The sequence below is a fragment of the Clostridium sulfidigenes genome (assembly GCF_000732635.1).
Lineage (GTDB): Bacteria > Bacillota > Clostridia > Clostridiales > Clostridiaceae > Clostridium_J > Clostridium_J sulfidigenes.
In genome coordinates this window covers 1-57,671 of record NZ_JPMD01000013.1, presented here as the reverse complement: position 1 = coordinate 57,671, position 57,671 = coordinate 1, and the positions used below count along the sequence as shown (strand labels likewise).

Below are 57,671 nucleotides of genomic sequence, written 5' to 3'. Positions count from 1 at the left end.
TTAAAGGAAAGGCCAAAAACTATTAGAGAAAAGCAGGCAGCTGCATCTGTGGGACAAGTAGCACTTATGAATATTTATAGCAAACTATTTGGAGAATATGGCTATTCAGTAGGTCAAATACTTTTAACAAGAGACATTATAGAATGTGAAAGAAGTAGAAATAATGTTGCAAATACTTTTGAAACTTTGCTAGAGTGCGGAATAATTCCAATAGTAAATGAAAATGATAGTGTATCTATAGATGAAATTGAAAATATATCTAGATTTGGAGATAATGACAATCTAGCAGCAATAGTTTCTACTATTGTGGATGCAAATCTTTTAATAATACTATCAGATATTGATGGTTTCTATGACTCTAATCCAAGAACAAATAAGGATGCAAATCTTATAAAAGAAGTGAAATATATAACGGAAGAAGTACTAAATTTTGCAGAAGGTGCTGGAAGTAATTTAGGTACAGGTGGAATGGAAACTAAAATACATGCAGCAAAGCTTGTAACTGATAATGGTACAAATATGATATTAGCAAATGGAAAAGACCCAAGTAAACTTATTGATATATTAAATGGAGACGATGTAGGAACTTTATTTCTGAGAAAAGAAAGATAATCAAAATATGAAGGGAGTAATTTTAGATGGAAGAATTAATTTTAAAAGGGAAAAAAGTAAAAGAAGCTGCGTACATATTATCAAATATTTCAACAAATGAAAAAAATAAAGCTTTAAATGAAATGGCAAAAGCATTATTAGAGAATGCTAGTGAAATAATAGCAGCAAATAAAATTGATATAGAAAATGCAAAAAATAAGGGAACATCAGAAGCAATAGTAGATAGATTGCTTTTAAATGAAGACAGAATCAAAGGGATGAGTGGAGGTTTAACACAAGTAGCAGGACTAGAAGACCCTGTAGGTGAAGTAAGTTCAATAATAACTAGACCAAATGGACTACAGATAGGGAAAAAAAGGGTACCTCTAGGAGTAATAGGAATAATATACGAGGCAAGACCAAATGTTACTTGTGATGCAGTAGGGCTATGTTTAAAATCAGGTAATGCAACAATACTAAGAGGTGGAAGTGAAGCTATAAACTCTAACAAAAAAATAGTACAGATATTAAAAAAAAGCCTTAGAAAAAACTAAGTTACCAGTAGATTGTATTCAATTAATAGAAGATACAAGTAGAGAAACTGTTAAAAATATGATGAAGTTAAATGAATATATAGATGTGTTAATACCAAGAGGAGGCGCTGGACTAATAAAATCAGTAGTAGAAAATGCTACAATACCAGTAATAGAAACTGGAACAGGGAACTGCCATGTTTATGTTGATAAAAATAGTGACTTAGAAATGGCAAAACAAATAGTTATAAATGCAAAAACTACTAGACCAGCAGTTTGCAACTCTGAGGAAAAATTACTTGTTCATGAAGATATAGCAAAAGAATTTATTCCAGTAATAGTTGACGAATTAAGACAAAGAAAAGTAGAAGTTAGAGGAGACAAAAAATCTATAGAAATAGTAAATGACATAATACTAGCAAATGAAGAAGACTATTATAAAGAATATTTAGATTATATAATTTGTATAAAGGTAGTAAAAGATATAGATGAAGCTATAACTCATATAAATAAATATGGCTCAGGACACTCTGAAGCTATAGTAACAAATGATTATCAAAATGCTCAAAAATTTCATCAACAAGTAGATGCAGCAGCAGTTTATGTGAATGCTTCTACTAGATTTACTGATGGAGAGGAATTCGGATTTGGAGCAGAAATAGGTATAAGCACTCAAAAGCTACATGCAAGAGGTCCCATGGGACTTAAAGAGCTTACCACTAATAAGTATATAATATTTGGAAATGGTCAAATAAGATAATAACTAAGGAGTTACTCAAAATGATTAAAGGTATTTTGAGTAACTCCTTTTGTCATGTTTATTTTGTTTAGTAAGGACTCGGAAGATAATCTGAATATATTTATATATAGATTCAAATAATATAAATATGTTATTTAGAATAGGAAAGGTGTAGAAGGTAGCAATTCCATATATTGCTTACTTTATACTATTAAAAAATTTATTTATGATATACAAATAGCAATTTACTTACCTTGAGTAAGAGGAGTGATAACATGAACAATGATTTAAGGATAGATATCTTTTTGGATGAAACAAATACTCCATTTGCACCATATTTTAGCTCGGATGATTTACACCTAAGCTCTGATTTGGAAGAGTTTATTTTATCAAAGCTACTGAATTGCAAAAGAAGAGAAGTTGATATATTTATTAAAGGTGAAAATAATTATCATGATAAGTTGTTGAAGACAGCTATAGTAAATACCTTTTCAAACCGAGTGGAAGAAAATGAATATATCTATGGTAGAAATAATATGAAGGCTATTATTTTGTACGCATTTGGCATCATTATTGGTTTGATAGGCTTGAGCCTTTCAAGCAGATATGCTTATTTCGCAGGTATATTAAGTATAGTGTGTTGGGTATTTATCTGGTCAGGCACAGAAGTTTATTTTTTTGAAAACCGACAAATAAAATCAGATATAAGGAAGTACCAGAATATTATTAATGCAAATGTGCATAAAAAATAGACATAATGAATGGCCAATTCTACATAGATTAAAAATATTAATAAGGGCATTGAATAAAATAAAAAGATTATATGGTGGATTATAAATACTACATTTCATCTCCACCATTAAAATGTGGCTGTCGCACTAATTTTTTAGTTCGACAACCCCATTTTTTTATCCATGATATATTAAATAAATATTTAGCTAATATCAGGAAGAAGGTTTATCTAGTTAACTTTTTTATTATATCTTCTAGATTTGGATACATATTTAAAAGGTCTCTTCTCTCAAATAATTCAAAATCATCAAAAGTAAAGGCAGGGGCAACCATACATCCAACTAAAGCAAATCCATCATTATTCATAGAAGAACCAAATATATACCCCTTAGGAACTAAAACTTGTGGAACCTCTCCTTTTTCTACATCTAATCCTAATTGCTTAGTTATAAGCTTACCCTCTGGTGTGATCATATATATAGTCAGAGGTTGCCCATCGTGGTAATACCACATTTCATCAGAAGTTAATCTGTGAAAATGAGACACCTCTCCTGTTTCAAGCAAGAAATATATGCTACTAAATAATTTTTTATCTTCTCTAAAGAAATCTTCTGATAATACTGATTGTTTGAAGTATCCTCCTTCCACATGGGGTGTCATGTCTAATTTTTCTATATAATATTGTGCTGATTTCATGCTGTACCTCCTAAGTATAATAAACTTATTATATCAAAATCTAATGATTTGTTGTTATATAAATTAATGATGGAATTACTGATAGAATTCCTTAGTGAATAATCAATTTAGAAAAATGTAAGAATTCATTAAGAATTTGAAATAAATATATTAAAATTTAATTAGCAATATAAAAGTATGGAGGGATGATGATGTGGAAAAAGAAAATTAAACAAAAAAAATTACAATTAATTTTAATAGCAATTATTTTAATGGTATCTTCATCTATATTTGCACTATCTATGAGCTTTACAAGTACAGTTTCAAAATATACTAATGAGTATTATGGGGGAGAAAATATAAAGGATATTGTAGTGCAAACATATAATGATGATGTTATCTCAAAAGTAGAAAATTTTATTAAGGAAAAGGAAACTAATGAAATAGATGTTAGAAAAACAAAGGGGTTAACGGTAGATAGACAAGTATTTTTAGAAGATGAAAATCTTGATTTAGGAATGGCAAGTTTAATAATTTATGAGGGTATGAAATCTCATCCATGGGATGTAGTTGTAACAGACGGTGAAAAAGCAATGACTCCAAGTAAAGGTACTATTTGGGTCTCAAATCTTTTAGCTGATTCTAAGAATTTAAAAATAGGAGATAAGATAAAGATAAAAGATGGCGATGAATATAAATATCTAACTATTTCAGCATTAGTAAATGATTCATTAGTTCCAAGTTCTGTAATGGGATATAACAATTTATATGTAAATAGTAATGACTATGGGGATTTTAATGAATTTATTAAATCTCAATATATTGGTTATGATTCATCTAAAGAAGGAAACAATGCAACATCAGAATTAATTTCTTATATAGGTGGTTCTATCGATGGAGTTATTTACGATAAGTGGATTACTATATTTGCAGCAAATGCTGGAAGCCAAATTACAAGTGGAGTAGGGTTAAGTACAGCTATATTAATATTCATTGTATCTATTGTAATAATAAGATTTGTACTATGGAACAACATTTTAAAGGAGTATAAATCTATAGGTGTATATAAATCATTAGGATTTACCTCAAAGCAGATACGTAATATATATTTAAAAAGCTTTGGAATAGTAGGAGTCATTGCAATAACTGCTGGAAGTTTCTTTAGTATTTGGTTTATAAATTATTTAGTAAAGATATCTATTAAATATATTGGAATATATGAAGGTGGTATAAATAATTTTAGCTTTATAGTTTTAACAGTAATATTAATGAGTTTTGTTTTAATATCTAATATTTATCTTTTACTTAGAAGAATAAATAAAATAAAGCCTGTTGAGGCATTTAGAATAGGAGTTACTTCATCTAAAGAGAAATTTAAGAAGGCAATTATTAGAGACGCTTCATCACCAATGTCTATGGCTATAAATGATATTTTTAAATATAAAAAGCAAAATATAATTATAGTAACAGTTTTATCCCTTGTAATATATCTTTCAGTATTTTTAGTTAGTGTAAATTACTCAATGATTAATATGAAAGATAATGCATGGAATATGTTTGGATTACTTCAGGGAGATGTTACCTTAGATTTTCCAAGTGGAGAGGCGTCATATGATAAGGCTTTAGAAGAAATTAAGAGTGACCCGAGAGTCTTAGGCGTAAGAGCGTGCTCATTTGATGTAGGAAAGGTCGCTTATTTAGATGTATCAAGATACAATATAAAAAATGCTCAAGTTATTACTTATTTATATGATAACTATGACAATAACAATGGGTTTAATGTATCTATTAAAGAGGGAAGAAATCCTAAAAATAAAAATGAAATTGCATTGTCAGAACAAATTCTAAAAGATGCAAGTTTAGATATTGGAGATTATATTGATATAAAAATATTAGGGGAAGAGAGATCATTGCTCATCACTGGTAAATATATCGGCATGATGTCAAATAACTACAATATGAGAATGACTTTAGATATAGTGCCTAAGGAAATTAGAAATAACCTTAATAACTTAAACATCAATATTACTTTAAAAGATAAAAATGATTATGAAGAGTTTAAAGAAGAATATAAACAAAAATATGAAGTATGTTCTATAGATACATGTCCAAGTTTGATTGCAACAGCAAGTAAGTCAGTTATTGAGATAGTTATACCAGTTACTACAATTATTCTTTTAGGAATATTACTATTCAGTATATTAAATATAGTAAATCTTATAATTATGAACAATACTGATAATAGAAGAAATAATGCTATTATAAAATCTCTAGGATTTTCAAATATTTATATTTTGAAGAGAACTTTATATAGAATTATGCTGCTTACAGGTATTTCATCTTTAGTTGGATTTATTTTAAATGCTACTATATCTAAAAGTGTATTTAAATTTGCAATGATGGGAATAGATGGTTTAATGATTTCAAATGGTAAGGTTATAAGCACAATAGTTTTTATTGAAATATTAACTCTTGGTGCAACAATAATATCAATGTTTAGTATAAGAAAAATATCTACAGTGGAGCTTATGGAAGAGTAGGGGGAGAAGAGATGGAAAGTATTATTAAAGCAAGTGGATTATGTAAATCATTTATTTTAGGAAAAACATCAAACAATGTATTAAAAAATATTAACTTAGATATATATGAAAGTGATTTTACTGTAATAATGGGCAGTTCAGGTTCTGGAAAATCTACATTGTTATACTCTATTAGTACTATGGATAACCCAAGTGCAGGTAGAGTTGAGCTTTTAGGAAGAGATATAACCAATATAGGCGAAAAAGAAGCCACAAGTATTAGAAATAAAGATATATCATTTGTTTTTCAAAGTATAAACTTACTTTATGATTTAACTATAAGAGAAAATATAACTTATTGTGGTTATCTAAACAATAGAGACAAGAAGGGCGTAAACAAAAAAACAGATGAACTATTAAATAGATTAGATCTGAAAGATATTGAGAATAAATATCCTTCAGAAATATCGGGAGGACAACAGCAAAGGGTTGCAATTGCTAGAGCATTAATTAATAATCCTAAGATAATTTTTGGAGATGAGCCAACAGGAGCACTTAATTCTTCAACGGGAGCTAGGGTTTTAGATATTCTTACAGAATTAAATGAAGAGGGACAATCCATAGTAATGGTAACCCATGATTTAAAGGCAGCTTCCAGAGCAAGTAGATTGATTTATTTGAAGGATGGAAGAATTGATGGTGATTTGTCTCTTGGAAGATATAATGAAAAAGATTCAGATAGTAGAGAAAAAAAGATATTTGAATTTATAAAAAGTGGGGGATGGTAAAATAATGATATAATGGAAGTGGGGGTGAGTAGAATGCATGATAAAATCTTGGTAATTGAAGATGATAATGATTTAGGAAACTTAATAAAAGATTACTTAGAGATAGATGGATTTCAGGTATTGATAGCTAATGATGGGTTAAAAGGTGTGGAACTGGCTAATGATCCTATGATAAAGCTGATTATTTTAGATATTATGCTCCCACTTTTAGATGGTGTTGAAGTTTGTAAAAGAATAAGGACGATATCGAAAATGCCAATACTTATGTTATCAGCTAAAAGTGGAGAGATGGATAAGATACTAACATTAGGAGTAGGGGCAGACGACTATATGACAAAACCTTTTTCTCCAATGGAATTAGTGGCAAGGGTGAAAGCTCATATAAGAAGGTACACTTCATTTTCTAGTGATACACTATCAGATGTAAAGCAATTTGGTGATTTAATAGTAGACTCTAAGGCATATAAAGCTTTACTAAATAATAAGGAAATACCACTAACTTCTAAGGAATTTCAAATATTGGATTTTTTCACATCTAATCCTTCCCAAGTGTTTTCAAAGTCTCAGGTATATGAAAGTGTATGGGGTTACAGTGAATATATGGATGAAAATACTATAGCTGTGTACGTTAAAAGGTTAAGAGAGAAGCTTGGAGAATACGGTGAAAAGTCGATAAAGACAATATGGGGAGTAGGATATAAGTGGGAAATAATAGAGTAAGTAATAATTACCTCAATAAAAAAATAGACATATTTGCAGGGTTAATATGTCTATTTGTTATATTATCTGTGATATATTCTTTCCTAATTTTAAAGGAAGATATTAAAAAAGAAGATAAGTCTAATTTATTAAGGATAGAAACATCAAGCCAAAGGGAATTGATTAAAGAAATGTTTAAAGTAAATAGTTATTACATGAAAAATGATTTTTATGATTATACAGTTATAAACTTAGAAGGGGAGGTTATATTTTCTTCTATAGATGATTTTAATAAAGGAGAAAAGATAAATCTTGAAAATGAAATAGGTTATGATAATGCCTTTGACAATAGAAAGAATGGATTAATTAGATATAGCACACCGTTAGTTAATGATGAGGCTCAGAAAGGTATTATGATTATAGATTTACCACAGAGTATATTAAAAAAGGAAAGCAAAAATGAGAAAATTATACCCCTATGGATACTTTTATTTTTTATAGTTATATTAGCTGTTATGATAAATAAGTTTGTAAAAGTTGATATAATAAAACCCATTAAGGAACTTCATAGTAGTGCAAAAGCTATATTAAATGGAAGTTATAAGTGTAAAATAAACTATGATTACTATGGGGAAGTTGGAGAGTTTTGCCATGATTTTGAAGCTATGAGAGGTGAAATGATAGACTCAAAAGAAAAGGAAGAACGGCTAAAAAGAAATGAAAAAGAATTATTAGCCTGTATTTCACATGATTTAAAAACTCCTCTTTCATCCATCTCAGGGTATGTTGAGGGTATAAGAGATGGAATTGTAAATGATGAAGATGGCATAAAAAGATATTCAAACATTATATTGAAGAAATCTAAAGAACTTTCAAAATTAATAGATGATATATTAGAACAATCGAAAACAGAGTTGAATGAAATGTCAATTGAAAGAACAGAAATATACTCTGATGATTATTTTAAGGAAGTTTTAGGGGATTTATCTATTGATGTAGCTACTCATAATATGAAATTAGATGTTAAGGGACAATTGCCAAGGGCTTTGATTTCTATAGATATAATAAGAATAAATCAAGTTATAAATAATATTATTTCAAATTCAATAAAATACTCTAGATCAGGAGAAAAAATTGAGATATGGGTAGATGATGAGATAGATAAAATCACTGTAAATATTAAGGATTTTGGTAGTGGAATTAGCATTGATGATATACCATTTGTTTTTAATAAGTTTTATAGAGGTGAAAAATATAGAAACACTAATATATCAGGTTCAGGGCTTGGTCTTTCTATATCTAAGTATATAGTAGAGAGTCATGGAGGAAATATAAAGTGTTCATCTTCTTTAGAATCTGGAACTACTATTAGTTTTACTATACTTAAAATATAATTAATAAAGGTGCTGTCACACCTCAGAATTTATTTTCTATTGTGTAGCAGCACCTTTTTTATCTTTTAATTTAATTATTAGTAGGATTTACTTTATCTTTTCTTCCCACCATCCAAATGCGACTCTACCTTGAGCAAGTTCATTTGGAGTTTCTGGGTTGGATAAGAAAATAATAAATGATCCTCCAGGAGGAAAAATAAATTTGCCTACTTCTTTGTCGGCAATTGTAACCTCTGGAAGGGCTCTTCTAACAAATGCCTTAACTCCACCTTTAGGTTCTCCTATAACATTGCTTGCTTTAAGTAACCTAATTCGTGGCTTTGGTAATGGGCAAAGAGCTGTATTAGCTGGAGTAACTAATTCTGATATCTCTGGACATCCAGGTGGATTTGAATTAAACCATATTTGCGCTCTTATTGGTGATTCTCCAATATTTGTGACAGTCCAGACATATACGTGTAGATTAACTCCTGAATAATAAGGATTTACTAATCCTGCCCATGCACTTTTACCTCTTCCAAAATTTAATTCATCTGCATAGCCTACAAAATATTTTCCTTGAAGTGAAAGATATAGAGGATATGGCATACTAGCTACTTGAGTTATTGGATTAGGTAAGATTATAGAGTCATTACAATTTTTTGTGTTTTCCATTTTCATAATATCTCCTATTAAAAGTATAGATTTTTCATATTCTCCATACATAAGGTATAAGAATAAATCTGTATACTGTTAATATATGTTGTACGGATATAAGGGGTGTACAAGGAGTTGAAAATTTAGTAAATCTGAGAATTTAAGATAGTGTTTAATATAAAATTTAATTATTAATTTCTAGATAACTATAGGAAATAAAAATGTCACATACTCTTTAAAATAAGGAGTATGTAACATTAAATTTATATATTATTCTGTACGTAATGATTCTACAGGATTTTTTCTTGCAGCCATTTTTGCTGGAATAGCACCACCCAGCAATGTTAAAGAAACACTTATAATTATAAGTATTATAGCATGAACTGGATTAAGTTTTGCTACACCTTCAAGGTCTGTTAAATTCTTAAGAACGCTATTTATTGGAAATGTTAATAAGTATGATATTAATATTCCAAGTAATCCTGAACAAGAACCTATTATGAATGTTTCAGCATTGAATACACGGGTTATATCTTTCTTCCTTGCACCTAATGCTCTCAATACACCAATTTCCTTTGTTCTTTCTAATACAGAAATGTATGTTATTATCCCAATCATAATAAGGGATACAACAAGTGATATTGCGGCAAAGGCAATTAAAACAAGGGTTATTGAATCCATAATACCACCAGATAATTTTGTGAATGTGGCTGCTAAATCTGTATATATTATAGAGTCTTCAACAGCATTTCCATCATTCCATGAATTTAAGTAATTAAGTACCCTATCCTTGGTAGTAAAATCTTTAGGGTAAAGGGTGATAGCAAATGGGGTAGAAGTAGCACCTAATTGAGAAAGTACGTCATCTTTAGTAACATTAGGAGTACTACTACCTCCTCCCATTGGTGACATTGCAGCCATTGGATTAGTAGGCATACTAGTTCCAGCAGTGGCACCTCCAAAAGGCTTTCCAGTTAATACATTATAGTTAGAATCTTGCTGTACTTTAACAATTTTAGAGTTTTTAGCATTATCAATAAAATATTGTGATAATTCATCTGAATATGAAAGTCCAGGTGAAAGAATTTCTAGCTTTGAATTTTTGCTAGAACGAACTATACCAGCAATTTTAAGAGTAATAGCATTATCGTTATTATAAATATCTATAAGATTGTCTGGAGTACCGTTTATTGTAAATATATTATCCATCTGTTTGTAGTAATCATCATTTAAAGCTAATTTAAATTCCTTGTTTATAATATCATTAAAACTTACAGTCTCTGATTTAGAATCTATACCTAAAGCTTCTAGCATAGAGTTGTCAAGTCTGTTATAGCTATCGACAATAAGAACAAGATCCGTTTTTTCTTTAGGATATGACCCAGCTAATAAATCATAATTGCTTTCAAGGTATCCTTTAGTATCTAAATTTAGACTATTGGGATATGATGAAAAGTTAATTAGAGATGTATTTACTGGAGTTGCAGTTTTGCCATCAGATTTCAAAAGATTCATATTAACAAGTCTTGTATAGGACATCCCAGAAAGCAGAGATGAATCAATATTTTCAATATACTCTATGTATTCATCAGTAAATACATTTGTGTGTTCAATACTATTTTTACTAGGGTCATAAGGATAAATGTAATCTACATCTGGAAATTGATTTTCATTTACGGAATTACTCACTGCTTCTTTGTGTTGCTCTCTCATTGCATCCATATCAACTTCGGCGGTTTTTTGATTAATCATTATTGGAAAACCAGATAATGTACTATTTTCAAATTCTCCAATTTGTTTATCGAATCCATTTGATAATGAAAGTATTAAGGCAATACCAATTATACCTATACTTGAGGCAAAAGCAGTAAGTGCTGTTCTCCATTTCTTTGTAGATATGTTTTTGCCAGATAGTTTTAAAGCAGTAAAGAAACTCATACTTGTTTTCTTAAGTTTATAATCAGAAGTATCTAAGTCATCATAAAATGGATTGCTATCAGATTTTATCTCACCATCTCTAAATTCAACAATTCTATCAGCATATTCATTAGCTAACTCTGGATTATGAGTTACCATAACAACAAGTTTATCCTTTGAAATTTCTTTAATAAGCTCCATAATTTGAATACTTGTATGAGTGTCCAAAGCACCAGTAGGTTCATCTGCTAAAATTATATCAGGGTCATTAGCTAGTGCTCGAGCTATAGCAACTCTTTGCATTTGTCCTCCTGATAGTTGGTTTGGTTTTTTGTGAACATGGTCCTTTAGGCCAACCTTTTCTAATACCTCAAGAGCTTTCTTGTGCTTCTCTGTATTTGAAACTCCACTAAGGGTCATTCCCATTTCTACATTATCTACTATACTTAAGTGAGAAATTAGGTTATAACTTTGAAAAATAAATCCAACACTATTATTTCTATAGGCATCCCAATCTGAGTCCTTAAAATTTTTTGTGGATTTACCATTGATAATTAAATCACCTTCATCATATTGGTCAAGACCACCTATAACATTTAAACATGTTGTTTTTCCAGAGCCACTTGGTCCAAGAATTGCAACAAATTCAGATTTTCTAAATTTTAGACTTATTCCATCTAATGCAACTTGAGTGAATTCGCCTGTAGTATAACTTTTAAATATGTTTTTTAATTGTAACATTATGCTCCTCCTTTACGATTAACTTTTCTAATTGTAGAATCGTAATATGAACCTAATATGAATTATGGTCTAAAAGTATATTTTTATTTCTTTTTTATTTGTAAAGTTCATATTTAATTAACATAAAATAATTATTATATAAAGTAACATAATAAATTGAGGTGATAATATTGTTTAATATACTTGTTGTGGAGGATGATAAAAATTTAAGAAAACTTATATCTGCAACCTTAAAACAAAATGGATATAACTCATTAATGGCAGAAGATGGAGAAGCAGCTCTTGATATTATGGATAAAGAGCATATTGATTTAGTAATATCTGATATAATGATGCCTAAGTTAGATGGTTACAATTTAGTGAAAGCTTTGAGAGACTCAGGATATAATATGCCAATACTTATGGTTACAGCTAAGGAAATGTTTGAAGATAAGAGAAAAGGATTTAATGTTGGCGCAGACGATTATATGGTAAAACCTATTGATATAAATGAAATGATATTAAGAGTTGGAGCACTTCTTAGAAGAGCTAAGATATCTAATGAACATAGACTATCTATAGGTGATATTATTTTAGATTATGATTCAATATCTGTAAGTCGACATGAGGACAGTGTTACCCTTCCTAAAAAAGAATTTTATTTATTATTTAAATTATTATCTTATCCTAACGTCATATTTACACGAAGACAGTTATTAGATGAAATATGGGGTATGGATAACGAAGTGGATGAACGTACTGTGGATGTTCATATAAAAAGATTGAGAGAAAGATATGATAGTTGTACAGAATTTGAGATTGTTACAGTACGTGGTCTTGGATATAAGGCGGTTAAGAAGATATGAGAAAAAATCTAAGAGTTAAGTTTGTTGTAATTCTTCTATTTATGATGATTGTATCAGGAATTTGCTCCCTTATAATATCTGCATTAATGTTTAGTGGAAATATAGAGAAAGAATCAAAAAATGCCCAAAGGAAAGTAGTAGATACTATATTAGAACTATATGATAATACAGATTTTACTTTAAATAAAATTATAGAGTTAAGTAATAATGATAGATATGAAGTAATACTTATCAATGATTTGCATGAGTATGCTGGAACTGCTGATAAGCTTCATGAGAGAGAATTTCTACAGATTAAAACCAAAAGACTTCCTATTATTAATACTATATTAAAGGTAGATGATAGGTATATAAAAATATATAATTCATTTAATGAAAAAAGTGTGCATATACGTGCATTTTTTCTAACTATCACATCCTTAATTATATCTACTCTAATAGCTACCATAATATCAGGTATAGCATCAAAGCGAATCTTAAGGCCAATAAGAACTTTAAGTAAAGCTACTGAAGAGGTAGCGAAGGGAAACTTTAGTGTTAAAATAGGTATTCCTAAGGATTATGAGTTTGCATTATTAGCAAAAAATTTTAACAAGATGGTTCATGAGCTTAGTAGTATAGAAACCTTAAGAAATGATTTTGTTAGTAACGTTTCCCACGAGATAAAAACACCCATCGCATCTATACAAGGCTTTGCAAAGTTAATTCAAGATAAAAACTTAAATGATGATGAGAGAAGTGAATTTACAGATATTATTATTAGTGAATCATCAAGGCTTTCTAAGCTAACTTCAAATATATTAAAGCTTTCAAAGCTTGAAAATCAAGAGGTTATTACTGGAAAAGCAGAGTTTGCATTAGATGAACAGATTAGGTGTGCAATTCTTATAATGGAACCAGAGTGGAGTGAAAAGGGAATTGACTTAGATATAGACCTAGATAAAGTCAGTATTATAGGAAATGAGGATTTATTGCAGCAGGTATGGCTAAATATAATAGGAAATGCTATTAAGTTCACAGAGAAGGGTGGAACTATTGGTATCAAGTTAATGGATTTGAAGGATAAAATAGTTATTAAGGTTTCAGATAATGGTGTTGGAATGAATGAAGAAACTCGAAGACATATTTTTGATAAGTTCTATCAAGGTGATAAATCTCATTTAAGCGAGGGAAATGGATTAGGATTATCACTTGTAAAACGAATAATTGAACTATGTGATGGTGAAATAAAGGTTAGGAGTAAGCTTAATTATGGTACGACTTTCACAATAGAACTACCTAAAAAATAATATTCTTTCTAAATAGGATATTCCTATTTAGAGATTTAAAATTTGGGGAAGAGTAGATATGAAAAATGAGGAAAGAAAAGAGTTGTAGTTGTAATAAAAATTTTATACCTTATTGAACTATATAAAGATATAAGAGGATTTCATAAAAAGGTTTTTTTATGAAATCCTCTTTTCTTGTTTTTGCTGAGAATATTTTAAGTAATATTTATTATAAGTATAAGGTAAAATTTACTTAGAAAAATAAGTGAAAATAATTATCATTACCATTGACAAAACGAATGATATTGATTATCATTATAAAAGAAAACAGTGATCTAATAATTTTTAGAAATATATTATATAAAAAGAAATTTGGAGGGGAAACTATGCTAAACAAAAGAAAAAAATTCCTAGTAGGAATTACAACTGCAATGATGACTTTAGGTATATTTACAGGTTGTGCTTCAGGAAAAGAAGGGCAAAATGACAAGGTAGAAGATAAAAATATAGTAAATGTTTATTCAGCTAGAAATTATGATGTGGATAAAGAGTTATTTAAGAAGTTTGAAGAACAAACAGGAATAAAGGTAAATTTAGTTGAAGGAAAATCGGATGAACTAATAGAGAGAATGTCAAGGGAAGGAGACAAATCATCAGCAGATATGTTTTTAACAGTTGGTGCAGAAAGTATATCTTTATTAAATGAAAAAAACCTAATTAAAGAGGCTTCTTCTGATGTTATCAGTTCCAATATACCAGAAGAATACAGAGGAAAGAATTGGGTTGGATTAACATCAAGAGCTAGAGTTATAGCCTATGATAAAGATAGAGTAAATCCAGAGAATATAAATACATATAATGATTTATTAAAAGATGAATTTAAAGGCAAAATTTTAGCTAGAAGTTCAACTTCATCATACAATGTAGCAATGTTATCTTCATTTATTCAAGAAGATGGTGAAGAAAAAGCTAAGGAATGGGCTCAAGGAGTAGTAAATAACCTTGCAAGAGTACCAGAAGGTAATGATAGAGATCAAGTTAAAGCTATAGCTGCTGGAATAGGAGATGTTGCTATCATTAATTCATACTATATAGCTAAGATGGTGAATTCATCAGATGTAGAAGAAGTAAATGCATCTAAAAACATAGGATTAATTTTTCCCAAAGAAACACATATTAATTTAAGCTTTGGTTCAATTACTAAAAGTGCAAAGAATCAAGAGAATGCAATTAAATTATTGGAATTCTTAACATCAGAGGAAGCTCAAAGTGCTTATGCAGAAGCAAATGGAGAATTTCCATTAAATCAAAAAGTTCAACTTCCAGAACTATTAAAATCATGGGGTGAGTTTGATACTCAACATATAGATTTTGAAAAGTTAGGTGAAAATAAACAAAAGGCTACATTAATATTTGACCAAATAGGATGGAAATAATGAAAAAACTAAAATTTAATGGATGGGCAATTTTAAGTACAATCATCAGTTTGATGATTGTACTTCCTAATTTAGACATAATTATTCACTTGTTTCAAAAACCAAATGGAACTTGGGTACATATAAAAGAATATTTATTAAAAGACTATATTACAGCATCAATAATTATAGTTACATTTACAATAATATTCACAGTTATTATAGGTGTAACCCTTGCATGGCTAATATCAGCGTATGATTTTCCATTTAGAAAGTTTTTAAGATGGTCGCTTATATTACCCTTAGCTATACCACCGTATATAGGAGCATATACTTATGCAGGAATGATGAGTTATACAGGTGTTGTTCAAAGATTCTTGAGAAATACTCTAAACATAGAAGTAAATCAAAGATATTTTGATATTATGTCTATAGAAGGTACTATATTTATATTTACATTATTTCTATTTCCATACGTATACATGGTCACAAGAACGTTCTTAGAGAAACAGTCAGCAGGATTAATTGAAAGTGCTAGACTTCTAGGAAGTAATTCAATAGGTGTATTTTTTAGAGTGATAATGCCTATATGTAGAGGGGTTATAGTGGCCGGGTCTACTTTAGTAGCTTTAGAAGTATTAAGTGACTATGGCGTTGTATCTTATTTTGGAGTACAAACTTTTAGTACAGCTATATTTAAAAGTTGGATTTCATTAGGAGATGTAGACTCAGCTATAAGACTTGCTGGAATACTTATGGTTGTAGTATTTCTAATATTATCTGGTGAAAAATTATTAAGAGGTAGAAAGAAGTTTAGTTTTACAAATACAAAGGTAAGACCGATTAAGAGAAAAAAGCTTAAAGGTATTTATAAAATTTTAGCTTCATCATACGCTTTATTAGTATTTTCACTTGGATTTTTAATTCCAGTGGTACAAATGATCGCATGGAGTTTTATGAGTTATAAAAATATTTATTATAGTGATTTCTTTAAAATGATAACAAACTCTATACTTCTTGCAGTTGGTTGTAGTTTTTTAATTGTAGTTATGTCACTGATAATAGCAAATTACTCAAGGATAAATTCAAACCTACTTTCAAAAATATATTCAAAAGTAACACTAATAGGGTATTCAATACCAGGAACAGTTATAGCTATAACTATGATTCTTTTCTTTGTTGATATTGATGGTAAGTTTAAAGGATTAGCATTAAGTTCAAGCATAGCAATGCTGATATTTGCATACTTAGTTAGATTCTTAGCCATTGGATTTGAAAATATTGAAGGCGGATTTGAAAAGATAGGGAATAAATTTACTGAAGCCTCAAGGTCATTAGGCTATGGAGTTACAAAAACGTTTTTTAAAGTAGATATATATATGTTAAAGTCCGTAATACTGGGAGCTTTTGCTCTTACATTTGTTGAGATCATAAAAGAATTGCCCCTAGTATTAAATTTAAGACCATTTAATTTTTATACATTATCAACTAAGGTTTTTGAATATGCTAATGATGAAATGATACCAGAATCAGCAATACCATCTTTAATAATAGTTATAGTTAGCTTTATAGCAATATTTATATTATATAAAGTTGCTGATAAGGAGGATATATAATGTTTATTGAAATGAAAAAAATATATTTTAAATATAAAAGCAGTAAAAAAGATATAATTATGGATTTTAATATGGGTTTATCAAAAGGCGAAGTACTTGCAATAATAGGTGAGAGTGGTAGTGGTAAAAGTACTATCCTCAGAATAATTGCAGGACTTGAAGAAGCATATAAAGGGAGTATGTTAATTGGAAATACGAATATATTTTCAGAAAAAATATTTATTGAACCTGAAAATAGAGGAGTTGGAATGGTATTTCAAGATTATGCTCTTTTCCCTCATATGACCGTGAAAAAGAATATTCAATACGGATTAAAGAATAAGAGCAAAGATGAAAAAGAAAAAATAGCTCTGGAAATGCTTGAACTTATAAATTTATTAGAACATAAAGATAAATATCCCTATGAACTAAGTGGTGGGCAGCAACAGAGAGTTGCAATAGCTAGAGCTATAGCACCAAAACCATCAGTATTGTTACTAGACGAACCATTTTCAAATTTAGATGCTAATCTTAGAGGAAGAATAAGAGATGAAATTAAAGTAATATTGAAAAAGGCAGGGATAACATCTATTTTTGTAACTCATGATATAGAGGATGCTAAGGTTCTTGCAAATAAAATTATAGTGTTAAAAGATGGAGTAATAGTAGAAAAAAATTGATAAACTCCACGACAATTTGTCGTGGAGTTTTATTTTAGACTTTACTGCATCTGTGAAATAAAGTTGGTAATGACACTTTACTTCATATTTATGGTCTTCCATTCATCTACAAGCATTCCATATTCATAGGTGTCTTTCCAGAGAGGATTACCATTTTCATCCTCAAAGAAATAGATATTTTGGAGAAGGTGTCCTTCTCTTCTCATATTTACAGCTTCAAGCAGTTTCCAAGACGATATGTTTTGAGGATCACAATTAGCAATTATACGTCTTGTACCTAGATTCTCAAAGGCATATTTCATAATAGCTTTTACACTTTCAGTAGCATACCCTTTTTTATGATATTTGGAGTTAAATATATATCCAAGTTCCCAAGTCATAAAATCCTCTTTACTAAAATATAAATTGCCAATTACTTTTCCTGTACTCTTCAAGGAGACAGCCAAAAATGTATCACCCTTTGACCTGGATAGTGCTTCTTCTTTACATTCTTCCTCGGAGAAAGGCTTGTAGGGTTCAAATTTTAATACTTGTTCATCAGAAAAATACTCATGTAAATCTCTCCAGTCCTCGGGAGTAAAGTTACGAATTATTAATCTTTCAGTTTCAACTTTACAAATCATTTTTTATACTCCATTTCATTCATTATTTGTAATTATTTAGATACCCATACTTATTGTAAATAATATTATAATGAAAAGCAACATATTGTCATAAAAAGACTTTTAATAACTTTAACTGGGATTAAAAAGCTAAAAATGGAAAATATAAACTAATTGGAAAAGTTGTAGAAAACAAAGGAAAGTACAATAAAGATAAGTTAAACTTAGTTAATCAGCAATTAAGATTTTTACTTATATTAAGATTAATAGTATTATAAATCATAGTTACTAGTAAATTAACATATGTTTGCAAGCATTAAATAGGTTTAAGGAGTTGTACTTTGTGGAAATAAACAGTATAGTCCTAAGCCCAGAAGTATATAGATCTGATGCAGAAAAGATAGCTGATTGGCTTAGTGATGAGGAAATTGTAAAGTATTTAAATGAAGATAATAAGGCTAGAGAGAACTTAATTAATGTTATAGATAGAATAAATCTGCCAATTTTAACTCATTTATTTAATAACAACTGTAGATTTTTTACTATAAAAAATCCCTATGGAACTATAGGTTTTTTAAGGCTTATCCCAAAAGGTGAAACAATTGAAATTGTTATAGCTGTGGGAGAAAAGGAACTGTGGGGAAAAGGTATAGGCCATAATGCAGTTATGGAAGCGTTAAAAACTGCATTTTTTGAAATGAGGACAGAAAAAGTTGTTGCAAAAATTAAGAAAGATAATAAAAGGTCTCAAAACCTTGTAAAGGGAATTGGATTTAGAGAAATAAAAAAACTTGAAAAAGAAGTAGAATATCATATTACAAAGGAAATATTCTGGAAGAAAGCAGCATAATAATCTTTTATATGAGAGTAAAAAAATAATAAAGAAAAAATTTTAGACAACCATCTTAGGTAATAAACTGGGAGGGTTGTTTTTTTATTGAGAATTAAATTATTGTTATAGTAGATAAATTTTTTACTAATGAATTTTTATCATTTAACACAACATTAAATTTAAAACAAAAATTGACAAGGATTCAGAATTGTTATACACTAATATTAATTCGAGTATCGAAGTAATATTCAAAAGACCAGTGGATTTAAAAGATTTATCCTAAAGGACAACGACTTATAAGTATCAAAAATACCGATATTAAGAATTCAGTTGGTAAGATTCAAAGAAACTAAGAACTCTGTTTATTATATAAATTTTAAAAATAAAAATAAATTATAAAAGAATGAAATTTAGAGCTAACCATTTATGGTTAGCTCTAAATTAAGGAAAAATTGAAGTTAAATTTATAAATTTAATCAGGAGGTAGATGTATGGTAAAATTTTCGGAACTTTTTTCTCCAAAAGACATGACTGAGGGGACACCGTGGAAACGAATTGTAGAATTTTCATTACCAATGCTTATTGGTAATATAGCTCAGCAGTTTTATAACACCGCGGATTCTATTATTGTAGGTAAGTATGTAGGTGACAATGCACTGGCTGCTGTTGGTAGTGCATCTCCAATATTAAATCTTTTACTTGTACTTTTTGTTGGAATTGCAACAGGAGCAGGAATCATGGTTGCTCAATATTTTGGAGCAAAGGATAGGGAAAAGCTTTCTCATACCATTGGGGTATGCATATCTCTTACTGCTATAGCATCTCTAATCATAATGGTTATAGGGCCTCTTGTTACTCGTCCATTGTTATCTTTTCTTAACACTCCAGCATCTATAATAGATTGGTGTGCAGATTATCTTGTTATTTATTATGTAGGTATAGCAGGCTTTGCTTATTACAATATTTTAGCAGGAGTGCTTAGAGGACTTGGCGACTCTATATCTGCTCTTGGATTTTTACTTATTGCTACAATTTTAAATGTATTCCTTGATCTTTGGTTTGTTGCAGGACTTGGAATGGGTGTACCAGGAGTTGCTTTGGCAACTATTATTGCTCAAGGTATATCAGCAGTTCTTTGTATTATTAAGTTAGCAAGAATGAATAGTACCTTTGATTTTAATCTTAAGATGCTTGTACCAGCTAAGGAATATTCTATGAAGCTTATAAAACTTGGATTGCCATCTGGATTTACTCAAGCCATATTCTCTATTGCAATGATTGTTGTACAATCTCTAACTAATAGTTTTGGAGAAATGGTTATAGCATGCAATGTAATTGTTATGCGTGTAGATGGATTTGCTATGATGCCTAACTTCACCTTTGGTAATGCAATGACAACCTATGCTGGACAAAATATTGGAGCTAAAAAGATGGATAGAGTTGATAAGGGTACTAAAGATGGTACTATGATTGCTGTTGGAGTTTCTACTGTTATAACAATTTTAATCTTAATTTTTGGTAAATATCTTATGGGTGTTTTCACTGATACAGCAGAATTAGTTGACTTAAGTATGCATATGATGCGTATTCTTGCAGTGGGTTATATTGCTATGGCAGTAACTCAAAGTTTATCAGGTGTAATGAGAGGTGCAGGGGATACTATGACACCTATGTGGATTTCTCTAATTACTACGGTGATTTTACGTGTACCTGTTGCTTATGGTATTGCATATTTAACTCGTAGTGCAGCTTATCCTACTGGAAGACCAGAATCTACATTTATATCACTACTTGTCTCTTGGACACTTGGGGCAATTGTAACTACAGTTTTCTTTAAGAGAGGTAAGTGGAGAAATAAAGGCTTTGCTGGACATGATTAAAAGTACATGAATTAAATAGATTTTAAGAAGATGATTATATCAATAGTGCAATTGATATAATCATCTTTTTTTATTCAGTTTTAGATATTGAAAATATTGCAGTTGTTATACTGAAGATAACTAAATAATATTAAGAAATATTGTGATAGTAATCACAGATTTATAAATAAAATAATGATACATTGTAAATGAAAGACATTATCAATTAGAAACAATATGATGTTAAATAGAAATTTTAAGTTTAAATAATAGATTTAAATTTTATATAAAATATGAGGAGGATGAAAATATATGAAAAAGCAAATTAACTACATTACCATTGATGGACGTGGAGCCCATGAGACTTTTAAAGATTGTATTACTAAAGCAATTAAGGAGTTAAAATCAAATGAAGGTATACATGTAATTAAAGATTTCGAACCTTTTCCTATGTATAAAATGATGGATGATAAAGGCTTTGATAAACATGTAGAGAAGTTAAGTGATGAAGAATTTCATGTTTACTTCACTCCTAAAGAGAAAATAGAAAAAATTCAAATGGAGGATAATTTAGAAATTGACCATGATAAAATTAAAAAGATCATGGAAATAAAACTTAAGTATTTAAGAGGAGAAATATCTCTAGAACTAGCAAAAGAAGAAATGATAACATCAGTTAAAAATGTAACAGCTCAAGAATTTGCTATATGTGAGCAATATCTTCAGCAATATGGTATAACTGATGATGAATTAGCAGAGAGAATGGATGAAATTCTGCAAATTTTTGATGGAATACTTACAAGTAATAAAATAGACGTTAAATTAGGTCATCCAATTATAACCTATTTAGAGGAAGTAAAGGCAATAAGAAATGTTTTAATTGAAGCTAAGAATATGTTAAATAAAAAGTTTATTAAAAATCAATGGGCTGAGGTATATGATAATTTAGAAGAAATTAATATACATTTTTCAAGAAAGCAAAATCAACTATATCCTGCTCTTGAGGGTAAGGGCTTCGATAAACCTTCTAAAGTAATGTGGACCTTAGAAAATAATATAAAAGATATTATTAAAAAAGCTAAAGAGTATTTAGATAGGGATGAAGATGAAAAGTTTTTAAATATTCAAAATGAAGTAATTGAAATGATTGAGGATATGATGATAAAAGAAGAAGAAATACTTTATCCAACTTCAATGGATCTTCTTGACCATGAAGATTTTATTAAAATGAGAAAAGGTGATGATGAAATTGGATATTGTCTAATTGAGAAACCACCTTATTACAAAGAAGATGAAGTTAAGAAAGACGAAAATGCATCTAATAATGAACTTTTGAAGGACTTGGCAAAGGTTTTACAAAAACATGGAATATTCAATAAAGAAGATAATGAAGTGTTAGATGTAAGCCAAGGAAAGTTAACACTTAAGCAGATAAATTTGATTTTTAAACATCTTCAAGTAGATTTATCCTATGTAGATGAAAATGAGATTGTAAAGTTTTATAGTGATACAAAACATCGAGTATTTCCAAGAAGTGCAGGAGTTATAGGAAGAAAGGTGCAAAATTGCCATCCAAGAGAAAGTGTTCATATGGTAGAAGAAATTATTAGAGCATTTAGAGCTGGTGAACAAGATCAGGCAGAATTTTGGTTAGAAATCGGTGGTAAGTTTATTTATATAATATATAATGCAGTAAGAGATGAAGAAGGAAATTTTAGAGGCGTACTTGAGATGATGCAGGATGTAACAAAGATTAGAGGATTACAGGGAAGTCAGAGATTATTATCTTGGACTAATAAAAAACAAGAAAGTAAAAAGGATGAGATAAGTGGTGAAGTTATAAAAAATCAATATGGATTAACAAAGGAAACTGTTATAGGTGACTTAGTAAAAAAATATCCATTTCTAAAAGAATTCTTATTAAACCTTTCCACTAAGTTTAGTAAACTAAAAAACCCAGTATTATTTAAAACTATGGCATCTATAGCTACATTAGATATGATTAGTGAAAGAGGCGGATTTGAAGTTGAAGAGCTTATAAGTAAAATCACAGAAGAAATTAATAGTAGAAATTAAAAAGTAAGAATATCAAAGAAGTTTCAGTATAATAGAATTTATATTATGCTGGAACTTCTTTTAAATGATGTTGTCATAGATGAAAAAAATAGTAGTAATAAAGATGTTGGCATGGAAGTATTTATACATGTAACATTAGATGGAATAGGGGCTGTTGGACGTGTTGATTTATGTTATAATGGACAAGTTATATCCTATGGTAATTATGATGATAGATCTTTTAGGCTATTAGGTATAGCAAGTAGAGTTTTTTATTATTTTAAGGAGGAAAAGTATGTTAAAGGAATTTAAAAAATTTGCGATTAAAGGTAATATGATTGACTTAGCAATTGGTATGATTATAGGTGCAGCTTTTACTAAGCTTGTAACATCTTTGGTTGAGACAGTAATAATGCCTATTATTAGTATTTTTGTAGGTAAAATTGATTTTTCAAATTTGTTTATTGCTTTAGATGGAAAAGAATATGTAACTCTAGCTGCTGCAAAGGAAGCTGGAGCCTCAGTAGTTGCTTATGGAACTTTTTTAACTGGACTTATAGACTTTTTAATTATGACATTTGTAGTATTTATTGTGGTAAAGCAACTTGATAGGTTTAAAGGCAAAGAAGAAGCAAAACCTGTAACAACTAAAAAATGTCCTTACTGTATTTCGGAAATCTCAATTGAAGCATCAAAATGTCCTCATTGTACTTCTGACTTATAAGATGTATAAGTTTTAATAAAGTTTTTGTAGTATATGAAATTGAAGAGCTTGTTTATGTATGTAGCATAACTTATATTAATTGTATTTACAAGTATGTTAAAAAATGTTATAATTGAATTGTTAAAATATTGAAAGGAGGTCGTTTTTAAGTGAAAAGTATAAAAAATTTTAATAAAAGTGAATTTTATAATACCTATAACGACCTTAAAAATAGATTTTAACATATTTATTTTGATATTTTAAGTCATGGGGTTGTTTGGACTCTATGACTTTTTATTTTTTTAGTAAAATGAGAAGTTGTAGATATCTTGGTTTAACTAAGGTATATCTATGACTTTTTTATTTAATATAAAGTTATGAATAGTAATGGTTTAAAATGATTATAAACCACTATTAGGAGTGATTATGGGGGGAATTTATATGCAATTTCAAATTAACGAAATCTACTATGGATTTAAATTATTAAAAGAGGAGAAGGTAGAAGAGGCACAATCCATGGCTAGAATATTTGAACATGTGAAAAGTGGAGCAAGACTTTTACATTTAGAAAATGAAGATGATAATAAGTTATTTTCTATAAGTTTTAGGACAACTCCTACAGATAGTACTGGAGTTGCTCATATATTAGAGCATTCTGTACTTTGTGGGTCAAGAAAATTTAAGGCTAAGGATCCTTTTGGGGATATGGCTAAGAGTTCATTACACACATTTTTAAATGCTATGACCTTTACGGATAAAACTATGTATCCTGTAGGTAGTAGAAATAATAAAGATTTTATGAACTTGATGGATGTATATTTAGATGCAGTTTTACATCCTAGAATATATGAAAATCATGAAATACTACGTCAAGAGGGTTGGAGATATGAATTAGATGAAAATACTAATAAACTAGCGTATAAGGGGGTAGTTTATAGTGAAATGCAAGGAGCAATGTCATCTCCAGAGGAAGTAATTTGTAGTGATATATATAGATCATTGTTCCCAAATACTACTTATGCTTTTGTTTCAGGGGGAGATCCTGAGGTTATACCTAACTTAACTCAAGAGGATTTTGAAAAGTTCCATAGTAAATTCTATCATCCATCTAATAGTTATATATACCTATATGGAAATCAGGATTTAGAAGCATGCCTTAAGTTTATAAATGATGAATATCTTTATGAATTTGACAGAATAGAGATACCTTCTCATATAGATGATGTGAAAAATTTTGAAGGTATGATAGAAAGAACTGCTAATTATTCTATTAGTGAGGATGAAGATGAAGAAAATAAGGCATTTTTAGCACTAAATTTTGCCTTTGAAGAAACACGTAATGGAGAGGCATATTTAGCTACAAAAATACTTTATAACATGTTAATTGAATCCTCAGCATCTCCAATAAAAGCTGCCTTACTTAAAGCTGGTATAGGTGAGTGTATTATAACAAGGGATGATATGAATATGGATCCAACTAAGGAAATATTATTCCCAATAGTAGCTAAGAATGCAGATGCTACAAAGAAAAGTGAATTTATAAATGTTATTATGAATACTCTTAAAGACCTTGTAGACAAGGGATTAGATAAGGATCAATTGAAGGCAGCTATAAACACCGTTGAATTTGATTTGCGTGAAGCTGATCCATGGAGAACTGCAAATAAGGGAATCGAATATAATGATTGGGTTTTAAATAGCTGGATATATGATGGAGATCCTCTTGTTCACTTGAAGTATGAAGATATCCTTAATAAGATAAAAACTGCTTTAGACAATGGATATTTTGAGAAGTTTATTGAAAAGAATATGGTTAAAAATTCCCATTGTTCCTTAGTAGTTTTGACACCTAAAAAGGGATTAGAAGATGCTAGAAATAAAGCATTAGAAAAAAAGCTAGAAAATTATAGAAGTTCTTTATCCGAAAAAGAAATAAAAGAGCTTATGGAGCGAAATAGGAAGTTAAAAGAGGCTCAAGTTAGGGTTGATACCCAAGAAGAAAAAGATACTCTTCCAAAGCTACCTATAGAAGAGGTAGATAAAAAAGTAGAAAAAATTCCTCAAGAGGTTGTAAAAGAACAAGGAATAACCATTTTAAAACATCATATTCCTACAAATAAAATAGTGTATATTAATCTGCTATTTGATGCAAAAGTAATTGAAGAAAAGTATATTCCTTATTTAGGACTTTTAAAGGATGTTTTAGGGGAGCTTGATACTGAGAAAAGAGGTTATTCTCAATTAATCACAGAAATCTATAAAACTACAGGTGGAATAACTTTTGAAAATCAAGTATACACTGAGAAAAATAATAGTCAGGCATATCATCCTAAATTTATAGTTAAATCAAAGGTAATTGCAGAAAACATTTCATCTCTACTAGAGTTAGTAAATGAAATAATTACTACTACTAAATTTGATGATTTAAGTAGGCTTAAACAAATTATTCAAGAAACAAAATCAAAGCTTCAAATGAAAATTATAAATTCAGGACATGAGGTTGCGATGAACAGAGTATTTGCACAGACTTCTTGTGGTAGAGGATACTGGGAAAAAATTAGTGGTGCAACTTATTATGAATTCATCTGTAATCTAGAAAAGAGCTTTGATAAATCTGGTAAGGAAGTTAGAAGCAATCTTATTAAGGTTTATGAAACAATATTTAATAAAAATAATTTAATTATCTCAGTGGTGGGAGAAGAAAAAGAAGTTGAAACAGTAGTAACTAATATTAATAAGGTTATTTGTAACATTAAAACTGAACCTACTAAATTATATAATCTTGAGCATAAGAGCAAAAAAAATATCGAAGCTATAATAACTGCTAGTAATGTGCAATATGTAGTTAAGGGATTTAATTTTGCAGATCTTGGTTATGAATATTCAGGGAAAATGAGAGTACTTTTAAATATATTAGATAATGAATATTTATATCCTAGAGTTCGTCTTCAAGGTGGTGCTTATGGATGTTATAGTGACATGAATAAGGATGGTAATTTAGCAATTTTCTCCTATCGTGATCCTAATCTTACAAGAACTATAGATGTATATAATCAAGCTTATAAATTCTTAGAAGAAGTAGATTTTACCAAGGAGGATATGGAAAAATTTATAATAGGATCTGTTGGACAGTTATATAAACCATTAACTCCTGATAGAAAAGGTGAAAAAGCAGTTGCAGACTATATTTGCAATGTAACTCAAGAAGACATTCAAAGATGGAGAGATGAACTTTTAAGTACTGCTAATGAAGATATAAGAAGTTATGCTTCAATGATTAAGATAGGAATGAATGAAAATTATTGTTGTATAGTAGGTAATGAAGGAAAAATTAAGGAAAATAAAACTATTTTTAATAAAACAAGTAAATTATTATAAAATAACTTGCTTTATATAATAAAGTGTAGTATGCTTAATAAGAACTTAAATTAATAGTAAATAATATAAACCAATATGTTTCAATTAGTACTTAATAAATAGAGTATGTTAATATCGAAATTTTGTTAGTGAATTATTACAATGAATTTAAGAAAAATAAAATTTCGGAGGTATACATTTATGAATGGTACAGTAAAATGGTTTAATGGAGAAAAAGGTTTTGGATTTATTACAGGAGAAGATGGAACAGATGTTTTCGCACATTTTTCTCAAATAAATTCTGATGGTTATAAATCACTTGAAGAAGGTCAAAAAGTTTCTTTTGATGTAGCTAAAGGACCAAAAGGACCACAAGCAGAAAATATTACTATTATCTAGTTTTTAATTAGTAAATATTTACCCCTTAAATAGTTATACTATTTAAGGGGTTTTTTAGGTTTAAAATTATAAATTATTTAGAAGTGTGATTACACAATAATATGTAAATATTAAATTAATATTCATTTAAATGCATCTACAGTAATGGCATTTTATAGAGTTAAAAAAGGTGATAAAACATTGGAAGACTTTAAGTTATAATAATGCAAGGTGTTATAAATGAATTTTAGAATAATTTCTAATGCCCTTTTTTTACTATAGCCATCAACATGGTTTGTAACTTTCATCAATAAACCCTCAAAAAATATAATAATATTTTCACTTAATTCTTTAACATCTTCTTGATTTATATACCCATCTTTAATACATACTTCAAGTAAAGCAAGATCACGTTCATTAATATAATCTTTATCTAGCATAGTAGATAAAGATGTTGGGAGGCTTTTTAATTCATTAGGAAAAATTTCATAATATTCCTTCATAGTATCTGTAACACTAAGATGACCTTGATCTAGAAATATTGATTTAAAGATTTTAGGATTGTTAAAAGCGTGTATAGAGAAACACTTCCAAATACCTAAATAATTCTCTAAAGATGAATTATCTTCACTAATATAATTAGGAAGATCTTGAATATATAAATTATAATATTTCATACAAGCAAAAAACAAAATATGATTTAAATTTTTAAAGTACTTATATGCAGTAGCAACGTTATATCCTGTAGCATGAGCAATTTTTCTTGCTGTAACATTTTCTATACCTTCTTCATCTATAAGTTTATTAGCTGAACTTATGAAAGAAACTATCATTTCTTTTCTTTCTATGGCTGACTTAGTCATAAGATTACCCCTTTAATTTACTCATTATTAATATGTATCTTTATTATAACATTAAAATTTAAATTTATAATGATATAAGATTAACTATTTGATTTTTAAATACATAGAATTTGTTAATTAAATAACGAAAAAACGTAAACACGTTTACAAAATATAATTAGAGGGATAAAATAATATTATAAATATTAAGAAAATTTAAAAAATAATAAGGGAGTGGGAGTATGAAACTAGAAATTGGAAATTTTCATGTGGAAGACATAGTTTTTGGTGAAAAAACAGAATTTGCTCAAGGAATACTAACTATTAATAAAAAGGAAGCATTAGATTTTGTTTTAGAGGACAAGCACATAATTGAAGCAGATTTATTTATTGTTAAACCAGGTGACAATGTGCGACTTATGCCAGTAAAAGAAGCTATAGAGCCAAGAGTAAAATTGAATGGAGATTCATTATTTCCAGGGTATACAGGAGATTTAGTTAAAGCAGGTAATGGTAGAACTCATGCACTGAAGGATTGTAGTCTGCTGGTAGTGGGAAAACATTGGGGTGGTTTTCAAGATGGACTTATTGATATGAGTGGAGAAGGTGCAAAATATACCTACTATTCTCAACTTAAAAATATAGTACTAGTTGCTGATACAGATGAAGAATTTGAAAAAAGAGAACAACAGAAAAAAAATAAAGCTTTAAGAGAAGCAGGACATAAACTTGCAGAATTTATAGGCAGTGTTGTTAAAGATTTAGAACCAGAAGAAATTGAAGAATATGAACTAAAGCCAGTAATAAAACGTGAAAAAAGGGTAAATGAACTTCCAAGTATGGTATTTGTTATGCAACCTCAATCTCAAATGGAAGAGTTAGGGTATAACACATTTTTGTATGGATGGGACATGAATCGTATGCTACCAACCTTTATGCATCCCAATGAAGTTTTAGATGGAGCGTTGGTATCAGGTAGTTTCATGCCTTGCTCTTCTAAATGGTCAACTTATGAATTTCAAAATAATCCTACAATAAAAAGACTTTATAAAGAACATGGAAAGACAATAAATTTCTTAGGAATAATAATGTCAAATCTGAATGTAGCTTTAGAACAAAAAAACCGTGCCGCACTATTTGTAGCACAGATTGCAAAGTCTATTGGAGCTGATGGTGCAATAGTTGCAGAGGAAGGGTATGGTAACCCTGATGCAGATTTTACAGCTTGTATAGTTGCTCTTGAAGATGCGGGAGTAAAAGTTGTAGGACTTACTAATGAGTGTACTGGAAGAGATGGACAATCACAGCCACTAGTTTCTATGGACGAAAAGGCTGATGCTATAGTGTCTTGTGGTAATGTGTCAGAATTAATAACTCTTCCACCAATGGAAACTGTTATAGGAGAATTAGAATCTCTAGGTAGAGACGGTGTATCTGGTGGTTGGGAAAATGATGAGATACTTGGACCTTCTGTAAGATCAGATGGATCAATAATAATGGAGAATAATGCTATGTTCTGTGGAGATCAGGTTTGTGGTTGGTCGCCAAAAACAATGATAGAGTTTTAGTAACTAGGAGGGGATAAAATGAAAAAGGCAGTAATATATATAAACCAATTCTTTGGTCAAATAGGTGGAGAAGATAAGGCGGATTTTGAGCCTATAATTAAAGAAGGCACAATAGGACCGGCTATAGAGCTAAATAAAAACTTAGATGCAGAAGTTACTCATACAATAATTTGTGGAGATAACTTTATGGGATCTAATACAGAAGAAGCTATAAAAAGAATTATATCTGAACTTAAAAATATAGAATTTGATATTTTCTTTGCAGGCCCAGCTTTTCAAGCAGGAAGATATGGTGTTGCGTGTGGTGAAATCTGTAATGCTGTTAAAGAAGAATTTAATGTTCCAGTAATTACTTCTATGCACATAGAAAATCCTGGGGTAGAAATGTTTAAAAGAGATATGTATGTTTTTGTAGGAGGACATAGTGCAGCTAAAATGAGAAGTGATATAAAAGCTATGGCAACCTTTGGAAATAAACTTTTAAAAGGTGAAGAAACCCTTGGTGCTGAAGTAGAAGGATATTATCCTAGAGGGATAAGACATCAAATTTGGAGAAAAGATGGTAAGTTGGGTGCTGATAGAGCAGTAGAAATGCTTATAGATAAATTATATGGAAGACCGTTTACCACTGAACTTCCAATTCCTAAAACAGATATAGTACCTATAGCAGAGTCAATTAAAGATCTTAAAAATGCAACTATAGCACTTTTAAATACAGGAGGCATCGTACCTGTAGATAATCCAGATAGAATTCAATCAGCGTCTGCAACAAGATGGGGAAGATACAATATTGATGGCGTAGATGCTCTAAAAGGTGGAGTTTATAAAACAATCCATGCTGGCTTTGATCCTGCAGCAGCAGATGCAGACCCAAATGTAATAGCTCCAATAGATGCATTAAGAGTATATGAAAAAGAAGGAAAATTCAAAAAATTGCATGAGTATTTCTATTCAACAGTTGGTACTGGAACTACTCAAGCTGAGGCAAAGAGAATGGCACAGGAGATTTTAGTTCATCTTAAAAATGAAGGCATAGATGGAGTTATAATGGTTTCTACGTGAGGAACTTGTACGCGTTGCGGTGCAACCATGGTTAAGGAAATTGAAAAATCAGGTATGCCAATTGTACAAATGGCAAACTTAATTCCAGTTTCAAAAACAGCAGGAGCAAACAAGATTATTCCTACTATATCTATTCCATATCCGCTAGGAGATCCAGGAACTTCAAAAGAAGAACAATGGAAACTTCGTTACCACAGAGTTGGAGTTGCATTAGATGCCTTAGCTACAGATGTAAAAGAACAAACTGTTTTTAAAGTTAAGTTTTAATATTTAAGGGGCTGTGAAAGTAAATTTACAGCCCCTAAAGAAAACCTACGGCATAATTATCTACTCTAATTTTAAGGAGGATATTGTTATGGGGAATAATAACACTAATATAAATACAACACTAAATGTAAAGACTAAAAGAAAGCAAGGGACAAATTCAGTTTTTATTATTTCATTGATTATAACTTTTGCTATTGTATTTTGGGGAATTTTAGATAAAAGTGGTTTTGAAAAAATATCCAATAGTGCTCTTAATTTTTTAACTGAAAAATTTGGCTGGGCATACCTGCTTTCTATGATGATATTTGTAGTATTCGCAGTAGTATTAGCATTTAGTAAATTTGGGAAAATAAAACTTGGCCCGGATGACTCAAAACCAGAATATAGCACCGTTGCTTGGTTTGCAATGCTATTTGGAGCAGGTATGGGAATAGGACTAGTATTTTGGGGAATTGCAGAGCCTATATCTCACTTTGTAGCACCAATAGAAGGTATGGATCCAGGTTCCGTTGAAGCTGCAAATTTTGCTTTTAAATCTTCTTTTATGCATTGGGGATTCCACCCTTGGGCAAATTATAGCATTATAGGTCTTGCTCTAGCATATTTTCAATTTAGAAAAAATAAACCTGGACTAATTAGCAGCATATTTATTCCATTATTAGGAGAAGAAAGAGTAAATGGACCAATTGGTAAAACTATTGATATACTTGCAGTATTTGCCACAGTAGCTGGAGTTGCAACTTCTTTAGGACTTGGAACACTACAAATTAATAGTGGATTAAGTTATATGTTTGGAGTTCCAGAAACGCCTATAGTTCAGTTAATTATAATATTTGTCATAACAGTAATAGTTATTTGGACTGCAGTTAGTGGGATTGAAAAAGGAATTAGTGCAATATCAAATATAAACTTGGTAATTGCTTTTGGGATTTTAATTTTATCTCTATTTATAGGACCAACCATAAAGATAATAAATACTTTTTTAAATGGTACAGGTGGTTATCTAGCAGAGTTTATAGAGAGTAGCCTGCATATTGAACCTTTTGCAAGTAATAAATGGGTAAATAGTTGGAGAATATTTTACTGGGCGTGGTGGATTGCTTGGGCACCTTTTGTAGGAGTATTTATTGCTAGAATATCCAAAGGAAGAACTATTAGAGAGTTTATAATTGGAGTTATTGTAGCACCAAGTATTGTATCTATAATTTGGTTCTCAGTTTTTGGAACTCTTGGAGTAAATCTTGGTATTACTGGCGAGCTCACAATGGATGTATTAAAGAACTTAGCAGCATCACCAGAAACTGCATTCTTCCAAGTTATAACTAAATATCCACTAGGAAGTATAATTTCAGTATTTACTATAATATTATTAGGTACTTTCTTCATTACTTCAGCTAACTCAGCAACTTTTGTGTTAGGTATGTTATCCTCAAATGGAGATTTAAATCCATCTAATAAAAAGAAAATAATATGGGGCATACTTCAGGCACTGCTAGCTACAGCTTTATTGTTATCAGGTGGATTAGCATCATTACAAACAGCATCCGTAGTTGCTGCATTTCCGTTTATTATAGTAATGCTTTTATGTTGCGTTTCACTGTGGAAGGCACTGAAAACTGAAAAGATATAATTAGCGATTTAGATAGATTGTAAGGTATATATTAAGTTAATTTATAAAGTTTAAGGGAGTCATAGACTCCCTTTTTTTAGAACACAATAATTTAATATATGATACAATAGATACAAATATAAATAGTAAGGTGTGTAAAGATGGAAGAATTAAGAAAAGCAATTGATGAAATTACAAAAGAACATATTATAAAATTAGTTATTAGTAATAAGATGAATAAAGATATAGAATATAACAAAATAATATTTATATTAAAGGAAAACAACTCGAAGGAGTATTATCAAATAGAAAAGTATACTGATAAGCAGGTATTTCATGAAAATATTCATTTAGATTTATTAAAGGAAAAAGTCTTAGAGTATACAATGGATAATTATAAACAAGTTTCTGCTTGGGCAAGTAATATTACCTTTGATTTAAGAATATCTAAAAAGGGTAAAGTTCATTTAGGAAAGAAAACAAGCAATAATGAAAGTCTTATTAATAAAGAACATAATAAAGAAAAGAATTATATCCTTAAAGAAGGAATGATAATTGAGCCCCTTATAGATTTAGGAATCTTCACTAAAGAAGGCAAAGTGGTAAATTCTAAGTATGATAAGTATAAACAAATAAATAGATTTGTTGAAATCATTGATGATGAAATTAAAAAGAATGATTATAAAGAGCTTACAATTTTAGATTTTGGATGTGGGAAATCTTATTTAACCTTTGTACTATATTACTACTTTGTAGAGATTAAGAAAATTAATGTTAAGATGATAGGTCTAGATCTTAAGAAGGATGTAATCGAAAAGTGTAATGATATAGCTAAAAGATATAATTATGAAAACTTACACTTCGAACTGGGAGATATAAATGGATTTAAATATAATGATAAGGTTGATATGGTAATTACCTTACATGCTTGTGATACTGCTACAGATTATGCATTATATAATGCTATTAAATGGAATAGCAAAATGATTTTTTCTGTACCTTGTTGTCAGCATGAGTTTAATAAGCAAATGAACACAGAATCCTTATCTATACTTACTAGATACGGCATAGTTCAAGAAAGAGTAGCAGCTCTCATGACTGATGCAGTAAGAGGAAATCGTTTAGAATCTGTAGGATATAAAACTCAGCTTTTAGAATTTATAGATATAGCTCATTCTCCTAAAAACATATTAATTAGGGCATCAAAGGCTAGTATAGCTAAGGAAAAAAAGGAAAAGGCACTTTCAGAGGTTAATGCTTTAATGAATGAATTTAATTTGAATCCTACATTGTTTAATTTATTAAAGCAGGATGAATTAATTTAGTGGTATATAATATTTGTTACAAGGTAACCTCCTTTAAGTTTGTATATAGTGCTTCACAAGGAGATGATTTAAATTATGATAATTAATAAAATCAATTTTAACTTAGCTCAAGAAATAGTAAATGCAGTTAAAGAGGTTGTAGATAAAGATATAAATTTTATAGATATTAATGGGATAATTATAGGTAGTACAGATAAATCTAGACTTAACACCTTTCATCAAGCAGGATATAATGCTATAAAAACTTTGAGTAATGTAACTGTTGAAGATAATGAGGAATATAAAGGAAGTAGAAAAGGTATAAACTATCCCATAAAAATAAACAATATTGCAGTAGGTGCTATCGGTATAACTGGAGAGCCTAGTGAAGTTAGTAAATTTGGATTTTTAGTCACTAAAATCACAGAAATATTTATAAAAGAACAGCAGCTAAATTATAAGTATGAAGCAGATAAACAGAGAATAAATTATGTTGTAAAGTCGTTGATATATAATAATGTCGAAGATAAAAATGAAATTGAAAATATTCTTCAGGAATTTGGAATAGAGTTAGATCAGCAGTTTGCAATAGTTATTTTAAAGATAAATAAGTATCATAATCTTAGAGAACTAGAGACTATAGAGAACCATATAAAAGGTGTATTGGATGATATTGGTAATATATTCAAGCTATATATTTATCCTAATGAATTCATAGCGTTAGTAAACCAGGAAAGATATAATAAATTAAGAAACACTCATTTGGAAACATTAAGTAAGTATCATGGAATTTTAACTGGGGGAGTAGGGAGGTTAAAGGGTTTATATGAAGCGTATAAATCCTATGAAGAAGCTAGAATTGCCCTTAAGTACTCCGCTGAAAACCATGATATTTTAACTTATCTTGATAGCTTGAATTTAGAGCTTATTTTAGAGAGTGTAGATACTGAAACAAAAAATCAGTATAAGGATAAGGTATTAAAATCTCTTGATGAAGAGGATATAAATCTATTGGAGGTTTATTATAAAAATGATATGTCTCTAAAACAAACTGCAGAAGAGCTATATGTACATAAAAATACCCTTCAGTACAGATTAGAAAGAATATATGATAAATCAGGGTTTAATCCAAGAAAATTTAATGAATCCGTAATACTTTATTTAGCTATAAAATTATCATAAAAGGTAAATTGCAAAGAAATTTTTAATAATGAATTATCTCAAAATTGATTAAATCTGAAGTTTTTATTGAGATTATATCTACAAGGAATAGTAGATATAAATCAAATAAAAATAAGGATTAATTATAACCAATTTTGAGATATTTTTATTTATAAGTAAAATTATTTTTATGAAGGATTTTAAAATTAAAAATTCAATATTAGATATAACAAAAATAAAGAGGTGAAAACGTATTATTTTGTTGTATGTAACATAGAAGTGACAAAAATCCTTTGATATAATTTGATAAAAGGAGGAGGTAGCAATGAAAATTGTAATTTCTATAGATTCTTTAAAGGGAAGTTTGACTTCAATTGAAGCAGCTAATGCAATAAAAACAGGAATATTGAATGTAGATAATAATTCAGATATAAAAATAATGCCCTTAGCAGATGGGGGAGAGGGAACTGTAGATGCCTTAGTAGAAGGCATGAATGGTGAAGGAGAAATTGTATCTGTTACAGGCCCAGTAGAAGAAAAAGTAGACGCTAAGTATGGGATATTAAAGGATACCAATACAGCGATAATAGAAATGGCTCAAGCATCAGGTTTTGCACTAGTTCCACCAGAACTAAGGAATCCTTTGAAAACTACTACCTATGGAGTGGGAGAAATAATAAAAGCTGCCATAGAAAAGGGCTGTAGGAATTTTATAGTTGGAATAGGTGGAAGTGCTACTAATGATGCAGGAGTAGGAATGCTACAGGCCTTAGGATATGAGTTTTATGATGAAAATAATGAACCTGTTGGTTTTGGTGGCCAGGTATTAAATAAGATAAAAACTATAAAAACACATAATAAATTGAAGGAGCTAGATGAGTGTACCTTCAAAATAGCTTGTGATGTGACCAATCCTTTGTATGGAGAAAATGGAGCAGCCTATGTTTATGGACCACAAAAAGGTGCAACTCTTGATATGGTGAAAGAATTAGATAGAGGACTTAGAAATTTTGCACAGGTGGTTAAAAAAGACTTAGGAAAAGATATAGCTGAGACAGAAGGTGTGGGAGCAGCAGGTGGACTTGGATTTGCATTTTTAGGATTCTTAAATTCAAAACTAGAATCTGGAATTAAGATAATATTAGAAGAAATTAAGTTAGAAGAAGCTATAAAGGATGCAGATTTAGTTATTACTGGCGAGGGTAGACTAGATAATCAAACTGCCATGGGAAAAGCGCCTATAGGAGTTGCTAAGCTTGCTAAAAAACATAAGGTTAAGGTAATAGCAGTGGCAGGATGCACTACAGAAGATGCTGTTAAGTGTAATGAAGAAGGAATAGATGCCTATTTTTCTATAATAAATTCGGCTATGACTATAGAAGAAGCAGTTAATAAAGAAACAGCTATAAAGAATATGACATCAACAATGACACAAATTTTTAGACTTATAAAGACAATGAAAGAATAAAAATCTTAAATAGGGGTGACGATAATGGAAGTACAGATTACAACATTAGGAGCTTTACTTGGACTTGTAGTAGCCATAGTATTAATCATTAAAAAAGTACAACCTGTATATAGTTTAATATTAGGTGCAGTAGTTGGAGGGTTAGTAGGTGGAGCTGGAATTGAAGGAACTGTAAGTGTAATGATAAGCGGAGCAAAAGATATTATGCCAGCAATTCTTCGTATAGTGACCTCTGGAGTTTTAGCAGGAGTACTTATTAAGACAGGAGCAGCAGCAAAAATTGCAGATCAAATTGTAAAAAGCTTAGGTGAGAAAAGAGCGCTATTTGCCATAGCGTTATCAACCATGATACTAACAGCTGTTGGAGTATTTATAGATGTAGCAGTAATAACAGTAGCACCTATAGCCCTTGCAATAGCGAAGAAATTAGGATATTCACCTATGGTTATACTTTTAGCTATGATTGGTGGAGGTAAGGCAGGAAATATAGTATCGCCAAACCCTAATACCATAGCAGCAGCAGAAAATTTTGGAGTAGAATTGTCATCTTTAATGGTAGCTAATATAATTCCTGCCATAGTTGGACTTGTAGTTACAGTAATATTGACTTCTTTACTTAATAAAAAGTATAAAGGTGCAAAAGAAACAAAAATAGAAGAAGTTGAAGAGGTGGAACTACCATCTTTCTTTGCAGCAATAATTGGTCCAGTTGTAACTATAATTTTACTATCACTTAGACCATTAGTAGGAATATCAATAGATCCACTTATAGCATTGCCAGTTGGAGGTATTATAGGAGTTTTAGTTATGGGTAAAGGTAAAAATATTAACGAATATCTAACCTTTGGATTATCTAAAATGATGCCTGTAGCAATACTTTTAATAGGAACAGGTACTGTAGCAGGAATAATAAAGGCATCAGGATTACAGGCTACAACTATAGGAGTGCTTAATGCTCTAAATATGCCAGCCTTTGTATTGGCACCTATTTCTGGAATATTAATGTGTGCTGCTACAGCTTCAACAACCTCAGGGTCAACTATAGCATCAGCTACATTCTCACAAGCCATAGTGGGAGTAGGTATATCACCTATAGGAGGAGCGGCGATGGTCCATGCTGGAGCTACAGTTCTTGATCATCTACCACATGGTTCTTTCTTCCATGCAACAGCAGGAGCAACAGGGATGAGCATAGGACAGCGTTTAAAATTAATACCATATGAATCTTTAGTAGGATTATCAATGACTTTAGTTTCTACAATAATGTGGGGAATTATATTCTAGTTTAGTAAGTATAGATATAATAGTTAAAAAGAAATACAATATTTAAATTTTAAAAGTAATAGAGCAATATCAAGTTTTAAAATCCATAGACTCTTCATTAAATAGGAAAATACTATCATTAAGGAATACTTATGAATTCTTTGATGATAGTATTTTTATTTTAAAGCCTTCTTTAAATCACTAGTCATTGACTATAATATTAATTAATTTTAGCAATTAATAATTAATATGTTAACCTATAAAATTGTAAATTACAAAAATGTAAGATAAGTGTAAGTTACTTCGATAACATATGTGAACTAAGAGATGTATAATAAACTTATAAGGAGGAGTTGCAATGAAGAAGTTATTAGTTAAACTTACTTTAGGGATTATTGTTTTCATGACAGCACTTGGAGTTTTTGTTTTGCAAGATGGATATTCTTTATATAGAGCTGCTACCTCTGATATAGGGGTACAAGAAAAAATTAATGATATAAGAAATGGTAAGGATTATGTAACTATAGATGGAATCTCTAAAGACTTCCTAGATGCTATTGTATCCGTAGAAGATCATAGATTTTATAATCATAATGGAATAGATTTAATAGCCATAGGAAGGTCAGCTATTAGTAATATTGATGCTGGAAAAATAATTATGGGGGGAAGTACAATAACGCAGCAATTAGCAAAAAACTTATTTTTTACCCATGAGCAAAGATTGGAAAGAAAAATTGCGGAAATTTTTGTGGTTAGAGAACTAGAAAATAATTACTCAAAGGAAGAAATATTAGAGCTATATGTAAATGTAATATATTATGGTGATGGTTATTCTGGAATTAAACAAGCCTCTAAAGGATATTTTAATACATCACCCAATAAAATAACTTTATCTCAATCATTATTGTTAGCTGGATTACCACAATCACCAGAGAACTATGCATTATCTAAAAATTATGAAAGAGCAAAGGAAAGAAGTGAAGTTGTATTAATGTCTATGATAAGAAATAATGTTATTTCAAGAGAGGAAGTAGAGTTACTATGTAACGATAAAATGGATAAAACTTTCAATAAAGCTACTCTTGCTTCAGAAACTATAAATTAATGATTGAAAAAGCTATAAATTAGAACTTATAGGTTGTACTTTAATAATAATAGGTACAACCTATATTTTTGTACTTTTAAAGTGGTATGATTAGTATATATAGTATGAGAATATATTTATTAATATTATTTAATTGTAAATAATCGGGGTAAATTTATTTATAATTGCTAGTTATATAGGGGGTTATTATGGAAATTAAAGATCAACAAGTAGAAAAAAGTGTGAATATAAAGAAGAGGATAATTATAGGTATTATAATTTCCATTAGTATTTTGCTAATTATATATTTAAGTACATCTTTATATTTTATGAAGAGATTCTACTTTGGAACTAAGATTAATGGAGTTAGTGTTACTGGAAAAACCACGGAAGATATACAAGCTGATATATTAGCAGAAAGTGAAGCTTATATATTAAAGTTAAAGCAAAGAGGCAATATCGAAGAAAATATAAATGGAAGGGATATTGAGTATAAGTATAATTTAGAAAACAAAATTGAAGACTTGAAGGATAATCAAAGTGCTTTTGGATGGATTTATGGGGTTTTTAATACTAGTGATTATAAGCTAGAAAAAAAAGTATCTTATAATGATGAATTGTTAAAAAAGAAGTTTCGTAGTTTAAATTGTTTTAAGAATGATAATATAATTAAACCTGAGAGTGCTAAAATTGAATATGAAAATAAGGAATACGTAATTAAAGAGGAAATACAAGGAAATAAGGTAAATAAAGATATACTATACAAAAAAGTTAAGGAAGCACTTAATAATAAAGTAGATGAAATAAATTTAGAAGAAATTGAATGCTATGAAAAACCAAAGTATACTGTTGCTTCAAAGGAAGTGGTAAATGCTAAAAATACTCTTGATAAGTATATAGGCTCAGTAATTACTCATAAATTTGGAGATAATAAAGAAGTATTAAATGGAGATTCTATTCATAATTGGCTTCATATTGATAACAATTTTAAGGTATCTATTGATGAAGAAAAGGCAAGAGAATATGTAAATTCACTGTCTATTAAGTACGATACTTATGGGGCTACAAGAAATTTTAAAACCTCCATTGGAACTACCGTAAATGTAAGCGGAGGTGACTATGGATGGTTAATTAATTATAGTGAAGAAACTGAAGCTTTAATTAATGCTATTAAAGATGGAAAAAAGGAAGAAAGACAACCTATATATGCTCAAACAGCTGTAGCTTATGGTGCAAATGATTTCGGAAATACCTATGTAGAAATTAATTTAACAACCCAGCATATATGGTTTTACAATGATGGAGTTTTAATTACGGAAGGGCCTATGGTTAGTGGTAATGCTGATAGTAAGCATGCTACTCCACCAGGTATTTACAGTTTAACTTACAAAGAAAAAAATGCAACTTTAAGAGGAGAAAATTATGCGGCACCCGTTAGTTATTGGATGCCTTTCAATGGGGATATTGGTATCCATGATGCTACTTGGCGCTCAAAATTTGGAGGGCAAATTTATATAACAGATGGTTCTCATGGATGTATAAATACTCCATATGATGTTGCTAGTAAGATATTTGAATATATAACTCAGGGTACACCAGTAATATGTTATTTTTAGGTTGATTATATAATTAAACCATAGAACTCTTTTTAGTGAAGTAGAATATTATAATTACTATAGAACTAAAAGGAGTTGAAACTATTTGGCTAGGGAAGTTAAAGTTGTGCAGCCAAGTAATCCTACAGATGAAGAAAGACATATGATGCTGAGACTTGCTTTAGAAGAAGTAGGTCGAATAGAAGACTATGATAATTTAATTGAACTACTTAGCCCTCCAAAGGAAATTACAACCATATTACCACCAGGTGGATGCAAGGGGATTAATGTAGGTATAATAGGTGGAGGAATCGCAGGTTTATCTGCTGCTTTTGAGCTTAGGAAATTGGGTTTTGACATAACTATATTCGAACAGCAAAAGGAACGTATAGGAGGAAGAATTTATACTTACTATTTTGATGATAATAAAAGATTTTATGGTGAGCTTGGGGCTATGAGAATACCTATAAGTCATGAAGCTACATGGAAGTATATAAATCTATTTAAATTAAAAACAACACCTTTTATTCAAAATAATGATAATGCCTTTATTTATGTGAGAAATAAAAGAGCTATCAATGATCCATATGGGATAAGTGTAATGGAGAAAATATATCCTGAATTTAATTTAGCACCATGGGAAAGAAAAGAACCTTGGCAAAAACTTGTAAGTTATGGATTAGGAGCTAGCTTACTTCAAATTAGTCCAGATATAAGAAGAGAGATATTACAAAATAAAAAAAGGTACTCTCCAGAAATTGAATACTTTGACAGCTTAAGCATAAGAAGAGAACTTGAAGAACGGGGATTAAGTGAAGGTGCTATAGAAATGTTATCATCTATTGTTACATTTTCTGGATGGCTCTATGATAATAGTTATATAGAAAGTCTCCAAGAACAGTATGCTGTAGATGATGCTTTTAGGTACCAAATTGATGGAGGAATGGTTAATTTACCCCTTGGTATATATCGTTCGTTGAAGTCGCTAAATCCAAAGGAATACAAAAATATTTCAGAGAATCAGTTAGGTAAGATAACTTGGAATAATGGAACTAGAGTAAAAGGGATATATAGAAATAATGAAGACAATAATGTTATTTTGGAATATAGTAGTGAAGGTGAAATCACTACTAGTCGTCAAAGTTTTGATTTTGTAGTATGTACTATTCCTTTTTCTAGTCTTCGAAATGTAACTGTGTATCCTATGTTTAGTACAGAAAAAATGCAGGCAATCAAAGAAGTTAATTATATAGCAGGACAAAAAACTCTCTTTATGTGTAAGGAGAAATTTTGGGAAGAAGGGGGACCTAGTAAAGAAATAATAGGTGGCGCCTCTTATACAGACTTACCAATAGGAAGTATATGGTACCCGTCTTATAATATTGAGTACAATATTGCCGATTTGGAAAGCCAGGTAATACCTTCTGTGAGAAGAGAGTATAAAAGTTATGGAGGTGCTGGGGTTCTTTTAGCATCCTACAATCTATCTAGAGATGCAATGCGTCTTGGTAATTTAGAACCTATAACTAGGTTAGAATGGATAAAAACACAAGTAGAGCATGTCCAAGGACTTAAAGAAGGATATCTTGATGATATAGTATTAGATAGTAAAACCATACAATGGGATAATGAACAAGGATTTTTTGGAGCTGTTTGCTATTATATGCCTGGCCAAAAAAGGCTATTTGCCTATGCTTCTAGCCAGCCTGAATATGATAATAGAGTATATTTTGCAGGTGAACATATTTCACAGGAACATGGATGGATACAAGGAGCAATAAAAAGTGCAATGATTGCTGCAAATGAAGTAGCAGAACATTGTAAAAATTATATGAAAACAGGTATAAATTAAAAATGAGGTTATATCAAAATATATTAAATCTTATATTAATTTAAGATTAATAGATTATTTTGATATGACCTTTTCTAATATTAATTAAAATAGAGGATATATGATAAAGGTTGTAACAAATGGTACATAACTTCTGCTACATTTTGTTTATAATAAAGGTAGTAAATCAGTAGGGGGTATTACCATGAATTTAAATAATTTAATGAGACAACACGGAGACATATCAGATGAAATAAGGCTAATAAAAGAAATGATAAATAAAAATGTTATGGCATTAAATGCAATGGAAGCAGCAAGCCATATAAATAAACTCGCAGGGAAATTACAAATTCACTTAACATCAGAGGATAAATTTTTATATCCAACCTTGATTAATGGTAAAGATTTATCACTTAAGAAAATGGCTAATTTATATATGAATGAAATGGGTGAAATTTCACAAGTATTCACTAGTTATAAAAATAAATTTAATACTAAGAATAAAATTGAAGCTAATTTAATGGGATTTGTTGAAGAAACTAAGTGTATATTAAAAGCTATAGAGACAAGGATTACCAAGGAAGAAAATGAATTATATAAAATGATAAATGTTAATTAGCATCATAAATTTTTATATATTTTATTACTAAAAATGGAATTAATTAATATATTATAGGTGGTTTATACAATAAATTAGTTAATATTAAATAAAAATACAATAAATTAATTTAACACAAATAAAATATTTAAAGAATATAAATTCATAAAATATTATCTTGTAAAATTAAAAATGTATGATAATATATAATGAATTTCAAGAAAAATAGCTAAACACAAGGGTTTTAAGATGATTTAAAATGGTTCGAATAGAATTATTTTAAATCGTTTTTTTATTCAAGTGATTATATTTGCAAGTATAAAAATATTAAATTTCAGTTGTACATAATAATTTTGTAAAAATGCTATACTTTATAAAAAGTGTGTGATATAATTAAAAACATGTTATTGGAGTCCAATTATTTTTGTTAAAAAAATATATTTTGCATAAACTAAAGATTATATATTGCATAAATTTATAAAGTTTTTAGTTGAAAATAATAAAAGATGGTGGTGTTTTTTATATGACTAAGAAAAAATTCAAAAGAGTATTAGTAGCAAATAGAGGAGAAATTGCAATAAGAATATTTAGAGCTTGTCACGAGCTTGGAATAAGAACTGTTGCTATATATTCTGAGGAGGATAAGCTTTCTCTTTTCAGAACAAAGGCTCATGAAGCCTATCAGATTGGAAAGAATAAAAGCCCTGTTGACGCTTATTTAAATATTGATGAAATTATTAATCTTGCATTAAAAAAGCGTGTAGATGCCATTCATCCAGGTTATGGATTCCTATCTGAAAATCCTGAATTCGCTAGAAAGTGTAAAGAGGCAGGAATAGAATTTATAGGACCTAGAGCAGAAATGATGGATAGATTAGGGGATAAAATAAAATCAAAAATTGTAGCAAAAGAAGTTGGTGTACCTGTAATACCAGGAGTAGAAAAACCAATTACTTCAGAGACGGAAGCAATTAAATTTGCAAAAGAATGTGGATATCCAATCATGCTAAAGGCTGCTGCCGGTGGTGGTGGAAGAGGCATGAGGATAGTAAGAAAAGAAGAAGAACTTCTGGAGTCTTTTAAAAGTGCTAAAAATGAGGCAAAAAAGGCTTTTGGAATAGATGATATATTTATAGAAAAATATCTAGAAGGACCTAAACATATTGAGATTCAAGTTCTTGGAGATAAGCATGGTAATATAGTTCACCTTTATGAAAGAGATTGTTCAATACAAAGAAGACATCAAAAGGTTATTGAATTTAGCCCAGCAGTATCTCTAAGTGAAGAAAAAAGACAAGTTATCTGTGAAGATGCTTTAAAGATTGCAAAATCCGTAGGATACATAAGTGCCGGAACTTTAGAGTTCTTAGTAGATATACATGGCAATCACTATTTTATTGAGATGAATCCAAGAATACAAGTAGAACATACTGTTAGCGAAATGACTACAGGAATAGATATCGTTCAAAGTCAAATTTTAATAGCACAGGGATATAGTTTAGATTCTAAGGAAATAGGAATCTGTTCACAAGAAGATGTAAAACCTAGAGGTTTTGCAATCCAATGTAGGGTAACTACAGAAGATCCTTCTAATAGTTTTGCCCCAGATACAGGGAAAATAGATGTTTATAGAACAGGTTCAGGATTTGGGATAAGACTAGATGGAGGAAATGGATTTAGTGGTGCTGTAATTAGTCCTTATTATGATAGTTTACTTGTAAAAACAACAGCTTATTCTAGAACCTTTGAAGATACAATTAGAAAATCCATACGTTCCATTAAAGAGTTAAATATTACTGGAGTTAAGACAAATATAGATTTTCTGATAAATGTATTAAATAATGAAACCTTTAGAAGAGGACAATGTGATACTAATTTTATAGCAGATAATCCTCAATTATTTGATATAAAACCTAGAACTGATGAAGAATATAAGGTTTTAAAAATCATTGGAGAAAAAATAGTAAATGAAACTAAGGGAAATAAGAGAGAATTTGATGTACCAGTTATTCCAGTTGTAGACTCTTTAGAAGGCATACAAGGTACTAAGAAAATATTAGATGAACAAGGTCCAGAGGGTGTTGTAAATTGGATCAAGAATCAGAAAAAACTATTAATTACTGATACTACTATGAGGGATGCACAGCAATCCTTAATGGCTACAAGAGTGAGAAGTAGAGATATGTTCAACATTGCAAAGGCGACCTCAGCCTATGGAAGAGATTTATTTTCTCTTGAGATGTGGGGTGGAGCTACCTTTGATACGGCTTACAGATTCTTAAAAGAATCTCCATGGGAAAGACTTGAAGAATTAAGAAAAAGAATTCCTAATGTTATGTTTCAGATGCTAATAAGAGGAGCTAATGGAGTAGGATATAAAAATTATCCAGATAACGTAATAAGAGAATTTATAAGAGAATCTTCAAAGAGTGGTATAGACATATTTAGAATTTTTGACTCACTTAACTGGTTAAAGGGTATAGAGACTTCTCTTGATGAAGTTTTAAATTGTGGGAAATTAGCAGAAGTTGCTCTATGCTATACTGGAGATATTTTAGATGTAACTAGAGATAAATATAGTCTTGAATACTATGTAAATAAGGCTAAAGAAATAGAAAAAATGGGAGCTCATATACTTGCTATAAAGGATATGTCTGCATTGCTTAAACCTTATGCAGCTAAAAAACTTATTAAAGCATTGAAAAATGAGATTTCAATACCTATTCATTTACATACCCATGACACTACTGGAAATGGTGTAGCAACTGTGCTTATGGCAGCAGATGCTGGAGTAGATATTGTAGATACAACCTTTAATAGTATGTCTGGTTTAACTAGCCAACCAGCTCTAAACTCTGTTGTAGCAGCACTTGAAAATACAGACAGAGATACTGGCATAAATGTAAGTGAAATTCAAAAGTTATCAAATTATTGGGATGCTGTAAGACCAGTATATGAACAGTTTGAATCAGGCCTTAAGTCAGGTAGAGCAGAAATTTATAAATATGAGATTCCAGGGGGACAATATTCAAACTTAAAACCTCAGGTAGAAAGTTTTGGACTTGGTCATAGATTTGAAGAAGTTAAATCTATGTACAAAGAGGTAAATAATATGGTAGGGGATATAATAAAAGTTACACCTTCTTCAAAAATGGTAGGGGACATGGCTATTTTCATGGTTCAAAATGGGTTAAACTCTGAAAATATCTGTGAAAAAGGAAAAAATATGGCTTTCCCAGATTCGGCAGTATCTTATTTCAAAGGGATGATGGGTCAACCAGAAGGTGGATTCCCAGAGGAACTACAAAGGATAGTTTTAAAGGGTGAAAAGGCTATAACTGATAGACCAGGAGAATTATTACCACCTGAAGACTTTGATAAAATTGAAGAATATCTAAAGGATAAATATAAATATACTCCATCTAAAAAAGATGTTATAAGTTATGCTTTATATCCTGAAGTATTTGAAGATTTCTTAAAATTTGTTTCAGAATATGGTGATGTAAGTCGTATGGGTAGTGATGTATTCTTCCATGGACTTGCAGAGGGTGAAACATGTGAAGTTGAAGTTGCAGAAGGAAAGACCCTTATAGTTCAATTTATAGAAATAGGTAAATTAGATTCAGAAGGATATAGAACTCTAGCCTTTGAAATTAATGGAAATAGAAGAGAAATTAAAATTAAAGATAAAACAGCAAGTGCTTTAAAGAGTAATGGTAGTGATAGCTCTATAAAGATGGCTAATGCTGAGGATAAGCTAGAGATTGGAGCAAGTATTCCTGGAACTATAATTAAAGTCTTAGTAGAAAAAGGACAACAAGTTAAAGAGGGAGAAAGCTTACTGACAATAGAAGCAATGAAAATGGAAACTAATATAGTAGCTTCTATGGATGGTACTATTGACTCAATCCTTGTATCAGAAGGACAACAAGTAAAGACAGGACAATTACTAGTAAAATTAAAGTAATAACATCTACTTAATTTGTAGCAAAATAAATTGCCTATAAAAAATTTATATATATTATAAAAGACTTACTTAATGTTTTATCACTAAGTAAGTCTTTTGCATTGTCATTATACTCACTTAATATTATAATGAGTAATTGATTTTCACATTAAGCAGTAGTTGGTGGAGTGAAAACTCTTGTAGCAAGTTCTTCATCTAACATATATAAAGCTGCTGGATTATCTTCAGCTCTTTTAATCTTTTTAAGAAGAGTGTTGAAGGTGTTTTCTTCTTCAACCTGCTCATCTATGAACCATCTAAGTAAGCTTATAGTTGCATGTTCTTTTTCTTCGGAAGCAATATCTGCTAACTTATAAATTCTACTTGTAACTAGTTGTTCATGTTTATAACCAGTTTCAAATACATCTATTATACTTTCATATTTGCTCTCTGGTTTATCAATTTTATCTAATTCAACAACACCATTTTTTTGAAAAATATAGTCATAAAGTTTCATTGCATGGAATAATTCCTCTTGAGCTTGAACTCTAAAGAAATTAGCTGTTCCACTTAAATCAACAGATTCAGCATAGGCTGCCATAGCTAAATAAGTGTAAGATGAATAAAATTCAAAGTTTACTTGGTCATTAAGATTTTTTAATAAATTATCACTTAACATTAGTATACCTCCTTATAATCCTTAGTTTATTGTAGGATTTTAAATATTTAGTACTATTCTACATGATTTACCATAGTTATTCAAATTATAACAACTATAACAATTTAATAATAGGAATAAATATAAAAAGTCCTAAAATATTGTAGAAGGTAAATTTCTTTAAAAACTTACCACTATAGGATTTAAATTCCTTCACATATAGTTTAAAGGATATAACACTTGCCATAGATGCAATTATTGTGCCCATTCCTCCAATATTAACCCCTAGTAAAAGCTCTTTATAATAATTTGTGAAGTTTGCAATGAGCATTGTAGCAGGTACATTACTTATACCTTGACTCAGCAGAATAGATGCAAAGTAAGTATTATTAGCTCTATTTAGTATTTGTGATAAAAAGCTTTTTACAACACCTAGAGAGGAAATATTGCCTATAAATATGAAGAAACCTATAAAAGTAATAAGTAAGGAGTAATCCACTTCCTTTAATAGATTTTTATTGATTATCAAGGTTAATATCAAGGTTACCCCCATGGAAATTCTATAATCTATAAATCTAAATACAGATAAAATAGCTATAATAAATAAAATAGTAAAAATAATAATACCTTTTGTGTTGAATCCGGAAATATTATCTAGACTAGGAACCTCAATATTTTCTTTATTATTTATAATTAATATAGTTAAAAATATAATAGCAATTATAACTAAAGGTAGAGTTATCCTAAAAAAGTCCACAGGAGTTAGATTATAAAAGGAATAAATAAAAAGATTCTGTGGATTTCCCATAGGGGTTAGACTACTACCTAAGTTGGCAGCTAAAGTTTGAAAAATTACTAGTTTTAATGGATTAACCTTAATCTTTTTACTAATTATTATAGTTAACGGTACAAAGGTAAGTAGAGCTACATCATTAGTTACTAACATTGAGGAGAAAAAGGTTATAAATATTAGGGAAAAACATAATGATGTGTAGCTTGTACATTTATTTAATATAGACACTGCAATGAAGTCTAATATCTTTAAATCTTTAAAGGCTGCCACAATAATCATTAAATTTAGCAATAAAAATAAAACCTTAAAATCTATATACTCTATCTTGGGTATAGCTATAAAGGAAGAGAGAATAGCTAAAGTTATAGCTATTACTAATATAGTCTCGGTTTTAAAGAATTTTATAATTTGATTTTTATAAATTTGTACTATTTTCATTTATGTATCTCCATTTTAAAAATTAAGCTATGCATTACTTTAATTATAAATTAATTATTAAGTAAAACATAGCCTAAATATAATTATATATTTAATTAATTGAAGGTTTCCAAGTACCCTTATAATAAAAGTATACAGATAAAGCAGTTCCTATTATCCAACCAAGAGGAAAAGCCCACCAGATACCAGAATATCCTATTATTGAAGCTAAAATGAAGGAAAGGGCTACTCTTAGTATTAAATCAGAAAAGGTGGCAAACATAAAGTCTTTCATAGCTCCAGCTCCACGGAGAACACCATCACATACCATCTTAAGACCTACTACTAAATAAAAAGGTGCTAGGGTTCTTAGAAACTCAGTACCCACATTAATTACATTTATACTCTCACTAGAATCTACAAACAATCCAATTAATTTTGGAGCAAAGATTAAAAATAGAATAAGAATTCCACCACATATACTTAAGGTTATAGCTACTGCAGCTTTATATCCTTCTTTCACCCGGGAAATTTTCTTTGCACCAATGTTTTGGGCAGTGAAGCTAGATAGTGCACTAGACATAGTACTCATAGAAGTAAGAGCAATGGTATGAACTCTAAAGGCAGCAGAATATCCTGCTACGACTATGGCTCCGTAACTATTAACTAGACCTTGTACACAAATTTGACCTATAGATATAAAGGATTGTTGCATTATACTTGGTATGGCAATTCTACTTATACGTTTTAAAATGTAACTACTAAAGTAAGGATACTTTTCAGTGACTTCAATTTTACGTAATCTCATAATAAGGCACACTATAGCTAGTATAGAAGAAAGACCTTGAGCAATAAAAGTAGCCCAAGCAACTCCAGATACACCCATTTTAAAAGTTATAACAAACACTAGGTCTAAAATAATATTAAATATAGAAGAGAAAATTAAAAGACATAAAGGTGTTTTGGAATCTCCCAAACCGTTAAATATGGCAGTGGCAGTATTATATAAAAATAAAAATATAATACCACTTATGTATATTTGTAAATAAAGGGCAGAATCAGAAAATATATTTTCTGGAGTATGAAGAAGTCTCATAAGAGGCTTACAAAAAATACTACCCAAGATAGTTAAAATAATACTAAGACTGGTTAGAGATATTATAGCTGTTGAAATTGCAGATTTCATAGTAGTATACTTTTTTGAACCAAAGATTTGTGCAACTACTACAGAGCATCCCATACTAGAACCTACAGCCACAGCTATGAATAGTGCAGTTATAGGATAAGAAGCACCTACAGCAGCTAAAGCATTTACTCCTATAAATTTTCCTGCTACAATACTATCTACAATATTATAAAGTTGTTGAAAAAGTGAACTAAGTAACATGGGAAGAGAAAAAGTCCATAAAATTTTAAAAGGGTTTCCAATGGTCATATCAGTGATAGAACTATCTTTAATCTTATTATCCCTTTTAGTGATAGTTTCAGAGTTCATAATAGTTTACCTCCTCAAATGATATAATTATAGATTTTAATCTAAAGTTTTTAATTTAAAACTAAGTTTATATATACCTTAAGATAAAAAAATCCCCTTATCATTATAGGATGTATGTAAAAGAAGAGCAACGAAGGATATATATAGGAATATTGTGATAAAATTAGAATAATAGGGTACATTGGAGGTAATTGATTAGATTTGCTCTAGGAGCCTTAATTACAGTAATATCAATGGGTTTACCATGTAAGAACATAACATTATTGAAACTGGAGAAATTAATATAAAATATTAAATTAATGGAGTGATAATATAATGAAAATATTAATAATGCGTGTGACACTAAGAGCCTCATGGGTACATTCTTTAAAGGAGAAGAGAATGGTGATAAAGAGTTTAATGCAAAGACTAAGAAATAAGTTTAATATTTCTGTTGGCGAAGTTGATGAACAAGATATACATCAAACATTAGTTATAGGTATTGCAGGAGTTTGTGGAACATCAGCTCAGGTCCATTCTACCATGGAAAATATAATAAATTTTATAGAAGAAAATACCGATGCAGAAATAATTAAAATTGAGAACGAGGAAGATGTGTTTTGATGTGGTATTAAATGGTGAAAAATTTTAGAAGATATTAAAAAGGGGAAAGTTGCAACACACATAGAGGAAATAAAATAATAAATATTAATAATTCTTTATGTAATTGTATTCACGGTTATAAATTCCATTGACTTCATAGTTAAGCTGTGGGTATTATGTTCTAATAGTGGTAAATAATTAAAGTTAATTATAGAACAGATAATTAAATTATTAATTTATATTATTAGTATTAAAAAATATTTACAAAGGAGGAATTATAAAATGAAATTAATTTTAAAATACTTAAAAAATTATAAAATGCTTCTTATGATTAATATAATATCAGTATTTGGCTTTGCTTTAGTTGAACTTGGAATACCAACTATTATGGCTAAAGTTATCGACAAGGGAATAGCTAATGGTGATATAGAATATATAAAAACAATGGGACTTATAATTGTAGTTATATCTATAATAGGGGTTTTAGGGACAATATTGTTAGGATATTGTTCATCTAAAATATCTACAAATGTGACTAGAGATATAAGGAATGATATATTTAAGAAATCACAAGAGTTTTCTCATAGTGAATATGATAGATTTGGTATATCATCAATGATTACTAGAACTACCAACGATGCATTTCAAGTAATGCAATTTATAAATATATTACTGAGATTAGCGTTGATTACACCAGTAATGTTTATAGTAAGCTTAGTGATGATACTTAAAACAAGTTCATCCTTATCAAGTATATTAGCTGTTACATTACCATTTATAATTATTGGTGTATTTATAATAGCTAAAATTTCCCATCCGTGGTCAGAGATTCAACAGAAAAATTTAGATAAGTTAAACAGAATATCTAGAGAAAATTTGACAGGAATAAGGGTAATAAGAGCTTTCGGTAATGATGATCATGAAAGAGAAAGATTTGCTGAAACTAATAAGGACTATACTGAGATTTCAAAGAAGATTTTCAAGCTTATGTCTATATCTCAGCCAAGCTTTTTCTTAGTGCTTAATTTAGCAATCATAGCTATATTCTGGATTTCTAGTAGCATGATAAATGTGGGAACTCTTCAAGTAGGACAATTAGTTGCTTTTATAGAGTACTTATTCCATGCTATGTTTTCACTTATGTTATTTTCAACTGTATTTGTTATGTATCCCAAAGCACAAGTTTCATCTAATAGAATACAAGAGCTATTAGATGCTGAACCTATTATCAAGAATCCTGAGAATGGAATCAAGAAAAGTAATAATGAAGGAACTGTAGAATTTAATAAAGTTACCTTTACTTATCCAGATGGAGAAGTACCTGTGCTTAAAGATATTTCCTTTACAGCTAAAAAGGGAGAAACTATTGCGTTTATAGGAAGTACTGGTAGTGGAAAGAGTACACTAATAAACCTAATTCCTAGATTTTATGATGTTACTGAAGGATGTATAAAGATAGATGGCATAGATATTAGAGAATATGATTTAAAGACTTTACGTAAAAAAATTGGATTCATACCTCAAAAGACTAGGTTGTTTACAGGAAGTATAGATACAAATATTAGGTTTGGTAAAAACAAAGCTACTTTAGAAGAGGTTGAATATTCTTCAAAGGTGGCCCAAGCCTATGACTTTATAATTAAAAAACCTAAGAAGTTTGAGGAGTTAATAAGTGAAGGGGGAGGCAATGTATCTGGAGGGCAAAAGCAAAGAATATCTATTGCCAGAGCTATAATAAGAAGGCCTGCAATATATATTTTCGATGATAGCTTTTCTGCCTTAGATTTCAAAACAGATGCTACTCTTAGAGCTAAGCTTAAAAATGAAACTAAAGAGGCTGTAGTATTGATAGTTGCTCAAAGAATAAGCTCTATTATGGATGCTGATAAAATTATAGTATTAAATGAAGGGGAAGTAGTTGGAATAGGAACTCATAGAGAGTTACTGAAAAATTGCGATATATATAAAGAGATTGCATCATCACAATTAACAAAGGAGGAGTTGGCATAATGAAGAAGATTAAAAATACAGTAAGTAAAATTTCTCCCTTTGTGAAACCCTATAAATGGCCTTTTATAGGGGCCATAATATTTGTAATTATAGCAGCGATTTTTACTGCTCTAGCTCCCATGACAGAAGGGTTAATTATAACTCAGCTTACCAAGGATGCCTTTGATATGGCTAAAGGAGTAGTAGGAGCTTCAGTAAACTTTTATTATATAATAAAAATTTTAATAGTTTTAGCCTTTGTATATGTAGGAGGTACAGCATCAACATATGCAGCTAGCTTCATGTTAACTAATGCAATTCAAAATACCATGAGGGATTTAAGAAATACTGTTCAAGGTAAAATTAGAAAATTACCAGTGAGTTACTTTGATAAAAATAGCTATGGAGATGTATTAAGTCGTATTACTAATGATATAGATACTATATCTAATGCATTACAGCAAAGTTTTGTTCAAGTAGTTAATGCAGTTCTTTCATTAACTTTTGCATTAATAATGATGTTTACAATAAATGTAAAGATGGCATTAGTAGCTATACTTATAATACCTATAAGCTATATGATATCTAGAGTTATAGTTGGAAGATCACAGAAACTGTTTTATAAGCAACAAAAGGCTCTAGGAAACCTAAATGGTAAGGTTCAGGAGATGTATACTGGCTTTAATGAGATAAAATTATATGGAAAGCAAGATGATGTTATAAGAGAATTTGGAGATATAAATCAAGAACTTTGTAGTACTGGATTTAAAGCTCAATTTATATCAAGTATAATGTCACCCCTAGTTTCTCTAGTAAGTTATTTAGGAATTGCAGCCATTGGAGTATTAGGTGCAATTAATGCCATAGCAGGTGCCATTACTGTTGGAAATCTACAAGCATTTATTCGTTATATATGGCAGATAAATCAACCTCTTTCTCAGGTAACTCAATTATCCTCAGCTATACAATCAGCTTTTGCAGCAGTTGATCGTGTATTTGAAATATTAAATGAGGAGGAAGAAATTTCAGATAAAGAAGATTCAATAAAATTAGAAAATCCACGTGGTAATGTTACCTTTGAACATGTTAAGTTTGGGTATAGTGACGACAAGCCATTAATAAAAGACTTAAGTGCAGAGGTAAAGAGTGGGCAAATGGTAGCCATTGTAGGTCCTACAGGAGCAGGTAAAACTACTCTTATAAACTTACTTATGAGATTTTATGATATCAAAGAGGGAGCTATAAAGGTAGATGGAGTAGACATTAGAGACATGAAGAGGGAAGAGCTACGGTCAATATTTGGAATGGTTCTTCAAGATACATGGCTGTATAATGGTACAATTTACGATAATATAAAGTATGGTAGATTTGATGCTACGAAAGAGGAAATAATAGAAGCTGCTAAGATAGCTAATGTACACCACTTTATAAAGACTCTCCCTGATGGGTATAACATGTTTCTTAATGAAGAAGCATCTAATATATCTCAAGGTGAAAAGCAGTTGTTAACTATTGCTAGAGCTATAATATCAGATCCTGCCATATTGATATTAGATGAGGCAACAAGCTCTGTAGATACTAGACTAGAGCTATTACTTCAAAAAGCTATGAAGAATATAATGAAGGGAAGAACAAGCTTTGTTATTGCCCACAGACTTTCAACTATCCGTAGTGCGGATTTAATTTTAGTTATAGATGAAGGTAATATTATAGAGCAAGGAACTCATGAAGAGTTAATGATAAAGGGTGGTTTTTACGAGAAACTTTATAATAGTCAATTTAGAAATAATGAAGAAGTAAGAAGTTAAATAATATTAGAAAACGTCTCTTTTTAAGAGACGTTTTTATATTTTTTTAATATACATATATAGCACAATATAAAATTAAATATACATTTAATTTTATAGTTTAAGTAACCTAATGTCATGAAACCCGCATGAGCACAACAACTAGTTAACTAGGTAAATATTTAAATAGGTTTATAGGTATATATTTAAATAGGAACATAGTTTTATAACTTCATATTTAAATAGTTTATGGTTAAAATCCTATTGAATTTTATTTTAAATTTGTAATTAAATTATTTTTCAATGGAATAATTTACAAGTAAGGCACAAAACTATTGAAAAGTAAAATAATGGGTAATACAATATAAGGTATAAGGAATATAGTTAACTATGTTCCTATTAAATTATAATTAGGGGGAAAGGGTATGAAAGAGAAAAAAAGACTTACGGCGTTTATAATGTCATTATTTTTATTTGCAACCTTAGTAATGCCAATAAATATTACTGAGGCATATGCAGAAGATAATGATAAAACAAATAATAGCCAAGCTGTAGCTAGTGACGAAAACAGTAGAGAGACACAATTACTAGAGGATACTAATTTAAGTAAGGTTAACAAGGTAGTTGACATTATAAGTTTTAATGATTTCCATGGCAATGTATTAGAGTCTGGTAAAAACATTGGAGCTGCAAAATTAGTAGGAGTTGTAAATGAATATAAAGCTAAAGCTACTACTGAATATGGTGTTATACCAGTATCAGCAGGAGATTTATATCAAGGGACAGCAATTTCTAATCTTACCACTGGTAAACCAGTAACAGCTATGCTAAAAGCTATGGGACTTGAAGCATCGGCTATAGGTAATCATGAATTTGACTGGGGCATTAATAATATAAATGCTTGGTCAAAAGAAGGTGGATTCTCCTTCTTAGCTGCCAATATAGTTAAAAAAGGTACTGAAGAAAGAGTAAGCTATGCGCAACCATATAAAGTAGTTGAAAGAAATGGAGTAAAAATAGGGTTAATAGGAATTTCTACTCCAGAAACAGTAACTTCTACTTTAGCTGAAAATGTAAAAGATGTAGATTTCTTAGATCCAGTAGATACTGTTGCTAAGTGGAACAAAGTACTTAGGGAAACAGAAAAGGTTGATGTTGTAGTAGTTATAGGGCATGCCGGAGCGTATCAAGATAGTAATACAAAAGAAATAACTGGGGAAGCTGCTGATATAGCAAAAGTTGAAGGTGTAGATGCTGTAATTGCAGGTCATAACCATTCTGTAGTTTCAGGCGAGGTAAATGGAGTACCAGTAGTAGAAGGTGGATATAATGGTAGAGCCTTAGCTAAGCTTACATTTACCTTTGATCATAGTAACAAACTTATAGACGTAGAGCCTAGTGTGGATGTGTTTTTAGGTAAAGAGGCTACCATTCCAGTAGATGAAAATGTATTAAAGGAAGTAAATGATATGAATTCAGGTTTAAGTGAAATATTAGGACAAAAGGTAGCTTCACTTAAAGAGCGTTTAAGTCATGATGATAAAAACACTGCAGTAACTCCACTTGGTGTAACTGTAGCAGAAACTATGAGAAAAATAGTAGGAACTGAGATAGCTGTAACTAATGGTGGTGGAATTAGAAGAAGTCTAGAACAAGGAGATGTCACTATTGGTGATATGTACGAAATTCTTCCTTTTGATAATACTATAGTAACTCTTGATGTTAAGGGTTCAGACCTATATGGCATCATAGAACATGGAATTAATACAGAGGGATTTGCATGGGGTCAATATGCAGGTATAAAGGTTTGGTATAATCCAGAAGATGGCAAAGTTTCATCTATAAGACTAAATGATGGAACTAAAATTGATATGGATAAATATTATTCTGTAGCAATAAATGACTTTATGTTAACAGGTGGAGATAAATATGATTTCTCTAATGCTATAAATGCAGTTAACACAAATGTAGTTATGAGAGATGCAATGGCTGAAGATTGGAACAAAAATGGTGTCCCTGAAGTAGATTTTAATGTATTAGTAGCAGGAGAAGATACAACTGTAGATAAGCCTACAGAAGAAAAACCAACAGAACCTAATGTTCCAGAAGAAGAAAATAAGCCATCAACTCCAAATACTAATAATCCAAGTAAACCAAGCAATCCAAGCAAATTACCTCAAACTGGTGCTCCATTAACCTCAGATGCATTTGCAACTATGGGAATTATGGCAATTGCATTAGGCGGATATATGATTAAGAAGAAAAAATCAGCATAATAATTAAAGTAACTACCTGCTAGGAGAAGAGATCTTTACTAGTAGGTAGTTTTTTATAATTTTTTAATTATTATATGAGTTTGAATTAAGAAAAGATTCCACATATATATAAACGAAGGTAACTATACAGAGAATACACAAAGTTACCAATAGGATTAAATTAGCGCGTTTTGTTGAAATATGGAAATGAATATGATATAATTTGGAATGATATGCAAAATAATACAAGATTGCTTAATAACAAGTGATTACTCAAGAGAGTCTATATACAATTATATAAATATGTAATAGCCCATTGCAAAACTATTAAAAGAATTTAGGCTAAAGTAGCTTTAGGATATTTAATTGGAAATTTTAAACACTATAGATAGGCTTTAAGAAACTAATCTTCTTAAAGAAAGTATGTTGTTTTTTTATATTCATGTTGTAGCTGATAATTACTGAAATAAGTTGAGTTATTCCAGATAAAAGTAATTCAGATTTTAGTGAAGAGGTTTTATTTATTTTTAGTTTTGAAATGGCT

General features: G+C 29.8%; 42 protein-coding genes and 1 pseudogene (1 of these 43 running past the window's edge). 35 read left to right on the top strand and 8 right to left on the bottom strand.

The window, feature by feature from the left end; translation table 11 throughout:
* The 3 genes and pseudogenes from proB to IO99_RS05640 form a co-directional block, all read left to right on the top strand.
* Positions 1-612: the 3' portion of a glutamate 5-kinase gene (gene proB, locus IO99_RS05650; RefSeq protein WP_035131243.1), read on the top strand. 201 nt of this gene lie to the left of the window's left edge; 612 of the gene's 813 nt are visible here — the last part of the coding sequence; its start codon lies off the left edge, out of view; the stop codon is at positions 610-612.
* A 26-nt stretch (positions 613-638) separates the two neighbouring features.
* Positions 639-1,884 (top strand): annotated as a pseudogene (locus IO99_RS05645) (glutamate-5-semialdehyde dehydrogenase).
* Between the two features lie 254 nt (positions 1,885-2,138).
* Positions 2,139-2,615 (top strand): hypothetical protein, encoded by a 477-nt coding sequence (locus tag IO99_RS05640; protein ID WP_035131242.1) that lies wholly within the window; start codon positions 2,139-2,141, stop codon positions 2,613-2,615.
* Between the two features lie 205 nt (positions 2,616-2,820).
* On the opposite strand, the gene IO99_RS05635 is transcribed toward IO99_RS05640, so the two are convergent.
* Positions 2,821-3,291: a cupin domain-containing protein gene (locus IO99_RS05635; RefSeq protein ID WP_035131241.1), complete on the bottom strand. Its 471-nt coding sequence runs from the start codon at positions 3,289-3,291 to the stop codon at positions 2,821-2,823.
* 191 nt (positions 3,292-3,482) lie between these two features.
* Here IO99_RS05635 and IO99_RS05630 point away from each other — a divergent pair, with 191 nt between their 5' ends.
* The 4 genes from IO99_RS05630 to IO99_RS05615 are packed head-to-tail and all read left to right on the top strand — an operon-like array spanning position 3,483 to position 8,670.
* A complete protein-coding gene (locus IO99_RS05630) occupies positions 3,483-5,810 on the top strand; it encodes an ABC transporter permease (RefSeq protein ID WP_035131240.1) in 2,328 nt (775 codons plus the stop codon).
* An 11-nt stretch (positions 5,811-5,821) separates the two neighbouring features.
* Complete coding sequence (locus IO99_RS05625; protein ID WP_035131239.1) at positions 5,822-6,577, top strand: ABC transporter ATP-binding protein; 756 nt, start codon at positions 5,822-5,824, stop codon at positions 6,575-6,577.
* A 33-nt stretch (positions 6,578-6,610) separates the two neighbouring features.
* Positions 6,611-7,297, top strand: a complete 687-nt coding sequence (locus IO99_RS05620; protein WP_035131238.1) for a response regulator transcription factor — start codon at positions 6,611-6,613, stop codon at positions 7,295-7,297.
* On the top strand, positions 7,279-8,670 hold the full coding sequence (locus IO99_RS05615) for a HAMP domain-containing sensor histidine kinase (RefSeq protein WP_035131237.1): 1,392 nt from the start codon (positions 7,279-7,281) through the stop codon (positions 8,668-8,670). Before IO99_RS05620 ends, IO99_RS05615 begins: the two co-directional genes overlap by 19 nt.
* Positions 8,671-8,757: 87 nt before the next feature.
* Here the strand turns inward: IO99_RS05615 and IO99_RS05610 are convergent, their stop codons facing one another.
* Together IO99_RS05610 and IO99_RS05605 are read right to left on the bottom strand one after the other, a co-directional pair.
* Positions 8,758-9,324, bottom strand: a complete 567-nt coding sequence (locus IO99_RS05610; protein WP_035131330.1) for a DUF6143 family protein — start codon at positions 9,322-9,324, stop codon at positions 8,758-8,760.
* 252 nt (positions 9,325-9,576) lie between these two features.
* The gene (locus IO99_RS05605; protein WP_035131236.1) at positions 9,577-11,964 is read right to left on the bottom strand and encodes an ABC transporter ATP-binding protein/permease; all 2,388 of its coding nucleotides are present in this window, start codon (positions 11,962-11,964) and stop codon (positions 9,577-9,579) included.
* A gap of 170 nt (positions 11,965-12,134) precedes the next feature.
* Here IO99_RS05605 and IO99_RS05600 point away from each other — a divergent pair, with 170 nt between their 5' ends.
* The 5 genes from IO99_RS05600 to IO99_RS05580 all read left to right on the top strand — a co-directional run bounded on the left by IO99_RS05600 (position 12,135) and on the right by IO99_RS05580 (position 17,767).
* A complete protein-coding gene (locus tag IO99_RS05600) occupies positions 12,135-12,809 on the top strand; it encodes a response regulator transcription factor (RefSeq protein ID WP_035131235.1) in 675 nt (224 codons plus the stop codon).
* Positions 12,806-14,098 (top strand): sensor histidine kinase, encoded by a 1,293-nt coding sequence (locus IO99_RS05595; RefSeq protein ID WP_035131233.1) that lies wholly within the window; start codon positions 12,806-12,808, stop codon positions 14,096-14,098. The genes IO99_RS05600 and IO99_RS05595 overlap by 4 nt, the downstream gene beginning before the upstream one ends.
* 365 nt (positions 14,099-14,463) lie before the next feature.
* On the top strand, positions 14,464-15,513 hold the full coding sequence (locus IO99_RS05590) for a Fe(3+) ABC transporter substrate-binding protein (RefSeq protein ID WP_035131231.1): 1,050 nt from the start codon (positions 14,464-14,466) through the stop codon (positions 15,511-15,513).
* Positions 15,513-17,108, top strand: coding sequence for an ABC transporter permease (locus IO99_RS05585; RefSeq protein ID WP_035131229.1), 1,596 nt, complete (start codon positions 15,513-15,515; stop codon positions 17,106-17,108). Before IO99_RS05590 ends, IO99_RS05585 begins: the two co-directional genes overlap by 1 nt.
* The gene (locus IO99_RS05580) at positions 17,108-17,767 is read left to right on the top strand and encodes an ABC transporter ATP-binding protein (protein ID WP_035131227.1); all 660 of its coding nucleotides are present in this window, start codon (positions 17,108-17,110) and stop codon (positions 17,765-17,767) included. The genes IO99_RS05585 and IO99_RS05580 overlap by 1 nt, the downstream gene beginning before the upstream one ends.
* A 77-nt stretch (positions 17,768-17,844) precedes the next feature.
* Here the strand turns inward: IO99_RS05580 and IO99_RS05575 are convergent, their stop codons facing one another.
* Complete coding sequence (locus IO99_RS05575) at positions 17,845-18,390, bottom strand: GNAT family N-acetyltransferase (protein WP_035131216.1); 546 nt, start codon at positions 18,388-18,390, stop codon at positions 17,845-17,847.
* A gap of 322 nt (positions 18,391-18,712) precedes the next feature.
* On the opposite strand from IO99_RS05575, the gene IO99_RS05570 reads away from it, so the two are divergent.
* The 7 genes from IO99_RS05570 (at position 18,713) to IO99_RS05540 (ending at position 27,574) form a co-directional block, all read left to right on the top strand.
* On the top strand, positions 18,713-19,219 hold the full coding sequence (locus tag IO99_RS05570) for a GNAT family N-acetyltransferase (RefSeq protein ID WP_035131214.1): 507 nt from the start codon (positions 18,713-18,715) through the stop codon (positions 19,217-19,219).
* 473 nt (positions 19,220-19,692) lie between these two features.
* On the top strand, positions 19,693-21,081 hold the full coding sequence (locus IO99_RS05565) for an MATE family efflux transporter (RefSeq protein ID WP_035131212.1): 1,389 nt from the start codon (positions 19,693-19,695) through the stop codon (positions 21,079-21,081).
* A 291-nt stretch (positions 21,082-21,372) separates the two neighbouring features.
* Complete coding sequence (locus IO99_RS05560; protein ID WP_156964296.1) at positions 21,373-23,136, top strand: PAS domain-containing protein; 1,764 nt, start codon at positions 21,373-21,375, stop codon at positions 23,134-23,136.
* A gap of 45 nt (positions 23,137-23,181) precedes the next feature.
* Positions 23,182-23,427: a hypothetical protein gene (locus IO99_RS05555; protein ID WP_035131210.1), complete on the top strand. Its 246-nt coding sequence runs from the start codon at positions 23,182-23,184 to the stop codon at positions 23,425-23,427.
* Positions 23,411-23,839 carry a large conductance mechanosensitive channel protein MscL gene (gene mscL / locus IO99_RS05550; RefSeq protein WP_035131208.1) on the top strand — a complete coding sequence of 143 codons (429 nt, stop codon included), beginning with the start codon at positions 23,411-23,413 and terminating at the stop codon, positions 23,837-23,839. Before IO99_RS05555 ends, mscL begins: the two co-directional genes overlap by 17 nt.
* A gap of 420 nt (positions 23,840-24,259) precedes the next feature.
* Positions 24,260-27,196, top strand: coding sequence for an insulinase family protein (locus IO99_RS05545; RefSeq protein ID WP_035131206.1), 2,937 nt, complete (start codon positions 24,260-24,262; stop codon positions 27,194-27,196).
* 180 nt (positions 27,197-27,376) lie between these two features.
* Positions 27,377-27,574: a cold-shock protein gene (locus IO99_RS05540; protein WP_035131204.1), complete on the top strand. Its 198-nt coding sequence runs from the start codon at positions 27,377-27,379 to the stop codon at positions 27,572-27,574.
* Between the two features lie 152 nt (positions 27,575-27,726).
* Here the strand turns inward: IO99_RS05540 and IO99_RS05535 are convergent, their stop codons facing one another.
* Complete coding sequence (locus tag IO99_RS05535; RefSeq protein WP_035131202.1) at positions 27,727-28,416, bottom strand: TetR/AcrR family transcriptional regulator; 690 nt, start codon at positions 28,414-28,416, stop codon at positions 27,727-27,729.
* A gap of 221 nt (positions 28,417-28,637) precedes the next feature.
* Here IO99_RS05535 and IO99_RS05530 point away from each other — a divergent pair, with 221 nt between their 5' ends.
* From IO99_RS05530 to IO99_RS05470, 12 genes are all read left to right on the top strand, one after another.
* On the top strand, positions 28,638-29,963 hold the full coding sequence (locus IO99_RS05530; protein ID WP_035131200.1) for a glycine/sarcosine/betaine reductase component B subunit: 1,326 nt from the start codon (positions 28,638-28,640) through the stop codon (positions 29,961-29,963).
* A gap of 18 nt (positions 29,964-29,981) precedes the next feature.
* Entirely contained in the window at positions 29,982-31,292 is a 1,311-nt protein-coding gene (gene grdH / locus IO99_RS05525) for a betaine reductase selenoprotein B (RefSeq protein ID WP_084178085.1), read from the top strand.
* A gap of 88 nt (positions 31,293-31,380) precedes the next feature.
* Entirely contained in the window at positions 31,381-32,922 is a 1,542-nt protein-coding gene (locus tag IO99_RS05515) for a glycine betaine uptake BCCT transporter (RefSeq protein WP_084178084.1), read from the top strand.
* A 140-nt stretch (positions 32,923-33,062) separates the two neighbouring features.
* On the top strand, positions 33,063-34,226 hold the full coding sequence (locus tag IO99_RS05510) for a class I SAM-dependent methyltransferase (protein WP_035131194.1): 1,164 nt from the start codon (positions 33,063-33,065) through the stop codon (positions 34,224-34,226).
* A 75-nt stretch (positions 34,227-34,301) separates the two neighbouring features.
* Positions 34,302-35,387: a CdaR family transcriptional regulator gene (locus IO99_RS05505; RefSeq protein ID WP_035131192.1), complete on the top strand. Its 1,086-nt coding sequence runs from the start codon at positions 34,302-34,304 to the stop codon at positions 35,385-35,387.
* 304 nt (positions 35,388-35,691) lie between these two features.
* Positions 35,692-36,834, top strand: a complete 1,143-nt coding sequence (locus IO99_RS05500; RefSeq protein WP_035131190.1) for a glycerate kinase — start codon at positions 35,692-35,694, stop codon at positions 36,832-36,834.
* Between the two features lie 24 nt (positions 36,835-36,858).
* Positions 36,859-38,118: a GntP family permease gene (locus IO99_RS05495; protein WP_035131188.1), complete on the top strand. Its 1,260-nt coding sequence runs from the start codon at positions 36,859-36,861 to the stop codon at positions 38,116-38,118.
* 337 nt (positions 38,119-38,455) lie between these two features.
* On the top strand, positions 38,456-39,202 hold the full coding sequence (locus tag IO99_RS05490; RefSeq protein ID WP_084178083.1) for a transglycosylase domain-containing protein: 747 nt from the start codon (positions 38,456-38,458) through the stop codon (positions 39,200-39,202).
* Between the two features lie 188 nt (positions 39,203-39,390).
* A complete protein-coding gene (locus IO99_RS05485) occupies positions 39,391-40,797 on the top strand; it encodes a L,D-transpeptidase family protein (protein ID WP_035131187.1) in 1,407 nt (468 codons plus the stop codon).
* Positions 40,798-40,882: 85 nt separating this feature from the next.
* On the top strand, positions 40,883-42,628 hold the full coding sequence (locus IO99_RS05480; RefSeq protein ID WP_035131186.1) for a flavin monoamine oxidase family protein: 1,746 nt from the start codon (positions 40,883-40,885) through the stop codon (positions 42,626-42,628).
* A 184-nt stretch (positions 42,629-42,812) separates the two neighbouring features.
* Positions 42,813-43,226: a hemerythrin domain-containing protein gene (locus tag IO99_RS05475; RefSeq protein WP_035131184.1), complete on the top strand. Its 414-nt coding sequence runs from the start codon at positions 42,813-42,815 to the stop codon at positions 43,224-43,226.
* 502 nt (positions 43,227-43,728) lie between these two features.
* Complete coding sequence (locus tag IO99_RS05470) at positions 43,729-47,172, top strand: pyruvate carboxylase (protein ID WP_035131182.1); 3,444 nt, start codon at positions 43,729-43,731, stop codon at positions 47,170-47,172.
* Positions 47,173-47,320: 148 nt separating this feature from the next.
* Here IO99_RS05470 and IO99_RS05465 read toward each other — a convergent pair whose 3' ends face one another.
* The 3 genes from IO99_RS05465 to IO99_RS05455 form a co-directional block, all read right to left on the bottom strand.
* Entirely contained in the window at positions 47,321-47,830 is a 510-nt protein-coding gene (locus IO99_RS05465; RefSeq protein ID WP_035131180.1) for a ferritin, read from the bottom strand.
* Between the two features lie 94 nt (positions 47,831-47,924).
* The gene (locus IO99_RS05460) at positions 47,925-49,040 is read right to left on the bottom strand and encodes an SLC13 family permease (RefSeq protein WP_035131178.1); all 1,116 of its coding nucleotides are present in this window, start codon (positions 49,038-49,040) and stop codon (positions 47,925-47,927) included.
* A 91-nt stretch (positions 49,041-49,131) separates the two neighbouring features.
* Positions 49,132-50,514 carry an MATE family efflux transporter gene (locus tag IO99_RS05455; protein WP_051823947.1) on the bottom strand — a complete coding sequence of 461 codons (1,383 nt, stop codon included), beginning with the start codon at positions 50,512-50,514 and terminating at the stop codon, positions 49,132-49,134.
* Positions 50,515-50,829: 315 nt separating this feature from the next.
* Here IO99_RS05455 and IO99_RS05450 point away from each other — a divergent pair, with 315 nt between their 5' ends.
* The 4 genes from IO99_RS05450 (at position 50,830) to IO99_RS05435 (ending at position 57,148) form a co-directional block, all read left to right on the top strand.
* A complete protein-coding gene (locus IO99_RS05450; RefSeq protein WP_035131176.1) occupies positions 50,830-51,117 on the top strand; it encodes a DUF503 domain-containing protein in 288 nt (95 codons plus the stop codon).
* Positions 51,118-51,378: 261 nt separating this feature from the next.
* Positions 51,379-53,106 carry an ABC transporter ATP-binding protein gene (locus IO99_RS05445; RefSeq protein ID WP_035131175.1) on the top strand — a complete coding sequence of 576 codons (1,728 nt, stop codon included), beginning with the start codon at positions 51,379-51,381 and terminating at the stop codon, positions 53,104-53,106.
* Positions 53,106-54,893 carry an ABC transporter ATP-binding protein gene (locus IO99_RS05440; protein ID WP_035131173.1) on the top strand — a complete coding sequence of 596 codons (1,788 nt, stop codon included), beginning with the start codon at positions 53,106-53,108 and terminating at the stop codon, positions 54,891-54,893. Before IO99_RS05445 ends, IO99_RS05440 begins: the two co-directional genes overlap by 1 nt.
* A gap of 404 nt (positions 54,894-55,297) precedes the next feature.
* A complete protein-coding gene (locus tag IO99_RS05435; RefSeq protein WP_051823946.1) occupies positions 55,298-57,148 on the top strand; it encodes a 5'-nucleotidase C-terminal domain-containing protein in 1,851 nt (616 codons plus the stop codon).
* The last annotated feature ends 523 nt before the right edge of the window (positions 57,149-57,671 follow it).

Bases quoted from the DNA above. Each gene is read 5' to 3' on its own strand.
- IO99_RS05530 (WP_035131200.1), top strand. From the start codon at position 28,638: ATGAAACTAGAAATTGGAAATTTTCATGTGGAAGACATAGTTTTTGGT.
- IO99_RS05455 (WP_051823947.1), bottom strand. From the start codon at position 50,514: ATGAACTCTGAAACTATCACTAAAAGGGATAATAAGATTAAAGATAGT.
- mscL (WP_035131208.1), top strand. From the start codon at position 23,411: ATGTTAAAGGAATTTAAAAAATTTGCGATTAAAGGTAATATGATTGAC.
- IO99_RS05555 (WP_035131210.1), top strand. From the start codon at position 23,182: ATGCTGGAACTTCTTTTAAATGATGTTGTCATAGATGAAAAAAATAGT.
- IO99_RS05470 (WP_035131182.1), top strand. From the start codon at position 43,729: ATGACTAAGAAAAAATTCAAAAGAGTATTAGTAGCAAATAGAGGAGAA.
- IO99_RS05590 (WP_035131231.1), top strand. From the start codon at position 14,464: ATGCTAAACAAAAGAAAAAAATTCCTAGTAGGAATTACAACTGCAATG.
- IO99_RS05515 (WP_084178084.1), top strand. From the start codon at position 31,381: ATGGGGAATAATAACACTAATATAAATACAACACTAAATGTAAAGACT.
- IO99_RS05435 (WP_051823946.1), top strand. From the start codon at position 55,298: ATGAAAGAGAAAAAAAGACTTACGGCGTTTATAATGTCATTATTTTTA.
- IO99_RS05560 (WP_156964296.1), top strand. From the start codon at position 21,373: ATGAAAAAGCAAATTAACTACATTACCATTGATGGACGTGGAGCCCAT.
- IO99_RS05445 (WP_035131175.1), top strand. From the start codon at position 51,379: ATGAAATTAATTTTAAAATACTTAAAAAATTATAAAATGCTTCTTATG.
- IO99_RS05540 (WP_035131204.1), top strand. From the start codon at position 27,377: ATGAATGGTACAGTAAAATGGTTTAATGGAGAAAAAGGTTTTGGATTT.
- IO99_RS05460 (WP_035131178.1), bottom strand. From the start codon at position 49,040: ATGAAAATAGTACAAATTTATAAAAATCAAATTATAAAATTCTTTAAA.
- IO99_RS05635 (WP_035131241.1), bottom strand. From the start codon at position 3,291: ATGAAATCAGCACAATATTATATAGAAAAATTAGACATGACACCCCAT.
- IO99_RS05500 (WP_035131190.1), top strand. From the start codon at position 35,692: ATGAAAATTGTAATTTCTATAGATTCTTTAAAGGGAAGTTTGACTTCA.
- IO99_RS05620 (WP_035131238.1), top strand. From the start codon at position 6,611: ATGCATGATAAAATCTTGGTAATTGAAGATGATAATGATTTAGGAAAC.
- IO99_RS05440 (WP_035131173.1), top strand. From the start codon at position 53,106: ATGAAGAAGATTAAAAATACAGTAAGTAAAATTTCTCCCTTTGTGAAA.
- IO99_RS05630 (WP_035131240.1), top strand. From the start codon at position 3,483: ATGTGGAAAAAGAAAATTAAACAAAAAAAATTACAATTAATTTTAATA.
- IO99_RS05610 (WP_035131330.1), bottom strand. From the start codon at position 9,324: ATGGAAAACACAAAAAATTGTAATGACTCTATAATCTTACCTAATCCA.
- IO99_RS05450 (WP_035131176.1), top strand. From the start codon at position 50,830: ATGAAAATATTAATAATGCGTGTGACACTAAGAGCCTCATGGGTACAT.
- IO99_RS05490 (WP_084178083.1), top strand. From the start codon at position 38,456: ATGAAGAAGTTATTAGTTAAACTTACTTTAGGGATTATTGTTTTCATG.
- IO99_RS05485 (WP_035131187.1), top strand. From the start codon at position 39,391: ATGGAAATTAAAGATCAACAAGTAGAAAAAAGTGTGAATATAAAGAAG.
- IO99_RS05585 (WP_035131229.1), top strand. From the start codon at position 15,513: ATGAAAAAACTAAAATTTAATGGATGGGCAATTTTAAGTACAATCATC.
- IO99_RS05465 (WP_035131180.1), bottom strand. From the start codon at position 47,830: ATGTTAAGTGATAATTTATTAAAAAATCTTAATGACCAAGTAAACTTT.
- IO99_RS05545 (WP_035131206.1), top strand. From the start codon at position 24,260: ATGCAATTTCAAATTAACGAAATCTACTATGGATTTAAATTATTAAAA.
- IO99_RS05475 (WP_035131184.1), top strand. From the start codon at position 42,813: ATGAATTTAAATAATTTAATGAGACAACACGGAGACATATCAGATGAA.
- IO99_RS05535 (WP_035131202.1), bottom strand. From the start codon at position 28,416: ATGACTAAGTCAGCCATAGAAAGAAAAGAAATGATAGTTTCTTTCATA.
- IO99_RS05505 (WP_035131192.1), top strand. From the start codon at position 34,302: ATGATAATTAATAAAATCAATTTTAACTTAGCTCAAGAAATAGTAAAT.
- IO99_RS05575 (WP_035131216.1), bottom strand. From the start codon at position 18,390: ATGATTTGTAAAGTTGAAACTGAAAGATTAATAATTCGTAACTTTACT.
- IO99_RS05640 (WP_035131242.1), top strand. From the start codon at position 2,139: ATGAACAATGATTTAAGGATAGATATCTTTTTGGATGAAACAAATACT.
- IO99_RS05625 (WP_035131239.1), top strand. From the start codon at position 5,822: ATGGAAAGTATTATTAAAGCAAGTGGATTATGTAAATCATTTATTTTA.
- IO99_RS05495 (WP_035131188.1), top strand. From the start codon at position 36,859: ATGGAAGTACAGATTACAACATTAGGAGCTTTACTTGGACTTGTAGTA.
- IO99_RS05565 (WP_035131212.1), top strand. From the start codon at position 19,693: ATGGTAAAATTTTCGGAACTTTTTTCTCCAAAAGACATGACTGAGGGG.
- IO99_RS05580 (WP_035131227.1), top strand. From the start codon at position 17,108: ATGTTTATTGAAATGAAAAAAATATATTTTAAATATAAAAGCAGTAAA.
- IO99_RS05595 (WP_035131233.1), top strand. From the start codon at position 12,806: ATGAGAAAAAATCTAAGAGTTAAGTTTGTTGTAATTCTTCTATTTATG.
- IO99_RS05510 (WP_035131194.1), top strand. From the start codon at position 33,063: ATGGAAGAATTAAGAAAAGCAATTGATGAAATTACAAAAGAACATATT.
- IO99_RS05605 (WP_035131236.1), bottom strand. From the start codon at position 11,964: ATGTTACAATTAAAAAACATATTTAAAAGTTATACTACAGGCGAATTC.